Origin of the sequence: Helicobacter pylori, assembly GCF_003638305.1 — a bacterium.
Lineage (GTDB): Bacteria > Campylobacterota > Campylobacteria > Campylobacterales > Helicobacteraceae > Helicobacter > Helicobacter pylori_DJ.
Genome location: NZ_MVYP01000009.1, coordinates 1 through 53,306 on the forward strand (window position 1 = coordinate 1; position 53,306 = coordinate 53,306).

General features: G+C 39.8%; 70 protein-coding genes and 2 pseudogenes (1 of these 72 running past the window's edge). 46 read left to right on the top strand and 26 right to left on the bottom strand.

Translation table 11 applies throughout. The annotated features are described in order from the left end of the window. From EAL04_RS04930 to exbB, 4 genes are all read right to left on the bottom strand, one after another. The coding region (locus EAL04_RS04930; protein WP_205585803.1) for a SabA family sialic acid-binding adhesin at nucleotides 1–1,655 on the bottom strand (1,655 nt) is incomplete at its 3' end. Between the two features lie 191 nt (nucleotides 1,656–1,846). After that, a complete protein-coding gene (locus tag EAL04_RS04935) occupies nucleotides 1,847–2,701 on the bottom strand; it encodes an energy transducer TonB family protein (RefSeq protein WP_120973716.1) in 855 nt (284 codons plus the stop codon). Beyond that, nucleotides 2,667–3,056 (bottom strand): TonB system transport protein ExbD, encoded by a 390-nt coding sequence (gene exbD / locus EAL04_RS04940; protein WP_000836350.1) that lies wholly within the window; start codon nucleotides 3,054–3,056, stop codon nucleotides 2,667–2,669. The genes EAL04_RS04935 and exbD overlap by 35 nt, the downstream gene beginning before the upstream one ends. Then, a complete protein-coding gene (gene exbB, locus EAL04_RS04945) occupies nucleotides 3,053–3,490 on the bottom strand; it encodes a TonB-system energizer ExbB (RefSeq protein ID WP_000508569.1) in 438 nt (145 codons plus the stop codon). Before exbB ends, exbD begins: the two co-directional genes overlap by 4 nt. A gap of 311 nt (nucleotides 3,491–3,801) precedes the next feature. Between exbB and nikR the strand changes: the two genes are divergently transcribed. Together nikR and nadD are read left to right on the top strand one after the other, a co-directional pair. Further along, a complete protein-coding gene (gene nikR, locus EAL04_RS04950) occupies nucleotides 3,802–4,248 on the top strand; it encodes a nickel-responsive transcriptional regulator NikR (RefSeq protein WP_097685988.1) in 447 nt (148 codons plus the stop codon). After that, nucleotides 4,241–4,756, top strand: coding sequence for a nicotinate (nicotinamide) nucleotide adenylyltransferase (nadD, locus tag EAL04_RS04955; RefSeq protein ID WP_162982497.1), 516 nt, complete (start codon nucleotides 4,241–4,243; stop codon nucleotides 4,754–4,756). Before nikR ends, nadD begins: the two co-directional genes overlap by 8 nt. Here the strand turns inward: nadD and EAL04_RS04960 are convergent. Continuing rightward, nucleotides 4,753–5,514, bottom strand: a complete 762-nt coding sequence (locus tag EAL04_RS04960; RefSeq protein WP_120973720.1) for a J domain-containing protein — start codon at nucleotides 5,512–5,514, stop codon at nucleotides 4,753–4,755. The two genes, nadD and EAL04_RS04960, sit on opposite strands and share 4 nt — an antisense overlap. Before the next feature lie 139 nt (nucleotides 5,515–5,653). Between EAL04_RS04960 and mnmA the strand changes: the two genes are divergently transcribed. Next, on the top strand, nucleotides 5,654–6,682 hold the full coding sequence (gene mnmA / locus EAL04_RS04965; protein WP_120973722.1) for a tRNA 2-thiouridine(34) synthase MnmA: 1,029 nt from the start codon (nucleotides 5,654–5,656) through the stop codon (nucleotides 6,680–6,682). A 74-nt stretch (nucleotides 6,683–6,756) separates the two neighbouring features. Here mnmA and EAL04_RS04970 read toward each other — a convergent pair. Together EAL04_RS04970 and EAL04_RS04975 are read right to left on the bottom strand one after the other, a co-directional pair. After that, nucleotides 6,757–7,441, bottom strand: a pseudogene (locus tag EAL04_RS04970) (NYN domain-containing protein). A gap of 201 nt (nucleotides 7,442–7,642) precedes the next feature. Beyond that, a complete protein-coding gene (locus EAL04_RS04975) occupies nucleotides 7,643–8,773 on the bottom strand; it encodes a hypothetical protein (RefSeq protein ID WP_120973724.1) in 1,131 nt (376 codons plus the stop codon). A 124-nt stretch (nucleotides 8,774–8,897) separates the two neighbouring features. On the opposite strand from EAL04_RS04975, the gene dnaJ reads away from it, so the two are divergent. The 3 genes from dnaJ to EAL04_RS04990 are packed head-to-tail and all read left to right on the top strand — an operon-like array spanning nucleotide 8,898 to nucleotide 11,054. Then, nucleotides 8,898–10,007, top strand: a complete 1,110-nt coding sequence (gene dnaJ / locus EAL04_RS04980) for a molecular chaperone DnaJ (RefSeq protein WP_120973726.1) — start codon at nucleotides 8,898–8,900, stop codon at nucleotides 10,005–10,007. 10 nt (nucleotides 10,008–10,017) lie between these two features. Beyond that, on the top strand, nucleotides 10,018–10,704 hold the full coding sequence (azlC, locus tag EAL04_RS04985; protein WP_120973728.1) for an azaleucine resistance protein AzlC: 687 nt from the start codon (nucleotides 10,018–10,020) through the stop codon (nucleotides 10,702–10,704). Next, a complete protein-coding gene (locus EAL04_RS04990) occupies nucleotides 10,698–11,054 on the top strand; it encodes a branched-chain amino acid transporter permease (RefSeq protein WP_120973730.1) in 357 nt (118 codons plus the stop codon). The genes azlC and EAL04_RS04990 overlap by 7 nt, the downstream gene beginning before the upstream one ends. Here EAL04_RS04990 and EAL04_RS04995 read toward each other — a convergent pair. Genes EAL04_RS04995 through crdA form a run of 4 tightly spaced genes read right to left on the bottom strand, consistent with a single transcriptional unit; the run spans nucleotide 11,035 to nucleotide 16,776 of the window. Next, entirely contained in the window at nucleotides 11,035–14,142 is a 3,108-nt protein-coding gene (locus EAL04_RS04995) for an efflux RND transporter permease subunit (RefSeq protein WP_120973732.1), read from the bottom strand. The genes EAL04_RS04990 and EAL04_RS04995 overlap by 20 nt on opposite strands. Further along, nucleotides 14,143–15,159 carry an efflux RND transporter periplasmic adaptor subunit gene (locus tag EAL04_RS05000; RefSeq protein ID WP_120973734.1) on the bottom strand — a complete coding sequence of 339 codons (1,017 nt, stop codon included), beginning with the start codon at nucleotides 15,157–15,159 and terminating at the stop codon, nucleotides 14,143–14,145. Further along, nucleotides 15,156–16,394 (bottom strand): copper resistance outer membrane protein CrdB, encoded by a 1,239-nt coding sequence (crdB, locus tag EAL04_RS05005; RefSeq protein WP_120973736.1) that lies wholly within the window; start codon nucleotides 16,392–16,394, stop codon nucleotides 15,156–15,158. Before crdB ends, EAL04_RS05000 begins: the two co-directional genes overlap by 4 nt. Before the next feature lie 4 nt (nucleotides 16,395–16,398). Then, nucleotides 16,399–16,776 carry a copper resistance determinant CrdA gene (gene crdA, locus EAL04_RS05010; protein WP_120973738.1) on the bottom strand — a complete coding sequence of 126 codons (378 nt, stop codon included), beginning with the start codon at nucleotides 16,774–16,776 and terminating at the stop codon, nucleotides 16,399–16,401. A gap of 174 nt (nucleotides 16,777–16,950) precedes the next feature. Between crdA and fumC the strand changes: the two genes are divergently transcribed. The 4 genes from fumC to EAL04_RS05035 are packed head-to-tail and all read left to right on the top strand — an operon-like array spanning nucleotide 16,951 to nucleotide 19,873. Beyond that, entirely contained in the window at nucleotides 16,951–18,342 is a 1,392-nt protein-coding gene (gene fumC, locus EAL04_RS05020) for a class II fumarate hydratase (RefSeq protein ID WP_120973740.1), read from the top strand. Between the two features lie 47 nt (nucleotides 18,343–18,389). Next, nucleotides 18,390–18,995 carry a hypothetical protein gene (locus EAL04_RS05025; RefSeq protein ID WP_120973742.1) on the top strand — a complete coding sequence of 202 codons (606 nt, stop codon included), beginning with the start codon at nucleotides 18,390–18,392 and terminating at the stop codon, nucleotides 18,993–18,995. Nucleotides 18,996–19,020: 25 nt separating this feature from the next. Then, nucleotides 19,021–19,245, top strand: a complete 225-nt coding sequence (locus EAL04_RS05030) for a hypothetical protein (protein ID WP_108394927.1) — start codon at nucleotides 19,021–19,023, stop codon at nucleotides 19,243–19,245. A gap of 10 nt (nucleotides 19,246–19,255) precedes the next feature. Beyond that, nucleotides 19,256–19,873, top strand: coding sequence for a ribonuclease HII (locus EAL04_RS05035; protein WP_120973744.1), 618 nt, complete (start codon nucleotides 19,256–19,258; stop codon nucleotides 19,871–19,873). Here EAL04_RS05035 and EAL04_RS05040 read toward each other — a convergent pair. Continuing rightward, nucleotides 19,847–20,425 carry a hypothetical protein gene (locus EAL04_RS05040; RefSeq protein WP_120973746.1) on the bottom strand — a complete coding sequence of 193 codons (579 nt, stop codon included), beginning with the start codon at nucleotides 20,423–20,425 and terminating at the stop codon, nucleotides 19,847–19,849. The two genes, EAL04_RS05035 and EAL04_RS05040, sit on opposite strands and share 27 nt — an antisense overlap. Nucleotides 20,426–20,672: 247 nt before the next feature. After that, entirely contained in the window at nucleotides 20,673–21,758 is a 1,086-nt protein-coding gene (locus EAL04_RS05045; RefSeq protein WP_162982492.1) for an ATP-binding protein, read from the bottom strand. Nucleotides 21,759–21,968: 210 nt separating this feature from the next. Between EAL04_RS05045 and rpsJ the strand changes: the two genes are divergently transcribed. The 30 genes from rpsJ to EAL04_RS08115 all read left to right on the top strand — a co-directional run bounded on the left by rpsJ (nucleotide 21,969) and on the right by EAL04_RS08115 (nucleotide 36,530). After that, nucleotides 21,969–22,283, top strand: coding sequence for a 30S ribosomal protein S10 (gene rpsJ, locus EAL04_RS05050; RefSeq protein WP_000411561.1), 315 nt, complete (start codon nucleotides 21,969–21,971; stop codon nucleotides 22,281–22,283). 36 nt (nucleotides 22,284–22,319) lie between these two features. After that, a complete protein-coding gene (rplC, locus tag EAL04_RS05055; protein ID WP_000395313.1) occupies nucleotides 22,320–22,895 on the top strand; it encodes a 50S ribosomal protein L3 in 576 nt (191 codons plus the stop codon). A gap of 34 nt (nucleotides 22,896–22,929) precedes the next feature. Beyond that, nucleotides 22,930–23,577, top strand: coding sequence for a 50S ribosomal protein L4 (rplD, locus tag EAL04_RS05060; RefSeq protein ID WP_120827441.1), 648 nt, complete (start codon nucleotides 22,930–22,932; stop codon nucleotides 23,575–23,577). Nucleotides 23,578–23,580: 3 nt separating this feature from the next. Next, entirely contained in the window at nucleotides 23,581–23,862 is a 282-nt protein-coding gene (locus tag EAL04_RS05065; protein WP_000763613.1) for a 50S ribosomal protein L23, read from the top strand. 15 nt (nucleotides 23,863–23,877) lie between these two features. Further along, the gene (gene rplB, locus EAL04_RS05070) at nucleotides 23,878–24,708 is read left to right on the top strand and encodes a 50S ribosomal protein L2 (RefSeq protein ID WP_078246236.1); all 831 of its coding nucleotides are present in this window, start codon (nucleotides 23,878–23,880) and stop codon (nucleotides 24,706–24,708) included. 10 nt (nucleotides 24,709–24,718) lie between these two features. Beyond that, nucleotides 24,719–25,000 (top strand): 30S ribosomal protein S19, encoded by a 282-nt coding sequence (gene rpsS, locus EAL04_RS05075; RefSeq protein WP_000091385.1) that lies wholly within the window; start codon nucleotides 24,719–24,721, stop codon nucleotides 24,998–25,000. Between the two features lie 9 nt (nucleotides 25,001–25,009). Continuing rightward, complete coding sequence (rplV, locus tag EAL04_RS05080; RefSeq protein WP_000030349.1) at nucleotides 25,010–25,378, top strand: 50S ribosomal protein L22; 369 nt, start codon at nucleotides 25,010–25,012, stop codon at nucleotides 25,376–25,378. A 3-nt stretch (nucleotides 25,379–25,381) separates the two neighbouring features. Next, nucleotides 25,382–26,086, top strand: coding sequence for a 30S ribosomal protein S3 (rpsC, locus tag EAL04_RS05085; RefSeq protein WP_000529972.1), 705 nt, complete (start codon nucleotides 25,382–25,384; stop codon nucleotides 26,084–26,086). Between the two features lie 2 nt (nucleotides 26,087–26,088). Next, nucleotides 26,089–26,514 carry a 50S ribosomal protein L16 gene (rplP, locus tag EAL04_RS05090; RefSeq protein ID WP_000928961.1) on the top strand — a complete coding sequence of 142 codons (426 nt, stop codon included), beginning with the start codon at nucleotides 26,089–26,091 and terminating at the stop codon, nucleotides 26,512–26,514. Further along, complete coding sequence (rpmC, locus tag EAL04_RS05095; RefSeq protein ID WP_120973750.1) at nucleotides 26,501–26,701, top strand: 50S ribosomal protein L29; 201 nt, start codon at nucleotides 26,501–26,503, stop codon at nucleotides 26,699–26,701. Before rplP ends, rpmC begins: the two co-directional genes overlap by 14 nt. Nucleotides 26,702–26,714: 13 nt before the next feature. Then, entirely contained in the window at nucleotides 26,715–26,975 is a 261-nt protein-coding gene (gene rpsQ, locus EAL04_RS05100; RefSeq protein WP_001092746.1) for a 30S ribosomal protein S17, read from the top strand. Nucleotides 26,976–26,977: 2 nt separating this feature from the next. Further along, a complete protein-coding gene (gene rplN, locus EAL04_RS05105) occupies nucleotides 26,978–27,346 on the top strand; it encodes a 50S ribosomal protein L14 (RefSeq protein WP_000616110.1) in 369 nt (122 codons plus the stop codon). Beyond that, entirely contained in the window at nucleotides 27,346–27,567 is a 222-nt protein-coding gene (gene rplX / locus EAL04_RS05110) for a 50S ribosomal protein L24 (RefSeq protein WP_000834238.1), read from the top strand. Before rplN ends, rplX begins: the two co-directional genes overlap by 1 nt. A gap of 12 nt (nucleotides 27,568–27,579) precedes the next feature. After that, nucleotides 27,580–28,125 (top strand): 50S ribosomal protein L5, encoded by a 546-nt coding sequence (gene rplE, locus EAL04_RS05115; RefSeq protein ID WP_108321560.1) that lies wholly within the window; start codon nucleotides 27,580–27,582, stop codon nucleotides 28,123–28,125. Nucleotides 28,126–28,134: 9 nt separating this feature from the next. Then, nucleotides 28,135–28,320 (top strand): type Z 30S ribosomal protein S14, encoded by a 186-nt coding sequence (locus EAL04_RS05120; protein ID WP_001085694.1) that lies wholly within the window; start codon nucleotides 28,135–28,137, stop codon nucleotides 28,318–28,320. 9 nt (nucleotides 28,321–28,329) lie between these two features. Next, nucleotides 28,330–28,725: a 30S ribosomal protein S8 gene (gene rpsH / locus EAL04_RS05125; protein WP_000245805.1), complete on the top strand. Its 396-nt coding sequence runs from the start codon at nucleotides 28,330–28,332 to the stop codon at nucleotides 28,723–28,725. 10 nt (nucleotides 28,726–28,735) lie between these two features. After that, nucleotides 28,736–29,272: a 50S ribosomal protein L6 gene (rplF, locus tag EAL04_RS05130; RefSeq protein WP_120973753.1), complete on the top strand. Its 537-nt coding sequence runs from the start codon at nucleotides 28,736–28,738 to the stop codon at nucleotides 29,270–29,272. Between the two features lie 13 nt (nucleotides 29,273–29,285). Further along, nucleotides 29,286–29,642 carry a 50S ribosomal protein L18 gene (gene rplR / locus EAL04_RS05135; RefSeq protein WP_000991865.1) on the top strand — a complete coding sequence of 119 codons (357 nt, stop codon included), beginning with the start codon at nucleotides 29,286–29,288 and terminating at the stop codon, nucleotides 29,640–29,642. Between the two features lie 14 nt (nucleotides 29,643–29,656). Beyond that, nucleotides 29,657–30,100 carry a 30S ribosomal protein S5 gene (gene rpsE / locus EAL04_RS05140; protein WP_001860543.1) on the top strand — a complete coding sequence of 148 codons (444 nt, stop codon included), beginning with the start codon at nucleotides 29,657–29,659 and terminating at the stop codon, nucleotides 30,098–30,100. Nucleotides 30,101–30,119: 19 nt separating this feature from the next. Then, nucleotides 30,120–30,521: a 50S ribosomal protein L15 gene (rplO, locus tag EAL04_RS05145; protein WP_000522167.1), complete on the top strand. Its 402-nt coding sequence runs from the start codon at nucleotides 30,120–30,122 to the stop codon at nucleotides 30,519–30,521. A gap of 37 nt (nucleotides 30,522–30,558) precedes the next feature. Then, a complete protein-coding gene (secY, locus tag EAL04_RS05150; protein WP_001030183.1) occupies nucleotides 30,559–31,821 on the top strand; it encodes a preprotein translocase subunit SecY in 1,263 nt (420 codons plus the stop codon). Continuing rightward, nucleotides 31,821–32,582 (top strand): type I methionyl aminopeptidase, encoded by a 762-nt coding sequence (gene map, locus EAL04_RS05155; RefSeq protein ID WP_001018125.1) that lies wholly within the window; start codon nucleotides 31,821–31,823, stop codon nucleotides 32,580–32,582. Before secY ends, map begins: the two co-directional genes overlap by 1 nt. After that, complete coding sequence (gene infA, locus EAL04_RS05160; RefSeq protein WP_000090248.1) at nucleotides 32,582–32,800, top strand: translation initiation factor IF-1; 219 nt, start codon at nucleotides 32,582–32,584, stop codon at nucleotides 32,798–32,800. The genes map and infA overlap by 1 nt, the downstream gene beginning before the upstream one ends. 77 nt (nucleotides 32,801–32,877) lie before the next feature. Further along, nucleotides 32,878–32,991 (top strand): 50S ribosomal protein L36, encoded by a 114-nt coding sequence (gene rpmJ / locus EAL04_RS05165; protein ID WP_000868339.1) that lies wholly within the window; start codon nucleotides 32,878–32,880, stop codon nucleotides 32,989–32,991. A gap of 3 nt (nucleotides 32,992–32,994) precedes the next feature. Beyond that, nucleotides 32,995–33,357, top strand: a complete 363-nt coding sequence (gene rpsM, locus EAL04_RS05170; protein WP_000090809.1) for a 30S ribosomal protein S13 — start codon at nucleotides 32,995–32,997, stop codon at nucleotides 33,355–33,357. Nucleotides 33,358–33,379: 22 nt separating this feature from the next. Further along, entirely contained in the window at nucleotides 33,380–33,775 is a 396-nt protein-coding gene (gene rpsK / locus EAL04_RS05175) for a 30S ribosomal protein S11 (RefSeq protein ID WP_001129297.1), read from the top strand. A 9-nt stretch (nucleotides 33,776–33,784) separates the two neighbouring features. Beyond that, nucleotides 33,785–34,411: a 30S ribosomal protein S4 gene (gene rpsD, locus EAL04_RS05180; RefSeq protein WP_075711565.1), complete on the top strand. Its 627-nt coding sequence runs from the start codon at nucleotides 33,785–33,787 to the stop codon at nucleotides 34,409–34,411. Between the two features lie 11 nt (nucleotides 34,412–34,422). Continuing rightward, on the top strand, nucleotides 34,423–35,457 hold the full coding sequence (locus tag EAL04_RS05185) for a DNA-directed RNA polymerase subunit alpha (protein ID WP_001940525.1): 1,035 nt from the start codon (nucleotides 34,423–34,425) through the stop codon (nucleotides 35,455–35,457). Continuing rightward, nucleotides 35,457–35,807 carry a 50S ribosomal protein L17 gene (rplQ, locus tag EAL04_RS05190; RefSeq protein WP_001216119.1) on the top strand — a complete coding sequence of 117 codons (351 nt, stop codon included), beginning with the start codon at nucleotides 35,457–35,459 and terminating at the stop codon, nucleotides 35,805–35,807. The genes EAL04_RS05185 and rplQ overlap by 1 nt, the downstream gene beginning before the upstream one ends. A 582-nt stretch (nucleotides 35,808–36,389) precedes the next feature. Beyond that, nucleotides 36,390–36,530, top strand: coding sequence for a hypothetical protein (locus EAL04_RS08115; RefSeq protein ID WP_240454709.1), 141 nt, complete (start codon nucleotides 36,390–36,392; stop codon nucleotides 36,528–36,530). Here EAL04_RS08115 and EAL04_RS05205 read toward each other — a convergent pair. From EAL04_RS05205 to EAL04_RS05245, 9 genes and pseudogenes are all read right to left on the bottom strand, one after another. Then, nucleotides 36,525–36,776 (bottom strand): annotated as a pseudogene (locus EAL04_RS05205) (hypothetical protein); the annotation flags it as partial. The gene EAL04_RS08115 and the pseudogene EAL04_RS05205 sit on opposite strands and share 6 nt — an antisense overlap. Nucleotides 36,777–37,079: 303 nt before the next feature. Continuing rightward, nucleotides 37,080–37,868, bottom strand: a complete 789-nt coding sequence (gene trpA / locus EAL04_RS05210) for a tryptophan synthase subunit alpha (RefSeq protein WP_120973755.1) — start codon at nucleotides 37,866–37,868, stop codon at nucleotides 37,080–37,082. Further along, nucleotides 37,865–39,046 carry a tryptophan synthase subunit beta gene (trpB, locus tag EAL04_RS05215; RefSeq protein ID WP_120973757.1) on the bottom strand — a complete coding sequence of 394 codons (1,182 nt, stop codon included), beginning with the start codon at nucleotides 39,044–39,046 and terminating at the stop codon, nucleotides 37,865–37,867. Before trpB ends, trpA begins: the two co-directional genes overlap by 4 nt. A 1-nt stretch (nucleotide 39,047) precedes the next feature. Next, nucleotides 39,048–40,406, bottom strand: coding sequence for a bifunctional indole-3-glycerol-phosphate synthase TrpC/phosphoribosylanthranilate isomerase TrpF (trpCF, locus tag EAL04_RS05220; protein ID WP_120973759.1), 1,359 nt, complete (start codon nucleotides 40,404–40,406; stop codon nucleotides 39,048–39,050). Continuing rightward, on the bottom strand, nucleotides 40,399–41,406 hold the full coding sequence (trpD, locus tag EAL04_RS05225) for an anthranilate phosphoribosyltransferase (protein WP_120973761.1): 1,008 nt from the start codon (nucleotides 41,404–41,406) through the stop codon (nucleotides 40,399–40,401). Before trpD ends, trpCF begins: the two co-directional genes overlap by 8 nt. After that, entirely contained in the window at nucleotides 41,403–41,987 is a 585-nt protein-coding gene (locus EAL04_RS05230; RefSeq protein WP_120973763.1) for an aminodeoxychorismate/anthranilate synthase component II, read from the bottom strand. Before EAL04_RS05230 ends, trpD begins: the two co-directional genes overlap by 4 nt. Then, on the bottom strand, nucleotides 41,984–43,486 hold the full coding sequence (gene trpE, locus EAL04_RS05235; protein WP_120973817.1) for an anthranilate synthase component I: 1,503 nt from the start codon (nucleotides 43,484–43,486) through the stop codon (nucleotides 41,984–41,986). Before trpE ends, EAL04_RS05230 begins: the two co-directional genes overlap by 4 nt. A 233-nt stretch (nucleotides 43,487–43,719) precedes the next feature. Continuing rightward, nucleotides 43,720–44,778, bottom strand: coding sequence for a glycosyltransferase family 9 protein (locus tag EAL04_RS05240; RefSeq protein WP_120973765.1), 1,059 nt, complete (start codon nucleotides 44,776–44,778; stop codon nucleotides 43,720–43,722). A gap of 67 nt (nucleotides 44,779–44,845) precedes the next feature. Further along, nucleotides 44,846–45,583, bottom strand: a complete 738-nt coding sequence (locus EAL04_RS05245; protein WP_001927419.1) for a 5'-nucleotidase, lipoprotein e(P4) family — start codon at nucleotides 45,581–45,583, stop codon at nucleotides 44,846–44,848. Nucleotides 45,584–45,706: 123 nt separating this feature from the next. Here EAL04_RS05245 and EAL04_RS05250 point away from each other — a divergent pair, with 123 nt between their 5' ends. After that, complete coding sequence (locus EAL04_RS05250) at nucleotides 45,707–46,255, top strand: YceI family protein (protein ID WP_000709838.1); 549 nt, start codon at nucleotides 45,707–45,709, stop codon at nucleotides 46,253–46,255. A 63-nt stretch (nucleotides 46,256–46,318) separates the two neighbouring features. On the opposite strand, the gene tenA is transcribed toward EAL04_RS05250, so the two are convergent. Continuing rightward, nucleotides 46,319–46,972: a thiaminase II gene (tenA, locus tag EAL04_RS05255; protein ID WP_120973767.1), complete on the bottom strand. Its 654-nt coding sequence runs from the start codon at nucleotides 46,970–46,972 to the stop codon at nucleotides 46,319–46,321. A 720-nt stretch (nucleotides 46,973–47,692) separates the two neighbouring features. Between tenA and EAL04_RS05260 the strand changes: the two genes are divergently transcribed. From EAL04_RS05260 to EAL04_RS07915, 5 genes are all read left to right on the top strand, one after another. Continuing rightward, the gene (locus EAL04_RS05260) at nucleotides 47,693–48,055 is read left to right on the top strand and encodes a pantothenate kinase (RefSeq protein ID WP_162982493.1); all 363 of its coding nucleotides are present in this window, start codon (nucleotides 47,693–47,695) and stop codon (nucleotides 48,053–48,055) included. A 23-nt stretch (nucleotides 48,056–48,078) separates the two neighbouring features. After that, a complete protein-coding gene (locus tag EAL04_RS05265) occupies nucleotides 48,079–48,582 on the top strand; it encodes a hypothetical protein (RefSeq protein WP_120973771.1) in 504 nt (167 codons plus the stop codon). 186 nt (nucleotides 48,583–48,768) lie between these two features. Further along, a complete protein-coding gene (gene pnuC / locus EAL04_RS05270; RefSeq protein WP_120973773.1) occupies nucleotides 48,769–49,431 on the top strand; it encodes a nicotinamide riboside transporter PnuC in 663 nt (220 codons plus the stop codon). Then, nucleotides 49,419–50,033, top strand: coding sequence for a thiamine diphosphokinase (locus EAL04_RS05275; protein ID WP_120973775.1), 615 nt, complete (start codon nucleotides 49,419–49,421; stop codon nucleotides 50,031–50,033). The genes pnuC and EAL04_RS05275 overlap by 13 nt, the downstream gene beginning before the upstream one ends. A 190-nt stretch (nucleotides 50,034–50,223) precedes the next feature. Further along, nucleotides 50,224–50,466 (top strand): hypothetical protein, encoded by a 243-nt coding sequence (locus tag EAL04_RS07915; protein ID WP_162982494.1) that lies wholly within the window; start codon nucleotides 50,224–50,226, stop codon nucleotides 50,464–50,466. Nucleotides 50,467–50,602: 136 nt separating this feature from the next. Here the strand turns inward: EAL04_RS07915 and EAL04_RS05285 are convergent, their stop codons facing one another. The 3 genes from EAL04_RS05285 to EAL04_RS05295 all read right to left on the bottom strand — a co-directional run. After that, the gene (locus EAL04_RS05285; protein WP_108394952.1) at nucleotides 50,603–50,980 is read right to left on the bottom strand and encodes a hypothetical protein; all 378 of its coding nucleotides are present in this window, start codon (nucleotides 50,978–50,980) and stop codon (nucleotides 50,603–50,605) included. A gap of 175 nt (nucleotides 50,981–51,155) precedes the next feature. Continuing rightward, nucleotides 51,156–52,535: a phosphomannomutase/phosphoglucomutase gene (locus tag EAL04_RS05290; protein ID WP_120973777.1), complete on the bottom strand. Its 1,380-nt coding sequence runs from the start codon at nucleotides 52,533–52,535 to the stop codon at nucleotides 51,156–51,158. After that, nucleotides 52,536–53,306, bottom strand: partial view of a DUF7494 domain-containing protein gene (locus EAL04_RS05295; RefSeq protein ID WP_120973778.1) — the end only. The gene runs 1,635 nt beyond the window's last position; 771 of the gene's 2,406 nt are visible here — the last part of the coding sequence; its start codon lies beyond the right edge, outside the window; the stop codon is at nucleotides 52,536–52,538.

Consider the following 53,306-nt stretch of genomic DNA (forward strand, 5'->3'; position numbering starts at 1 on the left):
ATATAAGCATGGTTATAATCAAAGAAACCATAATACCTTAACCCCCAATTCCTTTTTTTACCAAAGAATTGCTTATAGCCCACTTGCACGCCGATCCCATTCATCGCCCCGTTATTGTTTTGATAGTTAATCACGCCGATGCGCCTAAAGGGGTTTTTGCCTAATTCTTGCGCGGTAGTTTGGAGCTGGCTGTATTTGTCTGCATTTAAAGAATAGGTGAGCAAACCTTCTGGGGAATTAGGGTTTTGAGTGGCATGCGTCATGTTTTGAAGTGGCTTGGCGTTAGGCAATTTAGAGATACCATTATTAATCGCTGTAGAGTCTTTATTCAGGGTGTTAAGGGCTTCTTTAAAATTCAAAATGGTTTGAGCCAAAGCCCTATCCTGATTGACCTGATTGCCATAATAAGCGGTGTGTTGCTCTAAGGAATTGAGAGTCTCTTTCACAAACGCGCAACCTGAACCATAAGTGTTGTCGTTAATCACACCAGCTGATCCTGCGGTGCATTCTTCTAGATCTTGTTGGATAGGCCCTTGAATGCTGTGGAAATTGTCCGCTACCTGTTGGGCTAAATTTAAAATCTCTGCTTGAGCTTCAGCTCTGTTGAGCATTTCTTGAGCGAACCCTTTGTCTTTGGAAGTGTAGGGGTTGAAATTGTCTGGTTGCGTGATTTGGTTATTTTCATTAGCGTTGAGTCGTTTGGTTTTTTCTAGGGCTGTTTGAGCGTTTTTGATCATCTCATTAATTGCGTTAAAGCTATCGCCAAAAATATCCATCACACTCCCAGTCTGACCGCTAAACCCCCATGCCCCACCACCACCATTCACATGCGGGTTTTGAGTGGTAAGGACATTGATGATAGTAGCGGCTTGTTGCAAAAGGTTTTCAGCGTTATTGACGCTGCTAATCTTTAGCTGGATTGGGATTGATGAACCGCCTGAATAATAATTGCCATTCCCATTAGGGTAAGTGTATTCTGTGGTAGGGTTTCTTGTGAAAGTCTGATTGATATTGACTACCATATTTTTGGAGCTATTCAAGGCAGGCATCCCGCCCCCTTGATTTTGGTTTAAAGCGGTTTGAATGGTTTGATAAGCGGTATTGAGAACCTGGTATTCACTACTAGATAGGATACCATTTGGCCCTACATTACTAGCCCCATTACAAGTGGTGGTGGTCGTTCCGCTACCGGTGTTGTAGCTGTAGTTTGGCGTGTTGTCAAACGATCGAACGCCCCCATTTTCTAAATGTTCTGCGCCAAGATTGGGGCCAGGGCCACAGCTGATCCCAAAGGCTATGACTTGCCACATGCCCACAGCGGCATTGAGCGCTAAAGCCACAGCTTGATAGGCCGGAGAAGTGGTGGTAGCGCTAGTGAGGTTAATCGCGCTTGAGCTTAGATTATCAATCGCACCCGTGATTGCACTCGGTGTGCTGGCTAGATTGACTAAGGAATTTAAGTAATTGTATTGGTTTAAAAGGTTGCTCAAATTATCGTATTTGTCTGCAAGATTTTGCAATGCTCCAGTGTTTTTCACTTGTTGAACCGCTTCACCGATCTGATAGCCCACGCTCATGTAAAATCCGTCATCTTCAGCCCTTGATAATGAAGCCATGAGAGAAAGAGAGAGTAAGAGGGATTTTTTGATTTTCATGTTTTTTTCCTTTTATTAGATTTTTCTTTGATACAAAGAAACTTCGTATTATAAGCAATAAATGGAATTTTATGGCTAATTTTAGCTCTAAATTTTAGAGATTTTGTTTTTTTTTTTTTTGTAAATTGCGAAAAATAGGGGTTTTGGCCCAACTTTTAAGGCTTAAAAACCGCCCTTAAAAGAAAGACTAATCAGTCTTCTTTCAAGCTATAAGCGATAGGGATTTTTAGATGCACGGTTTCTTCTGGTTTAGGGAATAAATATGCCGCGCTTTTAATGGCTTCTAAAGCCGCATGGTTTAAAATATCTGTCGTGTTGCTTTTGACGACTTTAATGTCTGTAACGCTCCCATCAGGATTGATTACAAAGCTCACCAACACTTCGCCCTCAATGCCCCTAATTTGCGCCATTTTAGGGTAGCGGTTCTTAGAAGAAATAGCGGTTTGGATCTTCATTAAAAATTCGTTACTCACCCCTGGGTTATAAGCTTGAGCTTCAGAAGTTGCACCCTCAGAGGTTTTGTTAGACTCTTCTTGCTTGTCTTTTTCTTTGACTATATCTTTAGTCGTTACTTGTTTAGGAGTGCTTTTTTCTTTAGCTTCCTCTTTAGCTTCTTCTTTTTTGGGTTCTTCTTTAGGCTCTTCTTTCTTAGGTTCTTCTTTCTTAGGTTCTTCAACTTTAGGTTCAGGTTTTGGCTCAGGTTTAGGTTTTGGTTTGGGTTTGGGTTTAGGCTTGGGTTTGGGTTTTGGCTTAGGCTTTGTAACCTCTTTTTTGGGTTCTTCTTTTTTTGGCTCTTCTTTCTTGGGTTTTTCTTTAGGCTCTTCTTTGGGTTTAGCGGATTCGGCATTCGTCTTCACTTTAGAATTGGTGTTAATGCTGGCTAAACTCATGGTAACCTTAGTGGTCCCGGCTTGCGCTAAAGGCTCTGGGGCGTCTTCGCGCAGTAAAAAATAGCCAAACCCTATAGCGTATAGGGCAAAAGAGATTAAAAAGCTAACACTCGTTGAAACTTTACTGAGCTTGCGTGGAGATGGAGAAATTTTCATGATTATGCTCTTTTAAAATATCCATAATGCTGATAAAAGTTTCAAAACGAGAGCTTTTGTCGCTTTTTAAGTCTATAAGGGTTTTAGGGTCTGTTTGTTTGACTACAGCGCTCAAAGCTTCTAAATTCATCGGTTTGTCATCTACGAAAATATTGTCATGCTCATCTACAGAGATGACCACCACTTTTTGATCGTTTGGCTGGGATTTTTCCGCATTTTTAGCGTTAGGGAGACTGACTTTAATCTTACCTTGCGCGATAAAAGTAGAAATGCTTAGCACAATCGCTAGCAAAACGAGCATAATATCAATGAAAGGGACAACATTCAGCCCATCGCCTCTTCTGATGCTTTTCATTTTTTCATGATCCTAAATTTTTCACTCAAAACATCAGATTTTCTCAACAAGCTATTATAAGCGATCAAAGTGGGAATCGCCACAGCAAGCCCTAGAGCGGTCGCTTTTAAAGCTAAAGACAAACCTACCATGATCGTTTTAGCGTCCATCCCGCCGCTCACGCCCATGTCATAGAAAATCACCATGATCCCTAAAACCGTCCCTAATAAGCCCACATAAGGCGCGTTAGAAAAAATCACATAGAGAATGGTTAGATTCTTGGTTAAATCCAAATTCAGGGCGTCTATATCATCATAAGCTTTCAAATCGACTTTAGAATAAAAAATAACCCTTTCAATCACAAACCACAAGGCTAAAAAACTCGCCACGCCAAGCACCGCAAAAACAAATATGTCCACATAATCTTTCAACATTCCCACTGAAAAACCGCCCATAAAAACTCCTTTTGTCTATAATCAAATAACTCCCCTAAAACTAAAGCAAGCCGTTCTAGGGTAACGCTCTAAGAAACACCAATTCGCATAATCCTCTAAAAATGATAAAGGAACATTGGATTGTTGATTATATTGTTTTAATAATAACAAGTCAATAATGATTAAGCTAATAATTACAATCAAATTCAAACGCTCTTATGACCAACCATTTAAATCCAGTTTGTATTATAATGGTTCATTTTAAATTAATTCAATCACACTAGCATGAGCGGCTTTTAAATAGACTCATGCCAAAAAAGGATTTTTCTCAAATGGATACACACAATAAAGACGATTCAATCATCCGCTTTTCGGTTTCTTTACAACAAAATTTATTAGACGAATTGGACAACCGCATCATTAAAAACGGCTATTCTTCTCGCTCAGAATTAGTGCGCGACATGATCAGAGAAAAATTAGTAGAAGACAATTGGGCAGAAGATAACCCTAATGATGGGAGCAAGATCGCCGTGCTTGTGGTGATTTATGACCACCACCAAAGGGAATTGAACCAGCGCATGATAGACATTCAGCATGCTAGCGGGACGCATGTTTTATGCACCACGCACATTCATATGGATGAGCATAATTGTTTGGAGACGATTATTTTACAAGGCAATTCGTTTGAAATCCAACGCTTGCAATTAGAAATCGGAGGGCTTAGGGGGGTTAAATTCGCTAAATTGACTAAGGCGTCTAGCTTTGAATACAATGAATAGCGTCTTAAAATACAAAGAATTAGCGCTCTATGGAGGGAGTTTTGACCCCTTGCACAAGGCTCATTTAGCCATTATTGAGCAAACTTTAGAATTATTGCCATTCGCTAAGCTCATTGTCTTGCCCGCTTATCAAAACCCTTTTAAAAAGCCATGTTTTTTGGACGCAAAAACCCGTTTTAAGGAATTAGAAAGAGCTTTAAAAGGGATAGATAGGGTGCTGTTGAGCGATTTTGAAATCAAACAAGAAAGGGCTGTGCCTACGATAGAAAGCGTGCTTCATTTCCAAAAACTCTACCACCCTAAAACGCTTTATTTGGTCATAGGAGCGGATTGTTTGAGGCATCTTTCTTCTTGGACTAACGCTACAGAGCTTTTAAAAAGGGTGGAATTAGTGGTTTTTGAAAGGATTGGCTATGAAGAGATCCAGTTTAAGGGGCGTTATCACCCTTTAAAGGGCATTGACGCACCGATTTCTTCTAGTGCGATTAGGGCTAGTTTGGGGGTTTAGGCGTGTTTTTTAATGTGGCGGTAGGCTTCTTGAATGATAGCGAAGCGTTTGGCATAAAGAGCCTTTTTTTCTTTCAGATCGCACAAATCAGGGTGGTAGGTTTTAGCCAATTCTAAATAGCGCTTTTTGACTTCGCTGAAATCTTCATGCTTGATAAACCCTAGCGTTTTATAGCATTCCTTTAATTTGCGTTCAGCCATAGTGGTGTAGCTGTCCTTGCCAAAGCCATTAGGATAGATGAAATCTAAGCATGCGTTATGGACGATTCTATTTTCATTGAGCGTTAAAATGAGTTCCCAAAAACGCTCTGAATCGCCTCTTATATGCAATTCATCTTGGGTTTCTAAAAACACATAGCCGCTGAATTTCTGGCGTAAAAACCGCTTAGCGATAGGGTGTTTGGTGATAAAGAGCGCGTATTCTGCTCCAAAGGTTAAAACTTTCACTTCTATCTTTTCTAAAAGCGTGTTTTGATTGATGATTTTGATGCGTATGGGCAAGCGGCTTTTTTGTAAAATCTCTTCTAAAGAATGCATGCTAATATCTTTCTCATGCGCGCATTCAAGGGCATGATAGACCCAATTGAGCAAGTAGTTTTTTTTAAAACATTCTGTGTCGTTTAAAATGAGTAGCGATGAAGAGAGCATGTGGCATTGGCTGAAATGTTTTTTAGCGTAGTGTAAAACTTTTTTCAATAAAGGGTGGCTGTTAGGGAGCGCGATTTGCGTGAATTTGGCTAACAATTCAATTTTGGCCATTACCCTTATTTCTCCATGCGTTTTGATGTGATTTTAAAAAATCTTTAGGTATTTTAGCATGCCAATGGTTAAAAAAAGGTGGTTATGAATGGTTTTTGCGCTAGACTACGAGCCATAACTCATAATGAAAGATACAAAAATGAAAATAGCGGTATTACTCAGTGGGGGGGTGGATAGCTCTTATAGCGCTTATAGCTTAAAAGAGCAAGGGCATGAATTGGTGGGGATTTATTTAAAACTCCATGCGAGTGAAAAAAAGCATGATTTATACATTAAAAACGCTCAAAAAGCGTGCGAGTTTTTAGGCATTCCTTTAGAGGTGTTGGATTTTCAAAAGGATTTTAAAAGCGCGGTTTATGATGAATTTATCAACGCCTATGAAGAAGGGCAAACCCCTAACCCATGTGCGTTGTGCAACCCTTTAATGAAGTTTGGGCTAGCTTTAAATCACGCTTTAAAATTAGGGTGTGAAAAGATCGCTACCGGGCATTATGCGAGAGTCAAAGAAATTGACAAGGTAAGCTATATTCAAGAAGCTTTGGATAAAACTAAAGATCAGAGCTATTTTTTATACGCTTTAGAGCATGAAGTCATCGCTAAATTGGTGTTCCCTTTAGGGGATTTGTTAAAAAAAGACATTAAGCCTTTAGCCTTGAATGCGATGCCTTTTTTAGGCACTTTAGAGACTTATAAGGAATCTCAAGAAATTTGCTTTGTGGAAAAAAGCTACATTGACACTTTAAAAAAGCATGTTGAAGTGGAAAAAGAGGGCGTGGTGAAAAACTTACAAGGCGAAATCATTGGCACGCATAAGGGCTATATGCAATACACGATTGGCAAACGCAAAGGCTTTAACATTAAAGGGGCGTTAGAACCGCATTTTGTGGTGGGGATTGACGCTAAAAAGAACGAGTTAGTCGTGGGCAAAAAAGAAGATTTAGCCATGCGTTTCCTCAAGGCTAAAAACAAATCTTTGATGAAAGATTTTAAAAAGGGCGAATATTCTATCAAGGCTCGTTACAGGAGCGTGCCTGCTAAAGCGTTTGTGAGTTTAAAAGACGAGGTGATTGAAGTGGAGTTTAAAGAGCCTTTTTATGGCGTGGCTAAAGGGCAAGCCTTGGTCGTTTATCAAGATGACATCTTGCTGGGTGGGGGCGTGATTGTTTAAAAACTAAAAAACTAAGAGATACGCCTTTTGGCAGTCTCTTAATGTTTTCTTAATGTTTTATTGAATAGGCGTTATTATTGTTGTTTAAATTGTGGCAACCTAGTGGTCAAATAATCAATATGTTCTTTTAGATCCTCTCTAATATGATTTCCCATAGGATCAAGAGTGAAAATGATACCTTCAACTCGAGCAAGTTTTGAAGCAGGGACAAAATCGCTATCACCAGAAATTAAAACGATTTTTTGCACTAATTTTTTCAACGCTAAAGTGGCTATATCAAGTCCTATCTTTATATCAACGCCCTTTTGCTTTGCGTGATAGATAAGATCATCATTTTGAAACTTCTCTATACTTATTCTCCTGTAAAAGTTTCTTTTCTTTTTCTTGGTCACGAATGACCCATCTGGCATTTTTCTCGTCAAGATACCCCAACCTTAACGCCAAGCAAGGTTTGGAAATTAAGTGTTCGTGTAACTCTTCCCTTTCTTTATAGGTTGGGCTTTTGGATAGATCTAGAGCTTTTTGAGTGTATGGATAATGAGCCTTTTTCTTTAATGGCTTGCAATCGTAAAAAAATATGCGGTATAGTTCTTCATCATTCTTTTTATTGATATGCTTTAGGCAATAAGTATGAGTATGGTGTGCTAATTTTTTTGGGTTAAGACCTTCATACTTGTCACTAGACTGCTTTTTAAGATGAGATTTGTAGCATCTTATAAAAAAGTCTCCATCCACAAGTATAGCTACTTTTTTTGACATTCTTAAATCCTAAGTAATATAAGGAAAGCTCCGCTCCTTTCAACATGTCAGTGTTGAAAAAAGGAACGGATAAAAATATCTAGGGTTCGCACTTGTATTCTATGGGTTCACAAGGGTCGTGGGATCTCCTAATAAAAGAGAACCTTCCTAGAAGTTATGCTCTTATTTTACTCTAATTGTTTTTGCTTGTCAAATATTGTCTTACTCCCGCTTAAAATTTTCAAAGCTAGGGAATCCATGCGGATCTAAGCGGATATTTTTAATAAGAGTTTTTTCATTGCTCAAATCACCGCTCAAATTTAGGGGTTTTTTAGTCGGTTGTTTGGCTAAAAGGGCTAAAACTCGGGCGTTTAACGCCATGGTTTCATTCAAAAACGCCATTTGCTTGCTCAATTCGCTTAAAAATTCTATATTCAAGGTTTTTAGCGTATGCTCGTAATTGGCTAAGATTAGTGCATGCTTTTCTTTGTTGTTTTTAGCGTTTTTTAATTCTTTATCTCGCTCTATTAGGGCATTTTGGTAGCGTTGGTGCAATCGGTTAGCGCATGATTTGAGGTTTTCTTTATCGCATAAAAAATGCGTTTTTAAAGTTTCTAGGCGTTTTTCTAAGGGTAAAAAGGTTTTTAGAGCGTCTTCTTTGGCTTGGATTTGGCTTTGAAGCTTGTTTTTAAATTTTTTCAAACGCATGGCTTTATAGGCTTGAAAATCATGGTTTATAAGGGCGTTGTATTCTAGGGTTTTGTTATGGGATTGTTGGTTATGGGCTTGGTTTTCTAAAACTTGATCGCATAAGGCGTTTAAAGCGCTCATCAAATCCAGTTGCGAGAGCAAATGGGCGAGTTTAGGCTCTTTGAGTAAGAAAAGGGCGCTGTTTTGCTCTTGGACTTCTAAAGCGTTTGAAGCCTCTTCTAAATTCTTAACGCCGCTCAAATAAGGGCAATGCTCTTGCAAAAAAAGCGTTTGGGATTCTTTGATTAAGCGTTCGCGCTCCATGCTCTCTTTTAAGCGTTTTTCTAAAGCTTGTAATTTTTCTAATTCCAAAGCGCTTTGTTTCAATAGTGCATCAGTGTCCATAAGGCGGATCTGGCTGGCGTTAAAAAAACGCCTTTGGCTAGTTAGGGTGCTGTTAGCCTTTTTGATTTCTTTAAGTTGATCCTGGTTGTTAGAAAGCACATTTTGATAGATCCTTAAACTTTCATTGAGTTTATAGAGCATGTCAGAAAGCTGTTCGTTAGAACGCGAGAGCTTGGCGTTAGTTTGAGAATCAAAGGTCATCATTATCTGCGCGTTTGAAAAGGTTAGAAAAAATAAGAAAAGGCAAAAAAATCTCATGGGGTTGTCTTTATTATTATGATTTCATCGTATTATTTTATCTAAGTTTTGGCATGCGCAAAAACACGCAAACTCATCGCTTTTAAGATAAAATAAGCGTTTTGATGCCATTTTTGGAGCGATCGTGGAATTGAGTTATTATGAAATTTTAGAAGTGGAAAAACACAGCAACCAAGAGACCATTAAAAAGTCTTACAGAAAGCTGGCTTTAAAATACCACCCAGACCGAAACGCCGGCGATAAAGAAGCCGAAGAAAAATTCAAGCTCATCAATGAAGCCTATGGGGTGCTAGGCGATGAAAAGAAGCGGGCCTTATACGATAGGTATGGTAAAAAGGGCTTAAACCAAGCCGGCGCGAGCCAGAGCGATTTTTCTGATTTTTTTGAAGATTTAGGCTCGTTTTTTGAAGACGCTTTTGGGTTTGGCGCTAGGGGGAATAGAAGGCAAAAAAGCTCTATCGCACCGGATTATTTGCAAACCATTGAATTGAGTTTTAAAGAAGCGGTTTTTGGCTGTAAAAAAACCATTAAAGTCCAATACCAGAGTGTCTGTGAGAGTTGCGATGGCACGGGCGCTAAAGATAAAGCCCTAGAGACTTGCAAGCAGTGTAATGGGCAGGGGCAGGTGTTTATGCGTCAGGGTTTTATGAGTTTTGCGCAAACTTGTGGGGCGTGTCAAGGCAAGGGCAAGATCATTAAAACCCCATGCCAAGCGTGTAAGGGTAAAACCTACATTCTTAAAGATGAAGAAATTGATGCGATAATCCCTGAGGGCATTGACGATCAAAACCGCATGGTGCTTAAAAATAAGGGCAATGAATACGAGAAGGGGAAAAGAGGGGATTTGTATTTAGAAGCGCGAGTCAAAGAAGATGAGCATTTCAAGCGCGAAGGCTGTGATTTGTTCATTGAAGCGCCGGTGTTTTTCACCACTATCGCTTTAGGGCATACGATTAAAGTGCCGTCTTTAAGAGGAGGCGAATTGGAATTAAAAATCCCTAGAAACGCCAAAGACAGGCAAACTTTTGCGTTTAGAAACGAGGGCGTGAAGCACCCCGAAAGCTCTTATAGGGGGAGTTTGATCGTGGTGTTGCAAGTGATTTATCCAAAAAGTTTGAATAAAGAGCAGCAAGGGTTATTGGAAAAATTGCATGCGAGTTTTGGCTATGAGGGCGAACCGCATAAAGGCGTTTTAGAAACTTGCGTTTCTAAAATTAAAGACTGGTTTAAATAAAAGGTTATTGATGCATGATTTTCTAAAAGCCTTCAAAGACGCTTTCCCTCACACCATTTCTATTTTGTTAGGGTATTTGCTTATGGGAATGACTTTTGGAATGCTTTTAGTCCAGCATGGCTATGATTATAAAGTCGCTCTGTTCATGTCGTTATTCATTTATGCTGGGGCGGTGCAATTCGTGGCGATCACGCTTTTAAGCGCGCAAGCGAGTTTGATGAATGTCGTTATTGTGAGCTTGTTAGTGAATGCGAGGCAGACTTGTTATGCACTTTCCATGCTAGATCGATTTAAAAACACCCAATGGCGTTTGCCCTATTTAGCGCATGCGCTCACGGATGAAACCTTTGCTTTATTGAATTTATACGCCCCTAAAGAGGGGGTGAGTGAAAAAGACTTCATTTTTAGTATTTCCTTACTCAACCACTCTTATTGGATTTTTGGCTCGTTAGTGGGTTCGTTGGTGGGTTCGCATTTTTCTTTTGACACTCAAGGCATGGAATTTGTGATGACAGCGATTTTTATCGTGCTGTTCATGGAGCAATACAAACGAAACACAAACCACAAAAACGCATGGCTTGGGATCGTTATTGCGGTCGTTTGTTTAGCACTCTTTGGGACTGAATACTTTTTGCTCATCGCTTTGGTTTTAATGGTGCTTGCCCTCATTTTGTTTAGAAAGCAGTTAGAATGTTAATGCATTCTATACTCATTCTTTTAGTCATTATAATAACGACTTATTTCATGCGTATTTGGCCTTTTATGGTGTTTAATGCAAAAAACCCGCCCAACGACTTTGTGCGTTATTTGGGTAGGGCTTTGTCATGTTCGGTGATAGGCATGCTCGTGGTTTATTGTTTTAAAGACATTCATGTTTTAAAACCCCCTTATGGGATCAATGAACTCACCGCTTTTTTATCCGTTATCCTTTTGCACCGCATTTTTAAGGTGTTTGTTTTAAGCATCACGCTCCCTACCATTCTTTATATGGTTTTAGTCCAAAGCCATGTATTGGAAAAGGCTTTTTTTAATATTCATGTTTCCTGATCCCGGCGTTTTTAATCACAAAATACGCCGTAGGGATAATGAAAAGCGTTAAAACAACGCTGCTTATCATGCCCCCTAGCATGGGTGCGGCAATGGATTTCATGATTTCACTTCCTGTGCCATGGCTATACATGATAGGAATGAGTGAAGCTAAAATGCTAAAAAAGGTCATCAGCTTGGGCCTTACCCTAAGCACCGCCCCATGCATGATAGCTTCTTTTAAGGCGGCAGTCGTTCGCTCTTTTAAGGGGGTTTTGATGAATTTTTGAAACGCGTCTTCTAAATAAATAATCATCACAATAGCCGTTTCGCTCGCTACCCCTAAAAGGGCCAAAAAGCCCACTAACGCCGCCACGCTCATGTTAAATCCCATGAGATTCATAAAAATCAACCCCCCCAAAAACGCAAAAGGCAGAGTGAAAAAGCATAATAAGGAATTAGTGAGATTCTTTAAAGCAAAGACGATTAAAATAAAAATGATAAACACGCTCACCGGCACGATGTATTGCAAGGTTTTAAACGCTTCTTCTAAATACTGGCTTTCGCCGCTGAATTCATAATAATACCCGCTAGGCAATTGGATTTTTTCTAGCGTTTTTTGAGCCAGTTGTCTGTAAGTATCAGAGCTGATACCATTTTGCGGCACAATATAGATAAAATTCACGTTCAAGCCCTTTTCGCTTTTTAACACCGCCGGCGAGTTGTCGTAATACACATGGGCTAATTCCCTTAAGGGCATGTAATTGTAAGCGGTTTTGATGTAGAGGTTTTTTAATTTTTCAATGGTATCTCTTTCGGTGTCTTCTAAGCGTAAAGAAATAGGGTAACTTTCTACGCCTTTAATCATGGTCGTGAGCGTGGCTCCGCCCAAAGCGAATTTAATCGCATCTAACACGGCGTTTTTATTGATGCCATAACGAGCTAAATTTTCATCGTTCAAATCCAGCGTGATGTAGTAGCCGTTATTGGATCGCTCGGCAAAGACGGATAAACTCTCTTTTAGGGTTTTGAGCTGTTGCTCCATAAGGATCGCTAATTCTTGTAATTTGTCCGTGTCGTTACCATAGAGCTTGATGCCTAGGGGCGTTCTAATGCCGGTTAAGAGCATGTCCGTCCTCCCACGAATGGGGTAAGTCCATGAATTAGTCAAGCCTTTTAATTGCAGGGTTTTTTCTAATTTATCCCTAACTTCTTTATAACTGAGCTTTTCTTTCCATTCGTTTTTTGGCTTTAATTCAATGTAGGTTTCTATCATTCCTAAACCGGCGGCATCGGTGCTGGTGTTAGCGCGCCCCACTTTACCAAAAACCTGTTTGACAAAATCCAATCGCTTGATAGCGGCATTACTTTTTTTCAAATATTCTAAAGCGGTGTCAATGCCCACGCCATTAAGCGTTACTGGCATATACATGATTACCCCTTCATTGATTTGGGGGATAAATTCCCAGTTGAGTTTTTTATACGCTACAACTAAGCCCCCTAAACCTAAGACGCTTGCTATTAAAAAAGCGTATCTGAATTTAAGCACAACCTTCAAGCTCACGCCATAAATTTTCATGAAAAAAGCGTTAATGGGGTTTTTGGACTCTTCTAAAATCCGCCCTTTAATGAGCCATACCATTAAAATAGGGACTATCGTAATAGAAAGCAGCGCTCCTACTAGCATGGCAAAGGTTTTGGTGTAAGCTAAAGGGGCAAAAAGCTTTTCTTCTTGACCGGTGAGCACAAAAATTGGCAAGAAAGAAACCACGATGATCATCAAAGCAAAAAATATCGCGCCTCCCACATGCTTAACCCCTTGCATGATAGCATTAACCCTTTGAGTGTTGTCTTTTACATCAATGTGTTGCAGATGCTTGTGAGCGTTCTCCACCATCACAATAGCCGCATCCACCATCGCCCCTATAGCGATCGCAATGCCCCCTAAACTCATAATACTCGCTTCAATATTGAAATAACGCATGAGCAAGAAACTAATACACACGCTTAAAGGCAGAGTGATAATCACCACTAAAGCGCTCCTGAAATGCAGTAAGAAAATCGCAATAATGACTAGCACAATGACGCTTTCTTCTATGAGCGTGTGGATCAAATTGTCAATGCCTTTTTCAATCAATTCGCTCCTGTCATACACGCTGGTGATTTTCACATCAGGGTTACTCGCTTGTAGGGTGGCGATTTTTTCTTTAATGGCTTTAAGCACCTTATAAGTGTCAGCGTGATAGCGCACCATAACAATCCCTCCCACCACTTCCTTATCGCCATTGAGGTTAGCCGCCCCTCTGCGTGGTTTTGGCACTAGCCTAACGCTGGCTATATCTTTAATCTTTAAAGGGATGGCCCCTTCTTTTTTAACGACAATTTCTTCTAAATCGTTTAAAGATTGGATATAGCCATGCGATCTTATAATTTTTTCAAATCCGTTTTCTAAAATAACCCCCCCACCGGTATCGTTATTGGAATTTTTAATCGCGTTAGCGACTTGCTCCAAACTCAAGTTATAGCGGATCAGAGAATCGTTTTGAAGCGTTACTTCATAATCCTTCACAAAGCCCCCCACGCTTGCGACCTCACTCACCCCATCAACCCCTAAAAGCGCGTAGCGGTAATAGAAATCTTGCAAGACTTTCAAATCGCTTAAATTCTTGCTGTTGCTAGATAGAGCGTATTGATACGCCCATCCAATAGAAGTGGAATCGCTCCCTATTTCCACTTTAGCGTCCTTGGGGAGGTTGCTCACTCGGTTCAATTGCTCTAAAACCCTATCCCTAGCCCAATACAGATTGACGCCGTCTTTAAAAATGATGTAAATCAAACCGCTTTCATAGCTAGAAATCCCCCTAACCGTGTCAATGTTAGCGATGCTCATGAAAGTAGAAACTAATGGGTAAGTAACCTGCTCTTGCACGATTTTAGGGCTTTGATTGGGGTAAGTGATCTGCACGACCACTTGAGCGGGGCTTAAATCTGGCAAAGCGTCTAAACGAACGCTTTTTATCGCCCACAAAGAGGCTAAAAAAATGAGTAGAGTGACTAAAGTGGTAAGGAGTTTGTTTTTAACGCTTAAATCAATGATTTTTTCTATCATTCAATAATCCCCATTGTTTTGAGCGTCAGCGTCTAGCACGAATAAAGCGTTATTAGCGACTTCTTCGCCCGCTTCTAAACCCTCTAAAATTTCATAACTCCCATCGCTCAAGCGGACGGCTTTAATTTCTAACGGGCTTAAGCCAAAATCATCTTTTTTAAACACGATAGCTTTCCCCCCTTTAATCAAAACCGCTTCTTTAGGCAAAATCTTCATTTTTTGTGGTTTTTGAAAGATTTCCACTTGAGCGAACATGTTAGGGTAATAAAGCTGTTGGGCGTTAGGCACATTGAAGCGCGCTTCTAGCATTTTATCTTGCGGGTTTATGATGGGGTTGATGTTTTCAAGCGTGATTGCTTGCTTGCCTTTAACCCCTTCTACGAACAAGATCGCTTTATGCGTGTTTTTTAAAAATTCTAAATCCTCTTGATTGACTTTAACAAGCGCCCACAATTGGCTTAAATCTATGATTTGAAACAACTCTTGCCCTTTTTTAAAAAAGCTCCCCTCATTGAGATCCGGGCTTTTTTTAAAAATAACACCGTTGAAACGAGAGTAAATAGTGATTTCATTTTGGACTTTATGGCTGCTAATGATTTTTTCAATGCTAGAGTTTTCTAGCCCTAGTAGTTTTAATTTTTCTTTAATCGCTCCTACTTGCTGGTTGAATTTCAATGACGATAGCAACTCGCTTTGAACGCTTGCTAATTCAGGGGAATACACGCTCAATAGTTTATCGCCCTTTTTAATGGGGGTATAGGTTTTATTCGCATAAAGCTTTTCCACATAGCCATCAAAACGCAGGGTTTGAGAAAAAATCAGCGCTTCATTAGGCTCTAAAATCGCGTAATAGCGCCGGCTTTGGGCAAATTCTTTTTCTATAACCTTAGTGGTGGAAATATTGAAATAGGTTTGGCTTTTAATTTCTTTAGTCTCTTTAGTCTCTTTAGTCTCTTGAGCGCTAGCGAATAAGGGGCTAAAAAATAAAATCAAGGCGAACAATAAAAGCCGTTTCATTCTAATCCTTTAAGGTTTTGTAAGGACAAATAAGCGCTATTTAAAGCGCTTAAGGTTTCAAGCTGGGTGATTTGGGTAGTGATTTTGTCGTTAAAAGCGTTGTAATAAGCGTTGTAATCGCCATTAGATTTCAAATCAAGCGCATAAATTTGCGCGATTTTTTCATTCTGTTTGATGATTTTATTGATCGCTTCCAGGTTTTTTTGCAAGGTTTCTAATTTTTTAAGGAGTTTTAGGGCCAGGTGGTGGGTTTTGTTTTTAGTGTTTTCCACTTCGCTTTTAAACACCAAGCTTTCTTTTTTCTTCTGCTCCACCAATTTAGCCTGCTTGCCATAAAGAGGCAAGGGGATGGACAAAGCGACGCTAAACATGTCGTAGTTATAGTATTGTTTGGAGCGGAAATAATACACCCCGGTAACATTTATGTCTTCTAAAAAGCTTTTTTTAGCCAAAGTGATGTCTTTTTGCGCTTTTTCTTCATCAAGCCTGGCGATCGCAATATCATAATTGGTGGCACTAATGTTATACAGCTCTTGCTCCTTATTAAATTCAAAATTTTTAGGAGCAATGCTTAAAATCTCATCTTCTTTAAAAGCCAATTCACCCATGGAATAATGGCTGCTAGACAAGGCTTCTTCTAAATTGTTTTTTTTGATTTCTAATTGCGATTTTAAAATTTCTAGCTTGGCGATCGCTATTAAATTAGGCGAACTGGAATGGTTGGCTTGATAAAGGGTGTTTTCTAAATTTTTAATCGCTGTCTTTAAAAGCTCTATTTCTTGTTGGTTTTTATAATTTTCAATGCCGTTTATCATTAAATTAATCACCAATTGCTGCTTGGTTTTTTTAAGCTCTAATATCTTTTTTTGTTTTTCTAGGTTGATCATTTTAGACTGCGTGAGTTTTTTACCATTTAAATCCACTTTTTGAGACAATCCCACGCTCATGTTTTGCATTAAGGTGCTATCCAGCCTGAAAAAGTCGCTCACGTTAGCGTTGTTGTAGCCTAAATACAAAATAGGGTTATCCCATTTGCTAACGGCTTTTTCTTGAGAATTTAAAGCGTCAATTTGCTCTTGTAAGGCTTGTATTTTTTGATTTTTAGAAAGGTATTTAGCCACAAAAGTTTGGATCTCTAAATCTTTAGCCAAACCCAAACTAAAAAGCAGTAACAAGGCTGTTAAAAGGCGTATTGAAACGCCCCCTTTATTAAACGCGCTTATAAAAGACAGCATGCGCTTATAAATCCAAGCTTGTTTTAGCGCGATAAACTTGGCCTTCTTTGGATTTAATATCCACCCTAACCTGCCATGTCCCGTTCATAGAAAGATTGGTTTTCGCTTCATAAAGGCCGTTTTTTTCACTCACTTGCGCCATTTCTTTCATCGCTGGCATGCCAGGCATTTCAGGCATCATAAACTGCACCCTAACGATAGCTTTTTCTAAAGCCTTACCTTTTAAAGTGGGGCTAAGCACAAAAGTGTTATCGCCTTTAATGGGGTTACCCACGGATTTGATTCTCACTTCCAAGTCATTGGCTTTTAGGGTTTGCTCCCATGCGTTCAAACTCATAACCCCCAACGCACTCACTAAAAATAAAGCGGCTAACTTTTTCATCGTTTTGACCTTTAAATTAAGATAACAAGAAAATTCTTGTTGCGGACGAATGATAACCCTCTTTTGTGTAAAAATTGTGGAAATGGTTTTTAAAAAATTAAGGTTTTTAAGTAGAAGGTATAAAAGTTTATGCTATTTTTTTAAGGTTTTAAAATCAAATTTCAAAGGATTAGTATGCAATTTAGAATTGAACATGACACGATGGGCGAAATCAAAGTAGATGATAGCCAATACTGGGGGGCTCAAACGCAACGCAGTCTTGAAAACTTTAAGATCGGCACTGAAAAAATGCCTAAAGAACTCATTGGCGCATTTGCCAAACTCAAAAGGAGTTTAGCGGTAGTTAACCACCAGTTAGGGAAATTAAGCCTGGAAAAATCCCAAGCCATTATCAAGGCGTGCGATTGCATTTTAAAAGGCGAGTTGTGCGGCGAATTCCCGTTAGCGATATGGCAAACAGGGAGCGGGACTCAAACAAACATGAATCTCAATGAAGTCATTGCCAATAAGGCTACAGAAATTTTAGGGGGTAATTTTAGAGAGAAAAAACTCATCCACCCTAACGATGATGTGAACATGTCTCAAAGCTCTAACGACACTTTCCCTACCGCAATGCACATTGTGAGCGTGCTAGAAATCACGCATAAACTGCTCCCTAGTTTAGAGAATCTGTTAAAAACCTTTAAAGACAAAAGCCAGCAATTTAAAGAGATTGTCAAAATCGGGCGCACGCATTTGCAAGACGCTACGCCTTTAACTTTGGGGCAAGAATTTAGCGGGTATGCGAGCATGCTAGAGCATTCTAAACAACAAATTTTAGAGAGTTTGGAGCATTTAAGGGAATTAGCCATAGGCGGGACTGCCGTAGGCACAGGGCTAAACGCTCATAAAGAATTGAGCGAAAAAGTGGCTGAAGAATTGAGCGAGTTTAGCGGCGTGAAATTCATCTCTGCGCCCAATAAATTCCATGCGCTCACTAGCCATGACGCTATCGCTTATGTGCATGGGGCTTTTAAGGCTTTAGCGGCGAATTTAATGAAGATCGCTAACGATATTAGATGGCTTGCAAGCGGGCCGCGCTGTGGTTTGGGCGAGCTTAATATCCCTGAAAACGAGCCGGGCAGTTCTATTATGCCCGGTAAAGTCAACCCCACGCAATGCGAAGCGATGACAATGGTGGCCGTGCAAGTGATGGGGAATGATACCGCTATTGGCATTGCGGCCAGTCAGGGTAATTTTGAATTGAATGTGTTCAAGCCGGTGATCATTTATAATTTCTTGCAAAGTTTGAGGCTCTTGAGCGACAGCATGGAAAGTTTTAATATCCATTGCGCGAGCGGTATTGAGCCTAATAGAGAAAAGATTGATTATTACTTGCACCATTCTTTAATGCTAGTAACCGCCCTTAACCCGCATGTAGGCTATGAAAACGCCGCTAAAATCGCTAAAAACGCCCACAAAAAAGGCATTTCTTTAAAAGAAAGCGCGCTGGAACTGAAACTCTTGAGCGCTGAAGATTTTGACAGATTCGTGGTGCCTGAAAAGATGATCGGGCCTAAGGCTTGAAACCTTGGGCGGGGGGAGTTATGTCTTGGCAAGATTAAGGTTTTTGCATGGCAGATGAAGAGAAAATTAAAGAGAAAATTAAAATATGTAAAGAGACATATTTCAAATTAAATGATACTCGTTACGAGTTTACTAAGCAAAGATATACAGCAATCATGCAAATTTTAGTGATAGCATTTGGCTTCATGCCCTTTGTGTTGGATAAGTTAGAAGTTGTATCTGCTTTTAGAATTGTACTAGATTTTTTCATCAATAATTCAAGTTATGAATTTAATGTGTTTAGGGTCACTGCTTCCATATTTATTGTATTTATATTAGCATATGTTTGTCTGATAATCTATGCAATTCATTCAGTGATAAAATATTTACAAGACTACGAGCTATTTTTTGACAAATTGAGCGAGATGAATAATTGCGATATGCAATTGCTTAACGGTAATTTTGATGGTGAAAATGCAGAGCAAGAGAAGCAAGAGAGGAAACTGCTAGAGTCCCAATCACAATATCGCAACGAAGCTTGTAGTGTACGCACAAGATGTGAGAGTAGGAATAATAGTATTCCAAAAATAGTTACTCTGATATTTGTTTTAATGGCATGTTGTTTTTTGTGTGGTATCATCTTTAGAACCTTAATAAACAAGGATTTAATTTAGAACCTTAATAAACAAGGATTTAAGCATGGATAATAAGAAAGATTTGAGCGATAAGTATTCCGCTATTCGAGTTACAATGGAGGGGCATGAGGAAAACTCTTATTTTTTTAATCTATATATTAATCAGAAATCTGAAGCCAAATCTACCCAGATTGGTTCTAACCCACACCAGCAACCCTTAAACAAAGGATTTAAATCTAACAATCTTAACTCGCAGCAACCAACACCAAAAGACAACGCTAAAAAATAAGGCATTTTAAATGACTCTAGGCATTGATGAAGCGGGTAGGGGGTGTTTGGCCGGTTCGCTTTTTGTGGCGGGGGTGGTGTGCGATGACCAAACAGCATTAGAATTTCTAAAAATGGGGCTTAAGGATAGCAAGAAGCTCAGCCCCAAAAAGCGCTTTTTCTTAGAAGATAAGATCAAAACGCATGGTGAGGTGGAGTTTTTCGTGGTTAAAAAAAGCGCGAATGAAATTGATAAATTAGGCTTAGGGGCGTGTTTGAAACTCGCTATTCAAGAAATTTTAGAAAATGGTCGCTCTTTAGCCAATGAAATAAAAATAGACGGCAACACGGCGTTTGGTTTGAATAAACGATACCCCCATATACAAACCATCATCAAGGGCGATGAAACAATCGCTCAAATCGCTATGGCGTCTGTTTTGGCGAAAGCTGCTAAGGACAGAGAAATGCTGGAATTGCATGCTTTGTTTAAGGAATACGGCTGGGATAAGAATTGCGGGTATGGGACTAAACAGCATATAGAAGCGATCATTAAGCTAGGGGCTACGCCCTTTCATCGGCATAGCTTCACGCTTAAAAACCGCTCATTGTTTCAAACCAAACCCCTAGAGGTGGAACAACGCCTTGTTTAGAAGGGCGCTGAGATGGGTAGCGCTCGCTGAAGAAAGGCTGATGCGTTTGGCTTTAAAGTAAGCGATTAAGTCTTCAGGCTGAATGAAAGGGAATTGCACCATGACATACACACGATGGTTGGTGGTATCCACGAACCTTTTAGCCAAAATGGATTTAGAGGTTAAAAAATCAACAAGCCCAAATAAATGGCTGATAGAGTTATTTTTAACTTGAAGCGCTTTAACAACACGATGGTGCATTTTAGTGATTAAAATGCTTTCTAACGAGCTGTAAGCGTTCATTCTGGCCCTTAAAAGAGCGATTAATTCAGCGTTCTTTTCAGGGGGCAATTTGTCATCATAGGGGATGTAATTGGCGTAAAAATCGTTCCTTTTACCGGAAATATAAGCCGATCCGACATATTGATTGGGCGGGTTCTTTTTGTCAAAAAGATTGATTTTAAGCCAATCAGGATAGTTGATCGTGTCTTTTAAACTATGAGCATGCGCTGTTTGAGCGAAGAGGCCTAGGGATAACAAGGCGCAGAAACTTAATTTTTTCAATGCATTCATTATAGCTTCCTTTCTATAAAAAATATCCTACGCTTTTAGGGTAGGTGGGTATTTCTCAAAAAGGCGAAATACTGGGATAGATTATAGTATGTTAGCTTAAGAAAAAATAAAAAATATGCAATAATCATTTAAAAATGTTAGTAATAATATTAAATACATAAATACATAAATACATAAATACATAAATACATAAATACATAAATACATAAATACATAAATACATAAATACATAAATACATAATAACTATTATACCAAAATAGATTGAATATCCAAAGAAAAATCAATGAAATTAAGGTGTTTGTAGGGGGGATTATTGGCTGAAATAGGGGCGTTGATAGAAACCACCACGATATTTAAAAACCCATGCTCATGGCACCAAGAAAGCTGTTTTTCTAAAAAATGGGGCGTGGGGAAAGCGTGGGCGATGAGAGCGAGCTTGCTTGTAGGATTTCGCAAGATAAAAATCCCATTATCATGGGAGTAAAGCTCGTAGTTTGGGAATTGCTTGTAAAGCTCTAAAAAAACCATGTTTTCAAAAACGCTTAAAAGCGAGGGGCTAGGAGTCAGGCTATAAGGCAGGGCAAAATCGCACAGATACAATTTGGTTTTATGGTTTTCAAAACTGGGGACTAAAAAAAGGATGCGCTGGTTTTCTAGCGCGTGTAACAATTTATAAAGGGTGTCTTTAGAGGTTTTAAGCTCTTTTTTGAGTTGCGTATAAAGATAAAAAGCGCTCACAAATTTAGACTGATACGCACAGATTTTAGCCATTAAGGGGGCGTAAGCTTGAAAGATTAATTGAATATTTTCTTGTTTTTTTAGGATTTTTTCTTGCTCGTTTTCTGTAAAAAGCGAATCTAAAGCGTTGCCGTCTCTTAAAAAGCGGTTAAACAGGGTGTTTTTAGGGGTGTTGGGTTTGAAAAAGCTGGTGTATTCTTTAAAATTCAGCCCTAACGCATAGCATAAGCTAAAATTGGGCGCTGTTATGGGGCTTAAATAATTAGGGATAAGAACGATTTTAGGAAGCTTTGGCAGGCTGAAATCCAAGCGCTCAATATGATCCAAAATGAGCAAGTCCATTTTCTTTTCTAAATGCCATTTTAAAAGCCATGAGCTTAAGATATTTTTATTCAAACGCATGTCATTGTAATTGAGATACACAGGGTTTTTAAAATCCTTCGCTAGTTTGAGGGCGAAAGTGGTTTTACCGGATTTCATCGGCCCTAAAAGACAGATTTTATCGCTTGAAAGTGGGGTTAAAAGCGGGTTGTTTAAGGCCGGCTCTTTAGGGGTTTCAAAAGGCCCAAAAGGGTGTAAGCAAGAAAGGGGCATGAACTTCCTTTCAAATGAGATTGGATTAAGACAATCGTAGCGCATTTTCTTTATATTTCCTTATAAAAAGGAAGTAAAAATCTCTAAAAAGCCCTAAAAACAGCAAAAGTTATTGACTAAATGGCGCATTTTGAGTAGTATTTCAGTTTTTATTTTATTGTTTTATTCTGTTTTGAGTAACGAATGAAACGAGTTCTTTTAGGAGAGTTTATGGAAAAAATCAGGTTGAAGCTCAAAGCTTATGACCATAGAGTGTTGGATCGCTCTGTTGTGGCTATCGTGGAAGCCGTAAAGCGCTCAGGTTCTGAAATTAGAGGGCCTATCCCTTTACCGACTAAGAATAAGCGTTACACCGTTTTACGCTCCCCGCATGTCAATAAGGATTCAAGAGAGCAGTTTGAGATTAGGGTTTATAGCCGATTGATTGATATTATCTCGGCTACCCCAGAAACCGTGGATAGCTTGATGAAGTTGGACTTAGCTCCTGAAGTGGATGTAGAAGTAACTTCTATGGAAACGAAGTAGTCCTAACGCATTGAGATAATAAAATAAGGGTTAGATATGGAATTTTTAGTTCAAAAGATAGGCATGAGTCGCACGATTGACGCTAACAGCACGCCTGTAACCTTGCTTAAAGTCTTGCAAGCGAAGGTGTGCCAGCTAGAAAACGGGAAAGCTTTGGTGGCCTATGCGATGCATAAAAAACACAATAAGGCGATTGAAGGCCAGCAAAAGAAATACCAGCTCAGTAAAGAGTTTAACCATTTCGCTACCTTAAAAGCTTCCCAACAAAAAGAGTTGGGCGATTTGGATTTGAGCGCTTTAGAAACGCTTAAAAGGGTTAAAGCGAGCTTTAAAACGAAGGGGAGAGGCTTTGCGGGGGTGATGAAGCGTTGGAATTTCCAAGGCGGGCCTGCAGCTCATGGGAGCCGTTTCCATCGCCGTCCTGGCTCTATTGGTAACAGAGAATGGCCAGGAAGAGTGCAAAAGGGTAGGAAAATGGCAGGGCATTATGGCAATGAGCTAGTTACTTGCCAAAACGAGGTGCTCTCTTTTGATAAAGAAAGTATGGTGTTAGTGCTAAAGGGTTCAGTGGCCGGCTTTTCTGGGGCTTATGGACGCATTAGAGCGGTATAAAACCATACATTGAATATAATATAAAGGGTTTGATATGAGTAAGGCCATCGTTTTAGACAGCCATTTGAAAGAAAAGGGTAGCGTGGAGTTACCTAAAAGATATGAGGGTATCAACAGCCATAATCTCTATCTTTATGTGAAACATTATTTATCTTCTGTGCGCGCTAATACCGCTAAAAGTAAAAACCGCGCTGAAGTGAGCGGGGGCGGCAGGAAGCCTTGGGCGCAAAAAGGGGGCGGGAGAGCTAGAGCAGGGAGCATCACTTCGCCTGTGTTTGTGGGTGGGGGTGTCTCTCATGGGGCTACGAATAAGCGCAACTACAACCTTAAAATCAATAAAAAACAAAAACGCTTGGCTTTAGAATACGCTTTAGAAGAAAAAGCGCAAGCGAACAAGCTTTTTGTGGTGGAAAAAATCGCTATAAAAGGTGTGGTTGAAGACAATAAAAGAAAGCATTTGACTAAAGAAGCCAACCAAATGTTCCAGGCTTTGGAGCAACGAGACACTTTGTTTGTGTGCATGAACATGGACGAATACACCGAGTTAGCCTTTAGTAACCTTAAAAAATGCCTTATTGTTGATGTGAATGAGTTAAACGCTTATCTTTTAGCGGCGTTTAGCTCTGTCGTGATGGAAGAAGCGGCGTTTCAGCATGTGGTGCAAGATAAGACAGAGGAGTAAAAAATGGCAGACATCATGGATATAAAGTCAATTCTTTACACTGAAAAGTCATTAGGATTGCAAGAAAAAGGCGTTTTAGTGGTCCAAACGGCTCAAAATGTAACCAAAAACCAGCTCAAAGAAGTGTTTAAAACTTACTTTGGCTTTGAGCCTTTGAAAATCAATTCTTTGAAACAAGAAGGTAAGGTGAAACGCTTTAGAGGGAAGCTTGGACAAAGAAAGTCGTTTAAGAAATTTTATGTGAAAGTTCCAGAGGGCGCTAGCATTGCCGCCCTTGGCGCGTAGAAAGGAGAAAGCGTTATGGCGATTAAAACTTATAAGCCCTACACCCCAAGCAGACGCTTCATGTCGGTGTTGGACTCTAAAGACATTACCGCAAAAAGCAGTGTTAAAGGCTTACTCACTAAGCTTAAAGCAACAGCAGGGAGAAACAATAACGGGCACATCACCAGCCGCCACAAAGAGAGAGGGGCTAAAAAACTCTACCGCATTATTGATTTCAAACGCAACAAATACAACATTGAAGGGAAAGTGGCTGCGATTGAGTATGATCCTTACAGAAACGCGCGCATCGCTCTTGTAGTCTATCCTGATGGGGACAAACGCTATATTTTACAGCCAAGCGGTTTGAAAGTGGGCGATAGCGTTATCGCTGCTGAAGGCGGTTTGGATATTAAAGTGGGCTTTGCGATGAAGTTAAAAAATATCCCTATAGGAACAGTGGTGCATAACATTGAAATGCATCCGGGGGCTGGCGGGCAATTAGCCAGAAGCGCAGGAATGAGCGCTCAAATCATGGGTAGAGAAAATAAATACACCATTATTAGGATGCCAAGCTCTGAAATGCGCTACATTTTAAGCGAATGCATGGCGAGTGTTGGCGTGGTAGGGAACGAGGATTTTATCAATGTCTCTATCGGTAAGGCAGGGCGTAACCGCCACAGAGGGATCCGCCCACAAACTCGTGGGAGTGCGATGAACCCAGTGGATCACCCGCATGGTGGGGGTGAGGGTAAAACAGGGACAAGCGGTCATCCTGTATCGCCTTGGGGCACTCCAGCTAAGGGCTATAAAACGAGAAAGAAAAAAGCTAGCGACAAGCTCATCATTTCCAGAAAGAAACATAAATAAAGGTTAAAGAATGTCTAGGTCAATTAAAAAGGGTCCTTTTATAGACGACCACTTGATGAAAAAAACGCTCAAGGCAAAAGAGGGTAAGGATAACCGCCCGATTAAAACATGGTCTAGAAGAAGCACCATTTTGCCTGAAATGATTGGTTTTACTTATAATGTGCATAACGGAAGGGTTTTTGTCCCTGTGTATATCACAGAAAACCATGTGGGTTATAAGTTAGGGGAATTCGCTCCTACAAGAACTTTTAAAGGGCACAAAGGCAGTGTCCAAAAAAAGATTGGCAAGTAAGGGGGTAGAATGAGTAAAGCGTTATTAAAATTTGTGCGGTTATCTCCTACTAAAGCCAGATTGATTGCAAGACAGATCCAAGGCATGAACGCTGAATTAGCGATCGCTAGTTTGGAATTTACGCCCAATAAAGCGGCTAGAGTGCTTTCAAAAGTGGTGGCTTCTGCGGTCGCTAACGGCTCTTTAGACGCCAAGAGCGCTCTGATTGTTTCTTGCAGAGTGGACGCAGGCCCTGTGCTTAGGCGCTCCATTCCAAGAGCTAAAGGTAGGGCCACAGCCATTAGAAAGCCAACATCTCATGTATTCGTAGAAGTAGCAGAAGGGAAAGAAATGAAATCTTCTAAAAGCCATAAAAAAAATCAAGCAGAAGGTAAGTAGGGCATGGGACAAAAAGTTAATCCGGTAGGTTTAAGATTAGGTATTAATAGGAATTGGACTTCCAGATGGTTCCCTAGCGCTCGCACCGCTCCAAGCAATATTGATGAAGACAATAAAATTAGGAAATTCCTTAAAAAAGAGCTTTATTACGCTGGCGTGAGCGAGATTGTGATTGAAAGAGCGGCTAAAAAACTGCGCGTTACGGTCGTAGCGGCTCGCCCAGGGCTTATCATTGGTAAAAAAGGCGTGGATATTGAAAAAGTCAAAGAAGGCTTAAAAACGCTCATCAAAAAAGAAGTCTCCATTAATATTAAAGAAGTCAAACGCCCCCAAGCTGACGCCCAATTAGCCGCAGAAAATGTAGCCACCCAGCTAGAAAAAAGGGTCGCTTTCCGCCGTGCGATGAAAAAAGTCATGCAAGCGGCGTTAAAATCCGGCGCTAAAGGGATCAAGGTGCGCGTTTCTGGCCGTTTAGCAGGGGCTGAAATCGCTCGCACCGAATGGTATATGGAAGGGCGCGTGCCTTTACACACTTTAAGGGCTAAGATTGATTACGGCTTTGCTGAAGCGATGACGGTATATGGTATTATTGGCGTGAAAGTGTGGATTTTCAAAGGGGAAGTTTTGCAAAAAGGCATCCAATTTGAGAAAAAAGAAGAGGCTAAAGAAGAAAGAGAGCCTAGAAGAAGCAGAAGAGGGAGGCAATAATCATGTTAATGCCAAAAAGAACAAAATACAGAAAGCAAATGAAAGGGCGCAATCGTGGGAAAGCCCATCGTGGTAACTCTATTGCGTTTGGGGATATTGCGATTAAAGCCATAGAGCATGGGAGGATTGATTCACGCCAGATTGAATCCGCAAGGGTGGCCATGACAAGGCACATTAAAAGAGCGGGTAAGGTGTGGATTAGAGTATTCCCTGATAAGCCTTTGACCGCCAAACCTTTAGAAACCAGGATGGGTAAAGGTAAAGGCTCTGTGGAAAAATGGGTGATGAATATCAAGCCGGGCAGGATCGTTTATGAAATGCTAGGCATTGAAGAAGGACTAGCGAGAGAAGCTTTAGCGTTAGCTCAGAGCAAACTTCCTTTTAAAACCAAAATTGTAACTTGTGAGAGCGAAAATGAAATATACTGAATTGAAAGATAAAAGTATCAAGGAATTAGAAGAGTTGTTGCATGCTAAAAAGGCGGAGCTTTTTGAGTTGCGCGTTAAGTTAAAGACCATGCAATTGAGTAATCCTAACGAGATTAAGAAAGCCAGAAGAAATATCGCTCGCATTAACACGGCCATTAATGCACATTATTATTCTAGCGTTGAGTAAAAAAGGGTAAGCAATGAATACAAAAGAGCCACATAAAAGGCTGGTGCAAGGCAAGGTTATCAGCAAGTTTGCTGAAAAAAGCGCTGTGATTCTTGTAGAAAGAAAAGTGGTGCATGAAAAATACCGCAAGATTGTTAAAAAGTTTAAAAAATACACTATCCATGATGAAAACAATCAGGTGAAAGTAGGGGATTTTGTGAGTGCGATTGAGTGCAGACCGCTTTCTAAAACCAAGTCCTTCACGCTTAAAGAAATTTTAGTAGTGGGAGTATAAGCATGATACAGAGTTTTACAAGATTGAATGTCGCTGACAATAGCGGTGCGAAAGAAATCATGTGCATTAAGGTGTTAGGGGGTAGCCATAAACGCTATGCGAGCGTGGGTAGCGTGATCGTGGCTTCCGTGAAAAAAGCTATCCCTAATGGCAAGGTGAAACGCGGTCAAGTGGTCAAAGCCGTTGTGGTGAGAACGAAAAAAGAAATCCAAAGGAAAAATGGTTCTTTGGTGCGTTTTGATGACAATGCAGCGGTGATTTTGGACGCTAAAAAAGATCCGGTTGGCACAAGGATTTTTGGGCCAGTGAGCCGAGAAGTGCGTTACGCTAATTTCATGAAAATCATTTCTCTAGCGCCGGAGGTTGTATGATGAAAAGCGAAATCAAAAAAAATGACATGGTGAAAGTCATTGCAGGAGACGATAAGGGCAAGGTCGCTAAGGTTTTAGCGGTGTTGCCTAAGACTTCTCAAGTGGTTGTTGAAGGGTGTAAGGTGGTGAAAAAAGCGATTAAACCTACTGATGATAACCCTAAAGGGGGCTTTATCCATAAAGAAAAGCCCATGCACATTTCCAATGTGAAGAAAGCCTAAGGAGTTGGATACATGTTTGGTTTGAAACAATTTTATCAAAATGAAGTGAGGACAAAACTCGCTCAAGAATTAGACATCAAAAACCCCATGCTTTTGCCCAAGCTAGAAAAAATCGTTATCAGCGTGGGCGCTGGGGCTCATGCAAAAGACATGAAAATCATGCAAAATATCGCGCAAACGATTTCTTTGATTGCAGGGCAAAAAGCGGTTATCACTAAAGCGAAAAAATCCGTTGCAGGCTTTAAGATCAGAGAAGGCATGGCGGTAGGGGCGAAAGTTACTTTAAGGAATAAACGCATGTATAATTTCTTAGAAAAGCTGATTGTGATTTCTTTACCCAGAGTGAAAGACTTTAGAGGGATCTCACGGAATGGTTTTGATGGGCGTGGGAATTACACCTTTGGGATCAATGAGCAGTTGATTTTCCCGGAAGTGGTTTATGATGATATTATGGTCAGTCATGGCATGAACATCACTATGGTAACTTCTACAAACAACGATAAAGAAGCGTTCAAGTTGTTAGAATTGCTTGGATTGCCTTTTGCAAAAGTGAGATAAGGGGTTAATATGGCTAAAAAATCAATGATAGCAAAGGCTCAAAGGAAACCAAAATTCCAAGTAAGGGCTTATACCAGATGCCGCATTTGTGGGAGACCTCATTCGGTTTATAGGGATTTTGGACTTTGTAGGGTGTGCCTTAGGAAAATGGGCAGTGAGGGACTCATCCCAGGCTTGAGAAAAGCCAGTTGGTAAGGATAAGATATGGTAAATGATATAATTGCAGATTCATTAACTCGTTTGAGAAACGCTTCCATGCGCCGATTAGAATTCACACAGCTTTATTACGCAAAGATCGTGGTTTCTATCTTAGAGATTTTTAAAGAAAAAGGTTTCATTAAAGATTTCAATGTCAAAGATAAAGACAAGAAACAATCGGTTTATGTGCAATTGGCTTATGATGAAAAAGGGCATTCAAAAATCAGCGAAGTGAAGCGCTTAAGCAAGCCTGGTCGTCGTGTGTATAAGCAAAAAAACGAGTTGAAGCGCTTTAAAAATGGCTATGGCGTGATTGTGGTAAGCACTTCTAAAGGGGTGATCACCAACGAAGAAGCTTACAGACAAAATGTCGGTGGCGAAGTGCTTTGCAGCATTTGGTAAAGGATTAGAAATGTCAAGAATCGGGAAAAGAATCATTGAAATTCCAAGCTCTGTGCAAGCGAGCGTTGAAGGGAGCAAGCTTCTTTTTAAAAACAGCAAAGAAAAGCATGAGTTAGAAACTCACAACCGAGTGAAAATCACGCTTGAAAACAACCAATTGAGTTTCCAGCCTATGGGCGAAGACGCGCAGTCTAGGGCTTATTGGGGGACTTATGGGGCTTTAGCGAATAACATTGTAATAGGATTAAGCACCGGTTTCAGTAAGACTTTAGAAGTCAATGGCGTGGGCTATAAGGTGGCTTTGGGCAATAAAACTTTGGATTTGAGTTTGGGTTTTAGCCACCCGGTGAAATACCCCATTCCAGCAGGGATTGAAATGGTGGTGGAAAAAAACACGATCACTATCAAAGGGAGCGATAAGCAAAAAGTAGGGCAAGTCGCCGCTGAAATCAGGAGCTTCAGACCCCCAGAGCCATACAAGGGCAAGGGCGTGAAATACAGCAATGAAGTCATTATTAGAAAAGCTGGTAAGACAGCTAAAAAATAAATAAGGTGAAGTGATGAACGCAAAAGCATTGTATAAAAAGAAAGCCTTAAGGGATCGCCGAAAATTAAGGATTAAAAGCAAACTCTTGGGCGATAAATTAAGGCCTAGGGTGAGCGTTTTTCGTTCGAATCGCTATTTCTATGCACAAGCGATTGATGATGTTAAGCAAAGCACTATAACGCATATTGACGGCAGGAAAATGGGCTTTAAAAACACGCAAGAAGACGCTAAAAAATTAGGTGCTCTCTTTGCTGAAGAATTGAAAAAAGCAGGGATTGAGCGAGCGGTTTATGATAGGAATGGTTACCTCTATCATGGCGTGGTGGCAGCGTTTGCTGAAAGTTTGAGAGAGAATGGGATCGCTCTATGACAGAAAGGAAAGGTATGGAAGAGATTAACAGAGAAGAGTTTCAAGAAGTCGTCGTGAATATTGGCCGTGTAACCAAAGTGGTTAAGGGCGGTAGGCGTTTTCGTTTTAACGCTTTAGTGGTTGTGGGCAATAAAAATGGGCTTGTAGGCTTTGGTTTAGGCAAGGCTAAAGAAGTCCCTGATGCGATTAAAAAAGCGGTAGATGATGCGTTTAAAAACCTAATTCATGTAACGATTAAAGGCACGACTATCGCTCATGATATTGAGCATAAATACAACGCAAGCCGTATTTTACTCAAACCGGCAAGTGAGGGAACGGGAGTGATTGCTGGGGGTTCAACGCGCCCTATCGTGGAATTAGCAGGCATTAAGGATATTCTAACCAAATCTTTAGGCTCCAACAACCCCTATAATGTGGTGCGTGCGACTTTTGACGCTCTAGCGAAAATCAAGGCGTAGTTAAAAAGGAGATATGATAATGGGATTAGAAAATTTAAAACCGGCTAAAGGTAGCGTTAAAAAAATCAAACGAGTGGGCCGTGGTCAAGGAAGCGGCATGGGAAAAACGGCCACAAGGGGCGGTAAAGGTCAAACCGCAAGGACAGGCTATAAGGCTAAAAGAGGCTTTGAAGGAGGGCAACAACCCTTACAACGCCGTTTGCCTAAAATAGGTTTTAGGACTAAAGACTCTCATATCTATTCTATCAATGTGGAAAAGAATGAAGCGATTAAAAATTTAGAAGAGATTACTTTTTCAAGCTTGCGCGCTTTACACCATTTCCCCCTTTATATTGAAGGCGTGAAATTGATCGGTAAAGACGCTAAAAACTTGGCTTCTAAAATTAAAGATGAGAGAATCAAAACAAGCGGGCAGAAGTAATGCCCCTATCAGCTTGATTTAAGAGGAATAAGTTAATATGAATAAAGCTATTGCTAGTAAGATACTCATCACTTTGGGTTTTTTATTTCTCTACAGAGTCTTAGCTTATATCCCCATTCCCGGCGTAGATTTAGCAGCGATCAAGGCTTTTTTTGACAGCAATTCCAACAACGCTTTGGGGTTGTTTAACATGTTTAGCGGGAATGCGGTTTCTCGCTTGAGCATCATCTCTTTGGGTATCATGCCCTATATCACTTCTTCCATTATCATGGAGCTTTTGAGTGCGACTTTCCCCAACCTGGCTAAAATGAAAAAAGAGCGAGACGGCATGCAAAAATACATGCAAATCGTGCGCTATTTGACCATTTTAATCACCCTAATCCAAGCGGTGAGCGTTTCAGTGGGATTAAGGAGTATTAGCGGTGGTGCGAATGGAGCGATCATGATTGATATGCAAGTCTTTATGATCGTTTCAGCGTTTTCTATGCTTACAGGGACGATGCTGCTCATGTGGATAGGGGAGCAAATCACGCAAAGGGGCGTGGGGAATGGGATCAGCCTTATTATTTTTGCCGGGATTGTTTCAGGGATCCCATCAGCCATTTCAGGCACATTCAATTTGGTCAATACAGGCGTGATCAATATCTTAATGCTCATTGGTATTGTGTTGATTGTTTTAGCGACTATTTTTGCGATTATCTATGTGGAATTGGCTGAACGCAGGATCCCTATTTCTTATGCGCGTAAAGTGGTGATGCAAAACCAAAACAAGCGCATCATGAATTACATTCCCATTAAATTGAATTTAAGCGGGGTGATCCCCCCTATTTTCGCTTCAGCTTTGCTCGTGTTCCCTTCTACGATTTTACAACAAGCCACAAGCAACAAAACCTTGCAAGCGATTGCGGATTTTTTAAGCCCGCAAGGGTATGCGTATAATATTTTGATGTTCTTGCTCATCATTTTTTTCGCTTACTTTTATTCTTCTATCGTGTTCAATTCTAAGGATATTGCGGATAATTTGAGGCGTAATGGCGGGTATATTCCGGGGCTTAGGCCTGGAGAGGGGACTTCATCGTTTTTAAATTCTGTAGCGAGTAAGCTCACTTTGTGGGGTTCATTGTATTTAGCGCTCATTTCTACCGTGCCTTGGATTTTGGTTAAGGCTATGGGCGTGCCTTTTTACTTTGGAGGCACAGCGGTGCTGATTGTGGTTCAAGTCGCTATTGACACCATGAAAAAGATTGAAGCGCAAATTTATATGAGCAAGTATAAAACTTTAAGCGCGGTAGGCTTTTAATGGCAATCTCTATTAAAAGCCCAAAAGAAATCAAAGCTCTAAGAAAAGCTGGGGAGTTAACCGCTCAAGCGTTAGCCCTTTTAGAGCGAGAAGTAAGGCCTGGGGTTTCACTTTTAGAGTTGGATAAAATGGCTGAAGATTTTATCAAATCCTCGCATGCTAGGCCTGCTTTTAAGGGGCTGTATGGTTTCCCTAACTCTGTGTGCATGTCCTTAAATGAGGTGGTTATTCATGGCATTCCTACGGATTATGTTTTACAAGAAGGGGATATTATAGGCTTGGATTTGGGGGTGGAGGTGGATGGCTATTATGGCGATTCAGCCCTCACGCTTCCCATAGGCGCGATAAGCCCGCAAGATGAAAAATTGCTCGCTTGCTCTAAAGAGAGCTTGATGCATGCCATTAACTCAATTAGAGTGGGCATGCATTTTAAAGAGTTGAGCCAGATTTTAGAGGGTGCTATTGTAGAAAGGGGCTTTGTCCCTTTGAAAGGATTTTGCGGGCATGGCATTGGTAAAAAACCCCATGAAGAGCCAGAAATCCCCAACTACCTAGAAAAAGGCGTCAAAGCTAATAGCGGCCCTAAAATCAAAGAGGGCATGGTATTTTGCTTAGAGCCTATGGTGTGTCAAAAACAGGGCGAGCCTAAAATACTAGCGGATAAGTGGAGCGTGGTTTCAGTGGATGGGCTTAACACAAGCCACCATGAGCATACTATCGCCATAGTTGGCAATAAAGCAGTGATTCTTACGGAGCGTTAATGGCAAGAGATGATGTTATAGAAGTGGATGGGAAAGTGATTGAGGCGTTGCCTAACGCCACTTTTAAGGTGGAGTTAGACAATAAGCATGTGGTGTTGTGCCGTATTTCTGGAAAGATGCGCATGCACTATATTAGGATTGCTTTAGGCGATAGGGTCAAGCTAGAGCTTACACCTTATAGCTTAGACAAAGGTCGGATAACTTTTAGATATAAATAATTTAAGGGTTATTTCAATGAAAATATGTTAGTATAAAAGTTTTTAGTAGTGCCTAATTTTTTCAAAGGAGAAAAATCATGAAAGTCAGGCCATCAGTGAAAAAGATGTGCGATAAGTGCAAAATTATTAAAAGAAGGGGCGTTATTAGAGTGATCTGCGCTACCCCCAAACACAAACAAAGACAAGGATAAAGCATGGCAAGGATTGCTGGTGTGGATTTACCAAAAAAGAAGAGAGTAGAGTATGCCCTTACCTATATTTATGGGATTGGGCTTAAGAGTTCCAGAGAGATTTTAGAAGCAGTAGGCATTTCTTTTGACAAACGCGTGCATGAATTGAGCGAAGATGAAGTGTCTAGTATCGCTAAAAAAATCCAGCAAAGCTACTTAGTAGAGGGCGATTTGCGTAAAAAAGTTCAAATGGATATTAAATCTTTAATGGACTTAGGGAATTATCGTGGGATCAGGCACCGTAAGGGTCTTCCTGTGAGAGGCCAAACCACTAAAAATAACGCTAGGACTCGTAAGGGTAAGAAAAAAACCGTGGGTAGCAAGTAGCGGATAAGGAGATGATGATTTAATGGCTAAGAGAAATGTAGTGGCTAAAAAGAAAGTAGTCAAAAAGAACATTGCTAGAGGGGTTGTTTATATTTCAGCGACCTTTAACAACACCAACATCACTATCACTGATGAAATGGGTAATGTGATTTGCTGGAGCACGGCAGGCGGTTTAGGGTTTAAAGGCTCTAAAAAATCCACCCCTTATGCGGCCCAGCAAGCTGTAGAAAGCGCTCTAAGCAAGGCTAAAGAGCATGGCGTTAAAGAAGTGGGCATTAAGGTTCAAGGGCCAGGTAGTGGGCGTGAGACCGCTATTAAGAGCGTGGGCGCGACAGAGGGCGTTAAAGTGCTTTGGATTAAAGACATCACCCCGCTCCCTCATAATGGTTGCAGACCCCCTAAAAGAAGAAGAGTGTAAGGAGACTTTATGGCAAGATATAGAGACGCAGTAGAAAGACTAGAAAGGCGTTTTGGGGTTTCTTTAGCTTTAAAAGGTGAAAGGCGATTGAGCGGGAAGAGCGCGCTAGATAAAAGGGCTTATGGACCAGGCCAGCATGGGCAAAGGCGCGCTAAGACTTCTGATTACGGGTTGCAATTGAAAGAAAAGCAAAAAGCTAAAATGATGTATGGCATTTCTGAAAAGCAATTCAGGAGTATTTTTGTGGAAGCCAATCGCTTGGACGGCAATACGGGTGAAAACCTTATCCGTTTGATTGAAAGAAGATTGGATAATGTTGTCTATCGCATGGGGTTTGCGACCACTAGAAGCTCTGCTAGGCAATTGGTAACGCATGGGCATGTGCTTGTGGATGGTAAGCGTTTGGACATTCCCTCTTATTTCGTGCGTTCAGGGCAAAAAATTGAGATCAAAGAAAAAACCAAGAGCAACCCTCAAGTGGTGCGTGCGATGGAATTGACAGCTCAAACAGGGATTGTGCCATGGATTGATGTGGAAAAAGATAAAAAATACGGCATCTTCACCCGCTACCCTGAAAGAGAAGAAGTGGTTGTCCCTATTGAAGAAAGACTCATTGTAGAATTGTATTCTAAGTAAGGGGTTAGAGCATGAAAGTTATCAAAACAGCACCTTTGATCCCATCAGAAATTAAGGTGTTAGAGAAAGAGGGCAATCGGGTTAAGATTTCTCTGGCTCCATTTGAGTTTGGTTACGCTGTTACGCTCGCTCATCCTATTAGAAGGCTTTTGCTTTTAAGCTCTGTGGGGTATGCTCCTGTGGGTTTAAAGATTGAAGGCGTCCATCATGAGTTTGACTCTTTAAGGGGGGTTACTGAAGATGTGTCGCTTTTTATCATGAATTTAAAGAATATCCGCTTTATAGCTAAGGCGTTAGTGGGGCAGGATAGCTCTTTAGAAAACCAATCGGTTGTGGTGGATTATTCTTTTAAAGGGCCTATGGAGCTTAGGGCTAGGGATTTGAATTCTGAGCATATAGAAATCGTCAATCCGGAAATGCCCCTAGCCACAATCAACGAAGACGCTCAATTGAATTTTTCGCTCATTATCTATAAAGGAATGGGGTATGTCCCAAGCGAAAACACAAGGGAATTGATGCCTGAGGGCTACATGCCACTAGACGGCTCTTTCACGCCGATTAAAAATGTCGTTTATGAGATTGAAAATGTTTTGGTTGAGGGCGATCCCAACTATGAAAAAATCATTTTTGATATTGAAACAGACGGGCAGATTGACCCTTATAAAGCGTTTTTATCAGCGGTGAAAGTGATGAGCAAGCAACTGGGTGTTTTTGGCGAAAGACCTATTGCTAACACGGAGTATTCAGGCGATTACGCTCAAAGAGATGACGCTAAAGACTTGAGCGCTAAGATTGAAAGCATGAATTTGAGTGCTAGGTGTTTTAATTGCTTGGATAAAATCGGCATCAAGTATGTGGGCGAATTGGTTTTGATGAGCGAAGAAGAGCTTAAGGGCGTGAAAAACATGGGTAAAAAATCCTATGATGAAATCGCTGAAAAATTGAATGATTTGGGCTATCCGGTAGGAACAGAATTGAGCCATGAACAAAGAGAGAGTTTAAAGAAAAGATTAGAAAAATTAGAAGATAAAGGAGGTAACGACTGATGAGACACAAACACGGGTACCGCAAGCTTGGGAGAACCAGCTCGCACAGAAAGGCGTTATTAAAGAATTTAGCGATCGCTTTGATTGAGCATAACAAAATTGAAACAGGGATTTATAAAGCTAAGGAGTTGCGCAGTTACATTGAGAAATTAACGACAGCGGCTCGTGTGGGCGATTTTAACGCGCACCGCCATGTTTTTGCGTATTTGCAAAACAAAGAAGCCACCCACAAGCTTGTAACTGAAATCGCGCCCAAATACGCGCAAAGGAATGGCGGATACACCAGGATCCAACGCACCACTTTTAGAAGAGGGGACGCTTCCACTCTAGCCACCATTGAATTTGTATGAAATTTGATGAACTGCTAGCCAAGATTTAGTCTTGGTTGGTGGTTATCGCTTTGATTTTATCCTTTTAAAAGAAGCACTCAAAAGCTTTGGCTTTGTTTTATTGATCATGAAATTTAAAAAATCTAAAAAGCATTTTCTGTGATCAAAATGTAAAAGAGCTTGGCGTTAGTTAAGTGATAATCTCCAAACTGCAAAATAAAGTAACTAAAAACCCAATTTTAAAAAATCAAAATAAACTCAAAACTCGCACTGGCTTTTATCCCACCCTTTAATGACCCTGTTGTATTCTTGAATCGCCTAAACTTCATCGTTCAAATAGATTTTTCTGTCTTTAATTGAGCGGTATTCCTTACATTTTTATTAAGGCTTCTAATTGGTTTGATGATTTTAAGAAATCCAACTGCTGGAGATTGAGCTAGATGGATTCAAGCGTATTTTGAGACACGCTAGATATTGGCTATTCGTTTATGATAAACTACTTTGGATTTTAGCCGATATGGGTAGTGGGTTGATTTGTTCGCTTTGTAGTGGTTTTATAAAAAAGATACAAGACACAAACTCCTATCTTGTGAAAGCCACACAATGCACATTAAAAACACTAAACCTACCACCACCACGCAAAGCGGGACTGAATCAATCTTTCTCTACTTGCTAACTCAAATGCTCCTTAACTTGACACAACATGCAGACATTAAAGGCTTATCCAATAAAACCCGCTCATGAGAATTTTTGATACACCAACACCACCGATTTAGGTGTAGAGCTAAGGCTAAAAAAATGATCTGTAGCTTCATTGAGCGATCCAGAAAAGAGCGTTTTTAAACGCAAGTTTTTTAAGGGGTATTTGAGGTTTTTAGAAGTGAATTGGGCTTTAAGATCCAAGCTAAAAAGCGAGATTTGCTCCCCTTTAAAACTAGGCAAAGTAAAAGGGGTTTCTAACACCCTAAAAAGACCATAATCGCTTATGGCTTAGTATGTAAAAAATTAGCCTTTTTGCTATCAAAATACCTGCGATTTTAAGCCGCTATCAACCACACTACAAGGCTACTTTTGTATTGTTGTTAGGCTTATGGCGGTAATTTCTACGCTAACACCTGACTACGCTACACATTTGGTGAATGGTATGCCTAGAATCGGAAAGCCCAATACAACAAGAACAGTGCCTTTCACATATTTAGAAAAATACACCCAATAATAAGGCACACACAATAAAGCTTGATGATTGTTAGTCTGTGATCTTTAATTTTTTGACACAACAAAGCCTAAAAGCCTTTAAAAAATCATTCCTCCTACAAACCCCTTAATTTTTTCTAGCATGGCGTTTTCATTGTTTAAATTTTCTTCTATGATTTTGACTAACGCTGAGCCACAAATCACGCCATCAGCACCCATTTCTTTAGCGTTTGTGATGTGTTCTTTTTGAGAAATGCCAAAGCCCAGTAAGGCTGGGGTAGGGCTAAAGGTTTTTAAGGTTTTAATAATAGCGCTCGCGTCATTTTCTAAAATACGGCTCGCCCCTGTAACCCCACTCCTGGCTAAAGTGTAGATATAGCCTTGCGAATGCGTAGCGACTTGTTCTAAATCTTTACTGCTCGCATTGGGGCTAGCGATAAAGATCTGCTTGATTTGGTGTTTTTGAGCGGATTTAATGACTAATTCTTTTTCTATTAGGGGCATGTCCGCTATTAAAACGCTATCTATACCGCATTCTTTAGCTTGAGCGTAAAAGCCATCAACGCCATAAGAAAAAATTAAATTCGCATACGCTAAAAGCCCTATGGGAATATTGTGGTTGTAGTCTCTAATCTTTTTTAAAAGCTGGAAATTTTTAGCCATGCTAGCGTGTTTTAACGCCCTTAAATGGCTCGCTTGTATGGTAATGCCATCCGCTACGGGATCTGAGAAAGCAAACCCTAATTCTAAAGCGCTCACCCCGCTAGTAATTAGGGTTTTAATGATTTTAAAACTCAATTCATAATTAGGATCGCCCAAGGTTACAAACGGGATAAACGCCATTTTTTCGTGTTTTTTTAAAGTTTCAAACATGTTTTGGTACCTCATTTTAAACCTCCTTTTAAAGCGTTATAAACGGTGCTTAAATCCTTATCCCCCCGACCGCTTAAATTCACTACAATAATGCTTTCTTCTTCGCATTTTTGAGCGAGTTTTAAGGCATACGCTAAGGCATGCGAACTCTCTAATGCCGGGATAATGCCTTCTTTTTGGCACAACAAGCTGAAGGCTTCTAGCGCTTCAGCATCGCTTGCGCTTTCATAAACCGCACGCCCACTCTCTTTTAAATAGCTGTGTTCTGGCCCCACCCCTGGATAATCAAGCCCAGCACTAATGCTATGGCTTTCTGCAATCTGGCCTTCATCATCTTGTAAAAGATAGGTTTTATTCCCATGCAAAATCCCCACACGCCCTTTATTCAAAGTCGCCCCATGCTTATTGGTTTCTAGCCCTAAACCGGCTGGCTCTACGCCTATGAGTTTGACCTCTTGATCGTTTAAAAACGCGCTGAATATCCCTATAGCGTTAGACCCCCCTCCAACGCATGCGATCACATAATCAGGCAAGCGGTTTTCTTTTTCTAAAATTTGGCTTTTAACCTCATCGCCTATCATTTTTTGAAAGGTTTTGACCATTGTGGGGTAAGGGTGCGGCCCGGCGGCTGTGCCTAGCAAATAATGCGTGTCCTTGTAACTGCTCGCCCAATCTCTTAAGGCCTCATTCACGGCGTCTTTAAGCGTCGCGCTCCCTGAATTGACTTCTCTCACTTCAGCACCCAATAAGCGCATTCTAAAAACATTCATTTCCTGGCGCTTGATGTCTTTGCCTCCCATAAAAATCACGCATTTTAAATCCAATAACGCGCAAGCGATAGCCGTTGCAACGCCATGCTGCCCAGCGCCCGTTTCAGCAATAATCCTTGTTTTACCCATTTTTTTCGCTAAAAGGGCTTGCCCTAAAGCCTGATTAGTCTTATGCGCCCCGCCGTGGATTAAATCCTCTCGTTTTAAATAAAGCTTGACTTTAGGGTTAGAAACGATGTTTTGACACAAGGTTAAAGGGCTAGGACGGCCCACAAAATCTTTTAAAAGACGAAAATACTCTTTTTGAAATCCCTCATCTTTCAAACACGCATCAAATGCCTGTTCTAATTCTCTTAATGCAGGCACTAACAACTCTGACACAAAACTCCCTCCAAACTCCCCAAAATACGCTTTTTGATTCATCTTAATACTCTCTTAAAATTCGGGCTAAGCGCTTGATTTTATCCTTATTTTTAATCCCGGGGCTTATTTCTAAACCTGAATTGAAATCCAAACCCAACGCTTTAATTTTCAAGGCTTTTTGAATATTATCCAAATTAAGCCCACCAGCTAGCATGAAAGGCGTTTTGACATTTTCTAAAATACCCCAATCAAAACTCACGCCATTGCCTCCCATTTTATCCCCTTTAGTGTCGTATAAGATTAGAGAGGCCTCTTGAATTTTAGGTGCTAAATCTTTAGCGCTCATCACGCTTATTACTTGCCAGATCGTGCAAGTTTTAGGGAGCGCTTTTTTTAATTGAGCGATTTTTTTAGGCGAATAGCCATAAAGCTGCACCGCTTTTAAATCAAGCTTTTTAGCGATTTTTGCGATTTTTTTAATTTTATCTTTCACAAACACGCCCACAAAATCCAGTTTTTTAACCGCTTTTGTGATTTTTAAGGCTTCTTTAGGCTTGATGTATCTGGGCGAAGATTTTTCAAAAATCAAACCCCCATAAATGAAATGGTTTTTATAAACGGCTTTAGCATCTTTAATCCTTGTAAGCCCGCACACTTTATTTTCGCCTAAAATCAATTTAGCGCACGCTTTTTTCAAATCCTTTTCTTTCATTAAAGAGCTGCCCACTAAAAAGCCATTCACATAAGGGGCTAGGGCTTTGATTTGCGCATGCGAATAAATACCGGACTCACTGATAATGAGCGCGTCTTTAGGCAAAAGGGGGCGTAATTTGAGCGTGTGAAAAATATCGGTTTTTAAGGTGTGTAAATCCCTGTTATTGATGCCTATAATGTCGTATTGGAGTTTGAGCAAGCGCTTGATTTCTTGCTGGTTGGAAACTTCAGTTAAAACGCTCATGTTTAAGGATTTGGCGAGGTTGAAAAGCTCTAAATAATTTTTATCATCTAACACGCTTAACATTAAAAGCACCGCATTAGCTCCCATAACCCTAGCGAGTTTGATCTGAAAAGCGTCAATGATAAAATCTTTACACAAAATGGGCTTGGTGGAATGCTGCGAGACAATTTTAATGTTTTCATAAGAGCCTAAAAAATATTTAGAATCAGCTAAAACTGAAACGCAGGAGGCAAATTTTTCATAAGTCTTGGTTATTTCCAACAGATCAAAATCTTTTCTTATTAAACCTTTAGAGGGCGATGCTTTTTTGCATTCTAAAATAAAACTTGTCTTTTTTTCTAATAACGCTTTTTTAAAATCCCTATCGCTTGGGGTTATGTTTGCGGGCAAGGTGTGATTTTTTTTGAGTGCAGAAACTTCTAAGAGTTTGTCTTTAAGGATGTTTTCTAACACGCTAGGCATGGCTTAATCTTATGATTTTTTGCAAATGCGTATAAGGTGCTTTGGTTTTTAAATGCTCTAAAGTCATGTTCACGCCCTCTTTTAAATCTTTAGCCTTATGGCTTAAATACAACAAACTCGCCACATTCGCCACAACCACCATCGTGTGCGAATTTTTGCCTTTATTTTCTAAAATATCTAAACACGCTTGAACGCTTTCTTTGGCGTTTTTAATCTGCAATTCTTTCAAATCATAGGGGGGTAAATCAAAATCTTTAGCGCTCAAGTCATACTCTAAAATTTCGTTATTTTTCAATTCACACGCATGCGTAATGTCATGCAACACGATTTCATCCGTCCCCCCTCCATTAATTACCATCGCCCTTTTAACGCCTAAAGCCTTCAAGGCTAGCACCATGGTCTTACACAAGGATTTGTCATACACGCCTAAAAGCTGGATTTTTGGCCTTAAGGGGTTGATTAAAGGCCCTAAGCAATTGAAAATCGTTTTAGTGAAAAGCTCTTTTCTTAAAGGGGCGGATTTTTTAAAACTTTGATGGTATAAGGGTGCGAATAAAAACCCAAAATGCGTTTGTTTGAAACAATTTTCTAACTGCGTGGGATTCATTTCAATATTCACGCCTAAATTTTCCAACAAATCCGCGCTCCCGCTATGACTGGACACGCTCCTTGATCCGTGTTTGGCCATAGATAACCCCATAGAGCTGGCAATGAGCGCGGCAATCGTGCTGATGTTGATCGTTTTTAGCCCATCGCCCCCTGTGCCGCAATTATCTATTAAATCCAAGCCGCTGTTAAAAGGCTTAGGGGCATGCTCTAAAAGCGTGGTTGCAGCAACGCTAATTTCCTTAAAGCTCTCGCCCTTGATTTTTAAAGCGCATAAAATGGCCCCAAGTTGCGCTGGGCTTACTTTTTCGTTAACAATAAGAGTGAATAACTTTTTGACTTCTTTATCGTTTAAATCTTTTTGATGGTACAGAGCGTTTAAAATCTCTTTCATGATAACCCTTCTAAAAACCCCACGCTTTGCTCTAACAATACTCTCCCTTGTAAAGTCATGATGCTTTCAGGGTGGAATTGATAGGCTAAGATTTTATCTTCTTCATTGATAATGGCCATAGGGATATTGTCATGCTCAGCGATCACTTCTAAATTTTTAGGCAACCCGCTCGCCATTAAAGAATGGTAACGCCCCACCACCATGCTTTCCCCTAAACCTTTAAAAACGGCATGCTTTTTGAGCGCGATAGTCGTTGCTTTGCCATGCACGATTTCTTTGCTCCTTATGATTTTAGCCCCATAGCTTTGCGCTAAAGCCTGTAAGCCTAAACAAACCCCTAAAATGGGGAATTTCTTTTTAGCCATTTTAATGATTTTTAAAAGGTTGCCTGAATTACTAGGATTACCAGGCCCGGGTGAAATGAACAATAAAGGGGTTTTTGGTTCTTCATTCATTAAGCCCATGAGATAACTCGGATCAATATCGTTTTGATAAACGGCCACTTCATAACCCAAACACTCTAATTCATACACCAAATTATAAGAGAAAGAATCAAAATTGTCTATAAAAAAGATTTTCATAAGCTTGTTTTCCTGATCGCATCAATAAGGGCTTGCGCTTTGGCTCTTGTTTCATTCGCTTCATTTTGCGGCACGCTGTCTAACACGATACCGGCTCCTGCTTGGATCACTGCTCTATTGTTTTTGACAAAACATGAACGGATAGTGATGCAAGAATCCATAGAACCCTCGCTATTTAAATACCCCACGCTCCCCCCATAAGAGCCTCTCCTTTGCTTTTCTAGTTGGTAAATGAGCTTGATCGCAGAGATTTTAGGCGCTCCGCTGAGCGTGCCGGCGTTCATAAAACTCCTGTAAGCATGCAAACTATCGCACCCTTTTTTCAATTTCCCCACAACCCTTGAGACTAAATGCATGACATTGGAATATTTATCCACTTTTAAAAGCTTGTCGCAATAGCGTTTTTTTGAAACCCTGGCCATGTCGTTTCTGGCTAAATCCACTAGCATGATGTGTTCAGCCCTTTCTTTATAGTCGTGTTGCAAATCAAATTCCATTTTACTATCTAAATCGTAATCAATATTCCCTTGCTTGTCCTTACCCCTTAAACGAGTGCCAGCAATGGGATAAATTTCAGCCGTATTCATTAGGGCGTTGTATTTTAAAGCGCTCTCAGGACTTGCCCCAAAAAGGATAAAATCGCTGTCTTTGATATAGAACATATAAGGGCTAGGGTTAGTTAGTTTTAAATGATAATACGCGCTCAAACCCTCCAAGCACTCCATATAAAAGCTGCGCGACAACACCGCTTGAAAGATCTCGCCCTTTTTGATTTCTTCTTGTAAGGATAGCACCTTTTTTTCAAACTCGCTATCATCGCAATTAACGCTAACTTCCGCACTTTGCTTAGCTTTTTTAGGGATAAAATCGCTTTTAATGTTTTTAGCCAACTTTTTTAAATCTTGTAACTCTTTAGCTATCTCTGTTTTAAAGCGCTCATCAAAACACGCCCCCAAGATTTCAGCACTTTTTTCTTTATGGTCTATGATGATCAAATTTTGTGCGACATAAAAAATAAAGTCATGCGCGGTGTTGTCTTGTGCTTTTAAGTTGGGCAAATCTTCAAAAAAATTGAGCATTTCAAAAGAAAAAACGCCCGCGCTTAAAAGCGTAAAGGGGTGCTTGGGTTTTGTTTTAACGCTTTTAAAAAGCCCCCTTAAAGCGTCAAAAGGGCTAGGTTCAAAGAGTTTTAAAAACTCATCTTGCGTTTTTTTATGTTTGGTGTAGGTTAAGGTTAGGGCGTTGTCTTGTATAGGCGTTTTAAAAAACGCACTCAATGTTTGCAAAAACGCCCCGCCATTAGGCGTTAGGCTAGTGATGGTTACGATATTGTGGTTGCAAATTAGCTTCAAACAGGCTTTAGCCATTAATAGGGATTTGGTGTGCGCTTTGCTCTCAATCTCAGCGCTTTCAAAAAGCAAGGTGTGCTCGCACTCTAATTTTTCATAAAGAGCTAGGGGGTAAGGAATGTAAGGGGCTTTTTCTATAAGACTAACCATCAATTTCTTCACGCTAAAAATAAACTCGTATTTTACAAGAAATAGATAAATGGGCAATAAATTAATATCCCTATTAGAGTTTGCAAGGGCTAATCTAACTTAAACTCAAATTGGATTTCTCAAGGCTCAATTTATGAGGAAATTAGAAATTTTAATTAAGAATGCGAAAAACCACTTCAATCAGATTCAACTTTTGAGCGTTGTTAAGGTTGCTTGTGTGGCACTTGTTGTCGTTATCTTTCTTGTGTGTGGCAAGAAAGATTGGGTGCGATAAATTCAAGGATAGTTTCACCCTCTTTTTTAATGTCAATCAAACTCATGTCGTTTGAGCCATTAGGCGGGGTGATGCCTAAAAATTGTTCGTTGAAAGGCCGCCATCTGGCAATAGAAGCGCTGAGTTCGTTAGGATAAAACCCGATAGATTGGTTGTCAAATAAAGCGTTCACATGCAAAGGGCCTGAAGCGTTCCCGATATAGACGCTTAAATTCGCACACAATTTGGCTAAATCCACTAAACTATGGCTCGTATCATAGAGATGAGCGAAAGGGACTTTTTTAAGGAGTTCTTCTGTGGCTTTTCTCTCGCCTGGCCCGCAAATAAGAATGATCTCACAACTCAAATTTTTGTGTAAAAAATCAATCAACTTAATGAAATGCGAAGCAGGCAATACGGGCGAACTGCCTCCGCTATGCATATGCACGCCAATCCACAATAGATCAACATTGGCGTTGAGTTTTGAAGCGATGATGGATCGCTCTTTGGATTTGTCTTTAAGCTTCCATGCGATTTTTTTAAGTTGGGCGTTAGGGAGGTTGTGATCTTTACAAAACGCATGGATTAAGTCCAAATTGTATTCGTATTCGGTTTTCAAGCATAACGATCGGCTTTGACGCACGCTCTTTTGATACAGCCAAGAATAGATTTTGGTCTTTGGGGCTAGGATATAAGGAATAAATTTTCTCAAACTAAAAGCGAGTCTGGCGTTTTTAAAATTAGAAAATAAAAAGATAAGAGCGTCAATGGATTTGTTTTTGAGAGTGGTGCTCAAATGGTTGTCTTCTATAATGACTTCATCAATGAAAGGGAATTCTAAAGCGATTGGGGTGGTATAGCTAGGCACAACCACGCCCAAATACACTTCCTTGCCTTTTTCTAAAAAAGCATGCTTGAGAGCGATTAAAGCGGGTATGGCTAAAATAAAATCGCCTAACTTGTCGTTACGGATCACAAAAACTTTTTGAGAGTTTTCTTTATCTTTGCATTTTAAATCTTCAAACCCTACAAAATCCATGACTCCGCCTAAGAGATCAAATTTTTTGTCATGTTAGCAAAAATCGTTCTTATGCGATGGATAAATTTTATTTTTTATTTTGCCATGCTTTTATAGGCCCATCTTCCCATGTGCCATAGAGAGAATTAGGTAAAATGATCCATTCTGTGCCGAATTTTTGAGCGTTTTGCAAGACTTTGGCTTGTTGTTCTTGGCTGTTTTTAGCGTCTTTAGCAAAAAGCGCGTCAAAATCATGCAAAGTGTCGCCCACTTGTAAAACAATCTCATAATCCTTAGCGACTAACTCCCGCCTAACGGCTTTAGGCTTGCCTTTTTCCTTTAATAAAACAGATTCTTCACTCACTTGGGGGAGCTTGAAACTTTTGAGCGTTTTTAAAGTGAATGCCTTATTTTTTTGCGTGCGGTTAGAAATGTAAAAAATCTTAACGCCCTTAGAATTAGCGTATTCTAAAAAGTCTAGCGCTCCAGGAATGAGCGAAAGAGAGCCTTCTTTTTCAAATTTATCCCAAGTTTCTGGGGTGTACTTAATGCAATTTTTGACTAAATAGCCCGCATAATCAAAAGTGTTCAAAACGGTTTCATCTAAATCCAAGATGACGGCTGGCTTTTTGTCTTTAACGAGCTTGAGATTATTGTCTAGGGCCATTTTTGCCATTTTGTAACTTTGCAATTGCAAGGCTCTAATCTCAGCGCTTTGCTGATGATACTTAACGCTTCTTGTTATCGGCGAAACGCACTCTTTAGCGTCTAACACACTCATCAAACTCAATCCTAATAAAACCGATGCAAGGGTCTTTTCTATCATAACAACACCTACCTAATGGGGATTTTTTGTATTATACCTTAAAACAGACGATTAGGAGTATTTTACCATTAACCAATTTGTTGTATAGTTGGCGTTTTTAATTCAAAATGAAGCGAGGAAACAATGAAAAAAGCGTTAATGTTCACCCTTTTGGGCGTTAGTCTGGCGTTTGCAAAACCTTATACGATTGATAAAGCAAACTCTAGCGTGTGGTTTGAGGTTAAGCACTTCACGTTCAATGAAACAAGAGGCGCGTTTGATAATTTTGATGGCAAAATTGATCTAGAGCCTAACACTAAAGTGCTCAGCGTTTTTGAAGGCAATATTGATGTAAAAAGCGTCAATACTAGGGACAGAAAAAGAGATAACCACCTAAAAACAGCGGATTTTTTTGATGTGGTGAAATACCCCAAAGGGAGCTTTAAAATGACCAAATACGAAGATGGTAAAATCTATGGGGATTTGACTCTTCGTGGCGTCACTAAGCCTGTCGTATTGGAAGCCAAGATCCAAGCCCCTTTACAAAACCCCATGAATAAAAAAGAATTCATGGTGTTACAAGCTGAAGGCAAAATCAACCGCAAGGATTTTGGTATCGGTAAAACTTTTAGCGATGCTGTCGTTGGAGATGAGGTAAAGATTGAGATCAAACTAGAAGCTTACGCTCAATAATCGTTTTGCAAGAGATAGATATTTTCGTCTCTTGCATTTTTCTAACGGCACAAAAACCTTTATTCAACTTTGATACGCCATATCCCAAAACAGGTATTCGTATTCGCTTGTAGTGATAAAAATCTCCTTTAATTTTTCAATTTCTTGTTTTGAAGAAGCGAGGGTGAGGGAATCAAGCAAATTAATATTCCAATTTACGCACGTTTGAAATTCTTTGGAACTATAGCCCTTAATCCAATGCCCATAAAAGGCATGCTCTAAAGCGTTTGGGATTTGGCTTAAATTTTGCACGATCACTAAATAGCTCCAAGCGCAAGCCAGAACAGCCGCCGTAACTTCCTTGATAGAACCCTTAAACCCTTCAGCGAGCATGTAGCTTGTATAAGACTTATTCGCTAGAGTGGGGCGCGCGTTTTGCAATTCTTTTTGAGTGATTTGAAGTTCTCTAATGTAATGGTTATGGATACTCATCTCGTTATTCAAAATGTCTTGTATAGCGTTAGAAAACTCCCTCATCACCGCTTCATCACAAGCCTTAATTACGCCTAAAGCAAACACCTTAGCGTATTCTAAAAGGAACAAATAATCCTGAATGATATAAAAACGAAATTTATCTCTTTCTAAAGTCCCACGCCCTATGCCTTGAACGAACGGATGGGAAATACAATCCCCCCAAATAGATTGTGCATTTTTATACAGATATTGTGAAACTTGCATTTTTACACTCCTAAAACCAATTCAATACGCATTCTAACACGAAAGCCCGCAACATGGTATAAAAATTTGTTTTTAAAAGATTTGTGAGTGGAATCTTGCTTTCAAAAATTGAACGCTGTATTAAAATATCTGTGATTTTGAATAGCGATTAATGATATTATGGGGCTTGTATTGCCTTTATGTTGTTTAAGATTGGCTATCCTTTGTAATCATACAAAGGTTAATTCCATCTCGCTCTGTAGGTTTTTATTTTTAGAAGTTTTTATTATGGGAACTTGCAGTATGGCACTTACAAGATAGGAGTCAATCTTAGATGCATGGTTTCAAACCTATTACAGAGCGAGATGGAATTAACCCTACCATTTATGATTGGTTTAATCTCTGTATAAAGTCATATCGGCCAAAACTCAAAATAGTTTAGCATAAAAATAAAAAAGCGTCTAATATATTCAAAATAGGCGTTCAATTTTTAAGCGGTTGGTGTAAAAACGCAATTAAAGGCTTTGATGCTTGAAACTTAACGCTCTGAAACGCTTGAAAAATGCTAAAAACCAATTATTTACTTTAATCCTTTAATTTGTGAATAAACAAAACATCTACTTATCTTTCTTGTGATCTTTTGCTGATCTGTAACAACGCTTTTAATAGGGTTGTGGTATAAATATTCTTATCAAGGTGTGTCAAACATGCCTGAATCTCCATTTTATGAAAGGATTTGTTATGAGTGGATTAAAAGCATTTAGTTGTGTAGTGGTTTTGTGCGGTGCAATGGCTAATACGGCTGTAGCTAGTCCTAAAATAGAGGCAAGGGGTGAATTAGGCAGATTTTTAGGAGGAGCTGTTGGGGGTGCAGTGGGTGGTGCAATGGGAGTAGCTGTCGGAGGTGCAGTGGGTGGAGCCGTTCTTGGTCCTGCTGGTAGCACTTGGGGTGGTCGCATTGGTGGAGCTTTTGGTGGTGGAGTAGGGAGAGAATTTGGTCGTGAAATAGGCGATAGGGTAGAAGATTATATCCGTGGCGTTGATAGAGAACCACAAACCCCAAGAGAACCCACCTATGATCGTCATTTTGTGTATGATAGGTAGTTTTGGGTGAGGAAGGAGTAAGCATGAATATCAAAGAGCGTTTGAGCATCTCCGAATATCGATGGGCAGTGGCTCTAGTCTATACGATATGTATCTCCATAAACGCTAGGATTTTTTATGACATAGATGGTTCAGCTAGCGATTCGATTTTTGACCCTAAAAATAGCTATTATATGTGGCTAGTGGGTCTAATAGCGGCTTTATTATCTAATCTCTTGTTTGACCCTCGAGATAGGTCGGCAGGTTATTTCATTGTTGAAACTTGGCAAGGGTTCCCCAAGTTTTTGAAGGCTATTTTTAAGGCTAGGTTTTTTAGGTTTTTTGGCGCGTTTTATAACGCTGTGTTAGGAGCAAGACTAAGGGATTTTTATTTGATGCTTTTAACGATGCCCTTTATTGCCGCTATCCATGAGGTTTCGGCGTATTGCGGGCATCCTAGCAACTTCCTTGTAGAGGGTTTGGTCATTCTTGGCTTTCTTGTGTGTTTTGGGATTTGTTCTAGGCTTTGCGCTAAATTAGGGTGGTGATTCAACTCAAATGGCATTAAATGGAGGGGGGAGTAAAAAAATTAAAGAAACTTTAAAGCGCATTCTCACTGATTTGTGTTACAATAAGGAGCATTTAAGGGGTGCTTTTTAAAACGCTCAAGTTTTTAAAAGGCTGAGATCAAACCCGTAGAACTTGTCAAGGTAATTCTTGCGTAAGGAAATAGCATGTTAATAACCACCCAACTATCCAAACGATTTTACGCCACACTCATTCTCGCTTGCGTGTTTTTAACCATCACTAACATCCTTGTCAAAGGCTCGTTTATCAACCTACTAGCAGGGCTTAGTGGGGTTTTGTATGCGTTTTTTGCCGGAGAAAGGCAAACGATTTGCTTTATATTTGGTCTTATTTATAATTTGAGTTACGCTTATGTCGCTTATCAGTGGAAATTAAACGCTGATGTGATTTTATGCCTTTTTTTGTATATGCCGGTAACGATTTATGGGCTGTTCGCATGGAAAAAGACAGAGCAGCATGAGGGCGTTATCAAGGCTCAAAAACTTCCCAAAAATTGGCGTTTTATACTCATTTTAGGCATAGGGGTTTTAACTTATGTGAGCGCTTTGTTTTTTAAAGAGATTAAAACGAATTTTTTATGGGCAGAGAGTTTTAATTTCGTCATCTTTATCATCGCTTTTATTTTACAGGTTTTGCGCTATATAGAAAATTATGCGCTAGTAACTTTGGGGAATATCGTGTCCATTATCGTGTGGTTTTGTATTTTTCAAATTTCAACAGAGAGTTTGGTGCAACTCTTCACAACGATCCTATACCTTTTTATTGGCTTGTATTATTTTAACCGCTGGAATCAGTCATGCAAGCAGTGATTTTAGCGAATGGGGAGTTTCCTAAATCCCAAAAATGCTTAGACCTTTTACAAAACGCTCCCTTTTTAATCGCATGCGATGGGGCTGTTATATCATTGCATGCGCTTCAATTCAAACCCAGCGTTGTTATAGGCGATCTAGATAGCATTGATTCGCATTTGAAAGCCTTGTATAACCCTATACGCGTGAGCGAACAAGACAGCAACGATTTGTCCAAAGCCTTTTTTTATGCTTTGAATAAAGGCTGTGATGACTTTATTTTTTTAGGGTTGAATGGCAAGCGAGAAGATCACGCCCTAGCGAACACTTTTTTGTTGTTGGAGTATTTTAAATTTTGCCAAAAAATCCAAGCCATAAGCGACTATGGTCTTTTTAGGGTGTTAGAAACCCCTTTTACCTTGCCCAGTTTTAAAGGGGAGCAAATCTCGCTTTTTAGCCTAGATCTTAAAGCCCAATTCACTTCCAAAAACCTCAAATACCCCTTAAAAAACTTGCGTTTAAAAACGCTCTTTTCTGGTTCGCTCAATGAAGCTACAGATAGTTTTTTTAGCCTTAGCTCTACACCTAAATCGGTAGTGCTGGTGTATCAAAAATTCTTATGAGTGGGTTTAATTCTTATAAGTCTTTACGCCTACAACCACTGCCACTGTAATAAAAATTACGATAAGCAAAACAATGGAGACCGTATATTCTTTTGAGTTAGTTTTATTGAAATTTTGATTGCTGTTTGCAATATCTTTTACAAAACGATAGAGAGAGTGTAATAAAATGAGAGTGAAAAACGATGCGAACATGAATAAGCATAAGGCAATTAAACCATCTAGCCCTTTCTTATCAAAAATAGCCAAATTAATTTTAAGCCCACTATCAAACGCCATAAAGATAGCAGCAAAGATCCCAAGAATAGCAACAAAATCTCTTTTTGTGTTGTCAATTTACCCCCTTTATGGTGCTGGTTTGGTTTGTTATGCTATTAATTTCTTCTTTAAGGCTTTTAGGCTTTGTTGCGTCAAAAAATTAAAGATCACAGCTTAACAACCATCAGGCTTTTTATTGCATGCGCATTATTATGGCGTTAGCGCAGAAAATACCGCCATAAGCCTGACAACAATATAAAAGTAGCCTTGCAGTGTGGTTGATAGCGGCTTAAAATCGCAGAACTATTGACTGTTTAGCCCTTTTCATCTTCGGGTTCTATATCTATTGTGTCATTGTCATTAGGTAATTGTCGCATGTTTTCCAACCGGTGTTCCAATTCTCTCAATCTTTCTATAGCTTGCTTTTCTTCTTCTCGAGCTTGCTTTTCTTCTTCCATAGCTTGAATTTCTTTATCTCGAGCTTTAATAATTGTTTTTTGGGCATGAATTCTCTTATCTTTTGCATTATTTATCTTATCTTTTACATGAATCACTGATTTTATTTCTTCTCTTATAATCTCTAAAATAGGTTGCTCATTAGCTCTTTTGCTTGCTTTTGCAAGATCTCCATGTTTGTTTTTCATTTCGTGAGTGAGATGAGAAGCGTTTTTATTTTTGCCATTTGTATTCATAAAAATCCTTTACGATTGATTTAAAACTTTTCATTATAATAGGCTTAGGCTTAGCTTAAATAGTGCAAAAAATTTGAGATCTTATGATTTTATGTGTGGTTTTAAAGCGACTTGTTTAATTGATTTATATTTTTAAGAGTAAGGGATATGAAATGAGATTATCCCAAGCTCTATTTTAAAGTTTTTCTAATAACCCAAGCAACGCCCTTTTATATTCTAACGCTGTTGTTTCATCTTTGCCCTCAAAGCGACTGACTAAATAGGGGGTGGTGTTGCTTGCGCGAATAAGCCCAAAACCATGTTCAAAAACCACCCTCACGCCATCAATGCTGATGATTTCTTTGATTTTGGGGAAATGGCTTGGCGGGTTTTTAAGCGTTTCTTGTAAGTTATGAATGATTTCAAATTTTTCTTCTTCGCTCACGGCGATTTTTTCTTCAGGCGTGGTGTAGGAATAGGGGAGGTTTTTAATAATGTTTTCCAAATCGCTTGGACTTTGTTCAAGCAACAATTCTAAAGCCCTTAAGCATGCGTAAAGAGCGTCATCATAGCCAAAATAGCGCTCTTTAAAAAAGATATGCCCGCTCATTTCAGCCGCAAAATGCGCATGGGTTTCTTTGAGCTTGATTTTTAAATTGCTATGCCCGGTTTTATACATGAGCGTTTTACCAAAAGTATTAATCGTGTTATACATCACTTGAGAGCATTTGACTTCACCGATCACAAAGGGGGTGATGCCTTGAGCATGCAAGCGTTTAGCGAATAAAATCGCTAATTCATCGCCCGCATAGATATGATGAGAGCTTAACATCGCAATCCTATCCGCATCGCCATCAAAAGCAAAGCCTATTAAAATAGCGTTTTCTTGCATGTGTTTTTCTAAATCTTTTAAGTTTTTCGCTTCGCTAGGGTCTGGGTGGTGGTTAGGGAAATTCCCATCAGGATCGCTATAAAGGCTGCTAAAATCAATGTTTAAAGCCTTTAAAATCGGCTCTAATCCTAACGCTCCCACGCCATTACCAAAATCCAGGGCGATTTTGTATTTAAGATTTTTCAAATGCTTAAAATCCTTGATCAAATAGCGCTGATACGCTTCTAGGGCATTGACTTTCTTTGGTGTTTCTTTTAGGGGTTTTATTTCATGCTTGGCGTTTAAAAGCGTGTCTTTTAAAGCCTGAATGTCCTTGCCATAAAACGGGTTTTGGTTGAGCGTGATTTTAAAGCCGTTGTATTCTTTGGGGTTGTGAGAGCCAGTGATCATGATGGAATTAGGGCATTGAATGCCATTGATTTCATTAAAGGTTGCAAAATACGCTACCGGTGTGGGGATTAGCCCTAAATCATACACTTTCAAGCCGCTTGATTGCAGCCCCGCGCTCAAAGCTTCAAACAAAAAACGCCCATGCACCCTTGCGTCATGCCCTACAAACACGCTTTTATCGTATTCTCGCATGATTTTCCCCAACTCCACACCGATACTAAAAGCCGTATTTTCATCTAAAGTGGTGGGGTAAATGCCTCTAATATCGTATTCTCTAAAAATGCTAATGTCCATTCATGACTCCTTGTTTTTGAATAAATTTAAACCCTGTTCGCATAAATTTTGCCATGCGTTTGTTTGATCTTTTTGCTTTAATTGAACGCATTTTTCTAAACTGGCTTTAGATTTTGCTTTTTGATTGGTTAAATCCAATAAGCTGGATTGCAAGTATAAGGCTTTTTGGTGATCTTCTAAAGAAAGCCTGCGGTTTAAAAGCTTGTCTAGCGCCTCTAACGCTTTTAAGTAGTCTTTAGTAACCCTGTAAGCGTCAATAAGGGCGAATTCGCCAAAGGGCGTGTAAGAATAATCCTTATAAGCGTCTTGGAGTTTGAGTAAGCTTGTGGCATAAATTTTAACGCTTTTAGGGTCTTTTTCATTCTCTAATAATTTAAAATAAACCAACGCCATGCGTTTATCGTCTTTGAAATGTTTTTCTAAAAACGCATACAAATTGAGGGCCAATCCTTTTTCATTACTTTGCATGTAATCTGAAAATAAAACAAAAGCAATATCATAAAATTCTTTTTTGTTTAAACTTTGAGCGAGAATCAAGGCGTCTTTAGAAGCCAGAGTGGAATTTTTAAAATCCCCTAAGCGGTAGTAATTACGCCCCAAACGATAAAGCCATATTAATTTCTCGCTAGGGGTTTTAGCTGTTTTTAAAGCGTTTAGGGCAATAATTTGCGCTTTTTCTTTGAGCGATGCGAAATACAAGCAATCAAAGGCTTGGATTTCTTCTTTGGGGTTAAATTCAAAGGCGGTGATTTGGGATAAGTATTTTAAGGC

Coding starts and splice junctions, on each gene's coding strand:
- EAL04_RS04995 (WP_120973732.1), bottom strand. CDS start 14,142: ATGATAGAAAAAATCATTGATTTAAGCGTTAAAAACAAACTCCTTACC.
- EAL04_RS05275 (WP_120973775.1), top strand. CDS start 49,419: ATGCAAGCAGTGATTTTAGCGAATGGGGAGTTTCCTAAATCCCAAAAA.
- rpsE (WP_001860543.1), top strand. CDS start 29,657: ATGGAAGAGATTAACAGAGAAGAGTTTCAAGAAGTCGTCGTGAATATT.
- rplV (WP_000030349.1), top strand. CDS start 25,010: ATGAGTAAAGCGTTATTAAAATTTGTGCGGTTATCTCCTACTAAAGCC.
- trpCF (WP_120973759.1), bottom strand. CDS start 40,406: ATGCCTAGCGTGTTAGAAAACATCCTTAAAGACAAACTCTTAGAAGTT.
- EAL04_RS05030 (WP_108394927.1), top strand. CDS start 19,021: ATGGATAATAAGAAAGATTTGAGCGATAAGTATTCCGCTATTCGAGTT.
- azlC (WP_120973728.1), top strand. CDS start 10,018: ATGCATGATTTTCTAAAAGCCTTCAAAGACGCTTTCCCTCACACCATT.
- rplR (WP_000991865.1), top strand. CDS start 29,286: ATGAACGCAAAAGCATTGTATAAAAAGAAAGCCTTAAGGGATCGCCGA.
- EAL04_RS08115 (WP_240454709.1), top strand. CDS start 36,390: ATGCACATTAAAAACACTAAACCTACCACCACCACGCAAAGCGGGACT.
- rplF (WP_120973753.1), top strand. CDS start 28,736: ATGTCAAGAATCGGGAAAAGAATCATTGAAATTCCAAGCTCTGTGCAA.
- map (WP_001018125.1), top strand. CDS start 31,821: ATGGCAATCTCTATTAAAAGCCCAAAAGAAATCAAAGCTCTAAGAAAA.
- trpA (WP_120973755.1), bottom strand. CDS start 37,868: ATGAGGTACCAAAACATGTTTGAAACTTTAAAAAAACACGAAAAAATG.
- EAL04_RS05245 (WP_001927419.1), bottom strand. CDS start 45,583: ATGATAGAAAAGACCCTTGCATCGGTTTTATTAGGATTGAGTTTGATG.
- nikR (WP_097685988.1), top strand. CDS start 3,802: ATGGATACACACAATAAAGACGATTCAATCATCCGCTTTTCGGTTTCT.
- rplC (WP_000395313.1), top strand. CDS start 22,320: ATGGAATTTTTAGTTCAAAAGATAGGCATGAGTCGCACGATTGACGCT.
- crdB (WP_120973736.1), bottom strand. CDS start 16,394: ATGCTGTCTTTTATAAGCGCGTTTAATAAAGGGGGCGTTTCAATACGC.
- rplX (WP_000834238.1), top strand. CDS start 27,346: ATGAAAAGCGAAATCAAAAAAAATGACATGGTGAAAGTCATTGCAGGA.
- infA (WP_000090248.1), top strand. CDS start 32,582: ATGGCAAGAGATGATGTTATAGAAGTGGATGGGAAAGTGATTGAGGCG.
- EAL04_RS05065 (WP_000763613.1), top strand. CDS start 23,581: ATGGCAGACATCATGGATATAAAGTCAATTCTTTACACTGAAAAGTCA.
- rpsM (WP_000090809.1), top strand. CDS start 32,995: ATGGCAAGGATTGCTGGTGTGGATTTACCAAAAAAGAAGAGAGTAGAG.
- nadD (WP_162982497.1), top strand. CDS start 4,241: ATGAATAGCGTCTTAAAATACAAAGAATTAGCGCTCTATGGAGGGAGT.
- EAL04_RS05120 (WP_001085694.1), top strand. CDS start 28,135: ATGGCTAAAAAATCAATGATAGCAAAGGCTCAAAGGAAACCAAAATTC.
- rpsH (WP_000245805.1), top strand. CDS start 28,330: ATGGTAAATGATATAATTGCAGATTCATTAACTCGTTTGAGAAACGCT.
- exbB (WP_000508569.1), bottom strand. CDS start 3,490: ATGGGCGGTTTTTCAGTGGGAATGTTGAAAGATTATGTGGACATATTT.
- mnmA (WP_120973722.1), top strand. CDS start 5,654: ATGAAAATAGCGGTATTACTCAGTGGGGGGGTGGATAGCTCTTATAGC.
- rpsS (WP_000091385.1), top strand. CDS start 24,719: ATGTCTAGGTCAATTAAAAAGGGTCCTTTTATAGACGACCACTTGATG.
- rpsD (WP_075711565.1), top strand. CDS start 33,785: ATGGCAAGATATAGAGACGCAGTAGAAAGACTAGAAAGGCGTTTTGGG.
- tenA (WP_120973767.1), bottom strand. CDS start 46,972: ATGCAAGTTTCACAATATCTGTATAAAAATGCACAATCTATTTGGGGG.
- rplQ (WP_001216119.1), top strand. CDS start 35,457: ATGAGACACAAACACGGGTACCGCAAGCTTGGGAGAACCAGCTCGCAC.
- exbD (WP_000836350.1), bottom strand. CDS start 3,056: ATGAAAAGCATCAGAAGAGGCGATGGGCTGAATGTTGTCCCTTTCATT.
- rpsJ (WP_000411561.1), top strand. CDS start 21,969: ATGGAAAAAATCAGGTTGAAGCTCAAAGCTTATGACCATAGAGTGTTG.
- trpB (WP_120973757.1), bottom strand. CDS start 39,046: ATGAATCAAAAAGCGTATTTTGGGGAGTTTGGAGGGAGTTTTGTGTCA.
- EAL04_RS05025 (WP_120973742.1), top strand. CDS start 18,390: ATGGCAGATGAAGAGAAAATTAAAGAGAAAATTAAAATATGTAAAGAG.
- pnuC (WP_120973773.1), top strand. CDS start 48,769: ATGTTAATAACCACCCAACTATCCAAACGATTTTACGCCACACTCATT.
- rplB (WP_078246236.1), top strand. CDS start 23,878: ATGGCGATTAAAACTTATAAGCCCTACACCCCAAGCAGACGCTTCATG.
- EAL04_RS04960 (WP_120973720.1), bottom strand. CDS start 5,514: ATGGCCAAAATTGAATTGTTAGCCAAATTCACGCAAATCGCGCTCCCT.
- rplO (WP_000522167.1), top strand. CDS start 30,120: ATGGGATTAGAAAATTTAAAACCGGCTAAAGGTAGCGTTAAAAAAATC.
- EAL04_RS05230 (WP_120973763.1), bottom strand. CDS start 41,987: ATGAAAATCTTTTTTATAGACAATTTTGATTCTTTCTCTTATAATTTG.
- EAL04_RS05040 (WP_120973746.1), bottom strand. CDS start 20,425: ATGAATGCATTGAAAAAATTAAGTTTCTGCGCCTTGTTATCCCTAGGC.
- EAL04_RS05240 (WP_120973765.1), bottom strand. CDS start 44,778: ATGGATTTTGTAGGGTTTGAAGATTTAAAATGCAAAGATAAAGAAAAC.
- trpD (WP_120973761.1), bottom strand. CDS start 41,406: ATGAAAGAGATTTTAAACGCTCTGTACCATCAAAAAGATTTAAACGAT.
- EAL04_RS04975 (WP_120973724.1), bottom strand. CDS start 8,773: ATGAGATTTTTTTGCCTTTTCTTATTTTTTCTAACCTTTTCAAACGCG.
- rpmC (WP_120973750.1), top strand. CDS start 26,501: ATGAAATATACTGAATTGAAAGATAAAAGTATCAAGGAATTAGAAGAG.
- EAL04_RS07915 (WP_162982494.1), top strand. CDS start 50,224: ATGAATAAGCATAAGGCAATTAAACCATCTAGCCCTTTCTTATCAAAA.
- crdA (WP_120973738.1), bottom strand. CDS start 16,776: ATGAAAAAGTTAGCCGCTTTATTTTTAGTGAGTGCGTTGGGGGTTATG.
- EAL04_RS05285 (WP_108394952.1), bottom strand. CDS start 50,980: ATGAATACAAATGGCAAAAATAAAAACGCTTCTCATCTCACTCACGAA.
- rpsK (WP_001129297.1), top strand. CDS start 33,380: ATGGCTAAGAGAAATGTAGTGGCTAAAAAGAAAGTAGTCAAAAAGAAC.
- EAL04_RS04990 (WP_120973730.1), top strand. CDS start 10,698: ATGTTAATGCATTCTATACTCATTCTTTTAGTCATTATAATAACGACT.
- EAL04_RS05000 (WP_120973734.1), bottom strand. CDS start 15,159: ATGAAACGGCTTTTATTGTTCGCCTTGATTTTATTTTTTAGCCCCTTA.
- trpE (WP_120973817.1), bottom strand. CDS start 43,486: ATGGTTAGTCTTATAGAAAAAGCCCCTTACATTCCTTACCCCCTAGCT.
- EAL04_RS05260 (WP_162982493.1), top strand. CDS start 47,693: ATGAGTGGATTAAAAGCATTTAGTTGTGTAGTGGTTTTGTGCGGTGCA.
- EAL04_RS04935 (WP_120973716.1), bottom strand. CDS start 2,701: ATGAAAATTTCTCCATCTCCACGCAAGCTCAGTAAAGTTTCAACGAGT.
- EAL04_RS05035 (WP_120973744.1), top strand. CDS start 19,256: ATGACTCTAGGCATTGATGAAGCGGGTAGGGGGTGTTTGGCCGGTTCG.
- secY (WP_001030183.1), top strand. CDS start 30,559: ATGAATAAAGCTATTGCTAGTAAGATACTCATCACTTTGGGTTTTTTA.
- rpsQ (WP_001092746.1), top strand. CDS start 26,715: ATGAATACAAAAGAGCCACATAAAAGGCTGGTGCAAGGCAAGGTTATC.
- rpsC (WP_000529972.1), top strand. CDS start 25,382: ATGGGACAAAAAGTTAATCCGGTAGGTTTAAGATTAGGTATTAATAGG.
- EAL04_RS05250 (WP_000709838.1), top strand. CDS start 45,707: ATGAAAAAAGCGTTAATGTTCACCCTTTTGGGCGTTAGTCTGGCGTTT.
- fumC (WP_120973740.1), top strand. CDS start 16,951: ATGCAATTTAGAATTGAACATGACACGATGGGCGAAATCAAAGTAGAT.
- rpmJ (WP_000868339.1), top strand. CDS start 32,878: ATGAAAGTCAGGCCATCAGTGAAAAAGATGTGCGATAAGTGCAAAATT.
- rplD (WP_120827441.1), top strand. CDS start 22,930: ATGAGTAAGGCCATCGTTTTAGACAGCCATTTGAAAGAAAAGGGTAGC.
- EAL04_RS05045 (WP_162982492.1), bottom strand. CDS start 21,758: ATGCCCCTTTCTTGCTTACACCCTTTTGGGCCTTTTGAAACCCCTAAA.
- rplP (WP_000928961.1), top strand. CDS start 26,089: ATGTTAATGCCAAAAAGAACAAAATACAGAAAGCAAATGAAAGGGCGC.
- rplE (WP_108321560.1), top strand. CDS start 27,580: ATGTTTGGTTTGAAACAATTTTATCAAAATGAAGTGAGGACAAAACTC.
- EAL04_RS05290 (WP_120973777.1), bottom strand. CDS start 52,535: ATGGACATTAGCATTTTTAGAGAATACGATATTAGAGGCATTTACCCC.
- EAL04_RS05185 (WP_001940525.1), top strand. CDS start 34,423: ATGAAAGTTATCAAAACAGCACCTTTGATCCCATCAGAAATTAAGGTG.
- rplN (WP_000616110.1), top strand. CDS start 26,978: ATGATACAGAGTTTTACAAGATTGAATGTCGCTGACAATAGCGGTGCG.
- EAL04_RS05265 (WP_120973771.1), top strand. CDS start 48,079: ATGAATATCAAAGAGCGTTTGAGCATCTCCGAATATCGATGGGCAGTG.